Source organism: Bradyrhizobium sp. ISRA436 (assembly GCF_029910015.1).
GTDB lineage: Bacteria > Pseudomonadota > Alphaproteobacteria > Rhizobiales > Xanthobacteraceae > Bradyrhizobium.
Genome location: NZ_CP094519.1, coordinates 1865414 through 1921256, shown reverse-complemented (window position 1 = coordinate 1921256; position 55843 = coordinate 1865414). Strand labels below are relative to the sequence as shown.

54 protein-coding genes, 1 pseudogene and 1 riboswitch (2 of these 56 cut by a window edge) are annotated in these 55843 nt (G+C 64.8%); of the genes and pseudogenes, 30 read left to right on the top strand and 25 right to left on the bottom strand.

Translation table 11 applies throughout. From position 1 onward, the window contains the following. Together MTX23_RS09110 and MTX23_RS09105 are read right to left on the bottom strand one after the other, a co-directional pair. Positions 1–1542, bottom strand: the 5' portion of a protein-coding gene (locus tag MTX23_RS09110) for a DHA2 family efflux MFS transporter permease subunit (RefSeq protein ID WP_280976300.1). Its footprint begins 48 nt before the window's first position; the window shows 1542 of its 1590 coding nt (coding positions 1–1542); the start codon lies at positions 1540–1542; its stop codon lies off the left edge, out of view. A 214-nt stretch (positions 1543–1756) separates the two neighbouring features. Next, positions 1757–3055, bottom strand: a complete 1299-nt coding sequence (locus MTX23_RS09105; protein ID WP_280976299.1) for an HlyD family secretion protein — start codon at positions 3053–3055, stop codon at positions 1757–1759. 188 nt (positions 3056–3243) lie between these two features. Here MTX23_RS09105 and MTX23_RS09100 point away from each other — a divergent pair, with 188 nt between their 5' ends. After that, entirely contained in the window at positions 3244–3888 is a 645-nt protein-coding gene (locus tag MTX23_RS09100; protein WP_280976297.1) for a TetR/AcrR family transcriptional regulator, read from the top strand. Between the two features lie 119 nt (positions 3889–4007). Next, entirely contained in the window at positions 4008–4850 is an 843-nt protein-coding gene (locus MTX23_RS09095) for a GNAT family N-acetyltransferase (protein ID WP_280976296.1), read from the top strand. 246 nt (positions 4851–5096) lie between these two features. Here MTX23_RS09095 and MTX23_RS09090 read toward each other — a convergent pair whose 3' ends face one another. From MTX23_RS09090 to MTX23_RS09075, 4 genes are all read right to left on the bottom strand, one after another. Continuing rightward, entirely contained in the window at positions 5097–7769 is a 2673-nt protein-coding gene (locus tag MTX23_RS09090; protein WP_280976294.1) for an alpha/beta hydrolase fold domain-containing protein, read from the bottom strand. Between the two features lie 215 nt (positions 7770–7984). Then, positions 7985–8689, bottom strand: a complete 705-nt coding sequence (locus tag MTX23_RS09085; RefSeq protein ID WP_280976292.1) for an SDR family oxidoreductase — start codon at positions 8687–8689, stop codon at positions 7985–7987. 258 nt (positions 8690–8947) lie between these two features. Beyond that, positions 8948–9331: a response regulator gene (locus tag MTX23_RS09080; protein ID WP_280976291.1), complete on the bottom strand. Its 384-nt coding sequence runs from the start codon at positions 9329–9331 to the stop codon at positions 8948–8950. Positions 9332–9435: 104 nt separating this feature from the next. Beyond that, a complete protein-coding gene (locus MTX23_RS09075; protein WP_280976290.1) occupies positions 9436–10638 on the bottom strand; it encodes an extensin family protein in 1203 nt (400 codons plus the stop codon). Between the two features lie 660 nt (positions 10639–11298). Here MTX23_RS09075 and MTX23_RS09070 point away from each other — a divergent pair. Continuing rightward, positions 11299–11913 carry a septation protein IspZ gene (locus MTX23_RS09070; protein ID WP_280976288.1) on the top strand — a complete coding sequence of 205 codons (615 nt, stop codon included), beginning with the start codon at positions 11299–11301 and terminating at the stop codon, positions 11911–11913. A gap of 186 nt (positions 11914–12099) precedes the next feature. Beyond that, positions 12100–13542 (top strand): FecR domain-containing protein, encoded by a 1443-nt coding sequence (locus tag MTX23_RS09065; protein ID WP_280976287.1) that lies wholly within the window; start codon positions 12100–12102, stop codon positions 13540–13542. Positions 13543–13656: 114 nt separating this feature from the next. Here the strand turns inward: MTX23_RS09065 and MTX23_RS09060 are convergent, their stop codons facing one another. Both MTX23_RS09060 and asd read right to left on the bottom strand, forming a co-directional pair. Next, positions 13657–14223, bottom strand: coding sequence for an NUDIX hydrolase (locus MTX23_RS09060; RefSeq protein WP_348637549.1), 567 nt, complete (start codon positions 14221–14223; stop codon positions 13657–13659). Between the two features lie 82 nt (positions 14224–14305). Then, positions 14306–15175 (bottom strand): archaetidylserine decarboxylase, encoded by an 870-nt coding sequence (gene asd / locus MTX23_RS09055; protein ID WP_280978015.1) that lies wholly within the window; start codon positions 15173–15175, stop codon positions 14306–14308. A gap of 34 nt (positions 15176–15209) precedes the next feature. Between asd and MTX23_RS09050 the strand changes: the two genes are divergently transcribed. Beyond that, positions 15210–16874, top strand: a complete 1665-nt coding sequence (locus tag MTX23_RS09050; protein ID WP_280976285.1) for an aminotransferase class III-fold pyridoxal phosphate-dependent enzyme — start codon at positions 15210–15212, stop codon at positions 16872–16874. A gap of 282 nt (positions 16875–17156) precedes the next feature. Here the strand turns inward: MTX23_RS09050 and MTX23_RS09045 are convergent, their stop codons facing one another. The 3 genes from MTX23_RS09045 to MTX23_RS09035 form a co-directional block, all read right to left on the bottom strand. After that, entirely contained in the window at positions 17157–17777 is a 621-nt protein-coding gene (locus tag MTX23_RS09045) for a hypothetical protein (protein WP_280976284.1), read from the bottom strand. A gap of 176 nt (positions 17778–17953) precedes the next feature. Further along, positions 17954–18643: a methyltransferase domain-containing protein gene (locus MTX23_RS09040; protein ID WP_280976283.1), complete on the bottom strand. Its 690-nt coding sequence runs from the start codon at positions 18641–18643 to the stop codon at positions 17954–17956. Positions 18644–18677: 34 nt separating this feature from the next. After that, positions 18678–19733 carry a glycosyltransferase family 1 protein gene (locus tag MTX23_RS09035; RefSeq protein ID WP_280976282.1) on the bottom strand — a complete coding sequence of 352 codons (1056 nt, stop codon included), beginning with the start codon at positions 19731–19733 and terminating at the stop codon, positions 18678–18680. Between the two features lie 136 nt (positions 19734–19869). On the opposite strand from MTX23_RS09035, the gene MTX23_RS09030 reads away from it, so the two are divergent. Next, the gene (locus MTX23_RS09030; RefSeq protein WP_280976281.1) at positions 19870–21249 is read left to right on the top strand and encodes a TAXI family TRAP transporter solute-binding subunit; all 1380 of its coding nucleotides are present in this window, start codon (positions 19870–19872) and stop codon (positions 21247–21249) included. A gap of 33 nt (positions 21250–21282) precedes the next feature. Here MTX23_RS09030 and MTX23_RS09025 read toward each other — a convergent pair whose 3' ends face one another. Together MTX23_RS09025 and MTX23_RS09020 are read right to left on the bottom strand one after the other, a co-directional pair. Further along, the gene (locus MTX23_RS09025) at positions 21283–21525 is read right to left on the bottom strand and encodes a hypothetical protein (protein ID WP_280976280.1); all 243 of its coding nucleotides are present in this window, start codon (positions 21523–21525) and stop codon (positions 21283–21285) included. After that, positions 21510–22493: an acyltransferase gene (locus MTX23_RS09020; RefSeq protein WP_280976279.1), complete on the bottom strand. Its 984-nt coding sequence runs from the start codon at positions 22491–22493 to the stop codon at positions 21510–21512. Before MTX23_RS09020 ends, MTX23_RS09025 begins: the two co-directional genes overlap by 16 nt. Before the next feature lie 250 nt (positions 22494–22743). On the opposite strand from MTX23_RS09020, the gene MTX23_RS09015 reads away from it, so the two are divergent. The 3 genes from MTX23_RS09015 to MTX23_RS09005 all read left to right on the top strand — a co-directional run bounded on the left by MTX23_RS09015 (position 22744) and on the right by MTX23_RS09005 (position 26559). Beyond that, complete coding sequence (locus tag MTX23_RS09015) at positions 22744–23433, top strand: L,D-transpeptidase (protein ID WP_280976278.1); 690 nt, start codon at positions 22744–22746, stop codon at positions 23431–23433. Between the two features lie 220 nt (positions 23434–23653). Then, on the top strand, positions 23654–25222 hold the full coding sequence (locus tag MTX23_RS09010; RefSeq protein ID WP_280976277.1) for a DUF4403 family protein: 1569 nt from the start codon (positions 23654–23656) through the stop codon (positions 25220–25222). 122 nt (positions 25223–25344) lie between these two features. Then, a complete protein-coding gene (locus tag MTX23_RS09005) occupies positions 25345–26559 on the top strand; it encodes an ABC transporter substrate-binding protein (protein WP_280976276.1) in 1215 nt (404 codons plus the stop codon). A 171-nt stretch (positions 26560–26730) separates the two neighbouring features. On the opposite strand, the gene MTX23_RS09000 is transcribed toward MTX23_RS09005, so the two are convergent. The 4 genes from MTX23_RS09000 to MTX23_RS08985 all read right to left on the bottom strand — a co-directional run bounded on the left by MTX23_RS09000 (position 26731) and on the right by MTX23_RS08985 (position 32229). Beyond that, positions 26731–29793 (bottom strand): glycoside hydrolase family 38 C-terminal domain-containing protein, encoded by a 3063-nt coding sequence (locus MTX23_RS09000; RefSeq protein ID WP_280976274.1) that lies wholly within the window; start codon positions 29791–29793, stop codon positions 26731–26733. A gap of 232 nt (positions 29794–30025) precedes the next feature. Beyond that, positions 30026–30313, bottom strand: coding sequence for a DUF5658 family protein (locus MTX23_RS08995; RefSeq protein WP_280976273.1), 288 nt, complete (start codon positions 30311–30313; stop codon positions 30026–30028). Between the two features lie 934 nt (positions 30314–31247). Next, a complete protein-coding gene (locus MTX23_RS08990) occupies positions 31248–31772 on the bottom strand; it encodes a PRC-barrel domain-containing protein (protein WP_280976272.1) in 525 nt (174 codons plus the stop codon). A 79-nt stretch (positions 31773–31851) separates the two neighbouring features. Beyond that, positions 31852–32229, bottom strand: coding sequence for a PRC-barrel domain-containing protein (locus MTX23_RS08985; RefSeq protein ID WP_280976271.1), 378 nt, complete (start codon positions 32227–32229; stop codon positions 31852–31854). A gap of 364 nt (positions 32230–32593) precedes the next feature. Between MTX23_RS08985 and MTX23_RS08980 the strand changes: the two genes are divergently transcribed. Next, entirely contained in the window at positions 32594–33331 is a 738-nt protein-coding gene (locus MTX23_RS08980; protein WP_280976270.1) for a response regulator, read from the top strand. Positions 33332–33333: 2 nt separating this feature from the next. After that, positions 33334–34689, top strand: coding sequence for an ATP-binding protein (locus MTX23_RS08975; protein WP_280976269.1), 1356 nt, complete (start codon positions 33334–33336; stop codon positions 34687–34689). Between the two features lie 14 nt (positions 34690–34703). Here MTX23_RS08975 and MTX23_RS08970 read toward each other — a convergent pair whose 3' ends face one another. Then, positions 34704–34901, bottom strand: coding sequence for a hypothetical protein (locus MTX23_RS08970; RefSeq protein WP_280976268.1), 198 nt, complete (start codon positions 34899–34901; stop codon positions 34704–34706). A gap of 321 nt (positions 34902–35222) precedes the next feature. On the opposite strand from MTX23_RS08970, the gene MTX23_RS08965 reads away from it, so the two are divergent. The 6 genes from MTX23_RS08965 to thiC all read left to right on the top strand — a co-directional run bounded on the left by MTX23_RS08965 (position 35223) and on the right by thiC (position 40924). Beyond that, positions 35223–35765 (top strand): lytic transglycosylase domain-containing protein, encoded by a 543-nt coding sequence (locus tag MTX23_RS08965; RefSeq protein WP_280978014.1) that lies wholly within the window; start codon positions 35223–35225, stop codon positions 35763–35765. Positions 35766–35953: 188 nt separating this feature from the next. Then, positions 35954–36095: riboswitch (TPP riboswitch) on the top strand. Continuing rightward, a complete protein-coding gene (locus tag MTX23_RS08960; RefSeq protein WP_280976266.1) occupies positions 36083–37096 on the top strand; it encodes an FAD-dependent oxidoreductase in 1014 nt (337 codons plus the stop codon). It overlaps the preceding riboswitch by 13 nt. Next, positions 37087–37284: a sulfur carrier protein ThiS gene (thiS, locus tag MTX23_RS08955; RefSeq protein WP_280976265.1), complete on the top strand. Its 198-nt coding sequence runs from the start codon at positions 37087–37089 to the stop codon at positions 37282–37284. Before MTX23_RS08960 ends, thiS begins: the two co-directional genes overlap by 10 nt. Before the next feature lie 203 nt (positions 37285–37487). Continuing rightward, entirely contained in the window at positions 37488–38270 is a 783-nt protein-coding gene (locus MTX23_RS08950; protein WP_280976264.1) for a thiazole synthase, read from the top strand. After that, on the top strand, positions 38257–38865 hold the full coding sequence (locus tag MTX23_RS08945; RefSeq protein ID WP_280976263.1) for a thiamine phosphate synthase: 609 nt from the start codon (positions 38257–38259) through the stop codon (positions 38863–38865). Before MTX23_RS08950 ends, MTX23_RS08945 begins: the two co-directional genes overlap by 14 nt. 193 nt (positions 38866–39058) lie before the next feature. Then, positions 39059–40924, top strand: a complete 1866-nt coding sequence (gene thiC, locus MTX23_RS08940; protein ID WP_280976262.1) for a phosphomethylpyrimidine synthase ThiC — start codon at positions 39059–39061, stop codon at positions 40922–40924. Between the two features lie 96 nt (positions 40925–41020). Here the strand turns inward: thiC and MTX23_RS08935 are convergent, their stop codons facing one another. The 3 genes from MTX23_RS08935 to MTX23_RS08925 all read right to left on the bottom strand — a co-directional run bounded on the left by MTX23_RS08935 (position 41021) and on the right by MTX23_RS08925 (position 44463). Then, a complete protein-coding gene (locus tag MTX23_RS08935) occupies positions 41021–41710 on the bottom strand; it encodes a hypothetical protein (protein ID WP_280976261.1) in 690 nt (229 codons plus the stop codon). Beyond that, entirely contained in the window at positions 41673–42488 is an 816-nt protein-coding gene (locus MTX23_RS08930) for a hypothetical protein (protein ID WP_280976260.1), read from the bottom strand. Before MTX23_RS08930 ends, MTX23_RS08935 begins: the two co-directional genes overlap by 38 nt. Before the next feature lie 304 nt (positions 42489–42792). Beyond that, the gene (locus tag MTX23_RS08925; RefSeq protein ID WP_280976259.1) at positions 42793–44463 is read right to left on the bottom strand and encodes an NAD(P)/FAD-dependent oxidoreductase; all 1671 of its coding nucleotides are present in this window, start codon (positions 44461–44463) and stop codon (positions 42793–42795) included. A gap of 205 nt (positions 44464–44668) precedes the next feature. Between MTX23_RS08925 and MTX23_RS08920 the strand changes: the two genes are divergently transcribed. From MTX23_RS08920 to MTX23_RS08910, 3 genes are all read left to right on the top strand, one after another. Then, positions 44669–45067, top strand: a complete 399-nt coding sequence (locus MTX23_RS08920) for a hypothetical protein (protein WP_280976258.1) — start codon at positions 44669–44671, stop codon at positions 45065–45067. A 113-nt stretch (positions 45068–45180) separates the two neighbouring features. Next, entirely contained in the window at positions 45181–45660 is a 480-nt protein-coding gene (locus MTX23_RS08915; protein ID WP_280976257.1) for an NUDIX domain-containing protein, read from the top strand. Then, positions 45660–46181, top strand: a complete 522-nt coding sequence (locus MTX23_RS08910; protein ID WP_280976256.1) for a mismatch-specific DNA-glycosylase — start codon at positions 45660–45662, stop codon at positions 46179–46181. Before MTX23_RS08915 ends, MTX23_RS08910 begins: the two co-directional genes overlap by 1 nt. Before the next feature lie 208 nt (positions 46182–46389). On the opposite strand, the gene MTX23_RS08905 is transcribed toward MTX23_RS08910, so the two are convergent. Next, entirely contained in the window at positions 46390–46824 is a 435-nt protein-coding gene (locus MTX23_RS08905) for a hypothetical protein (RefSeq protein ID WP_280976255.1), read from the bottom strand. A 281-nt stretch (positions 46825–47105) separates the two neighbouring features. Here MTX23_RS08905 and MTX23_RS08900 point away from each other — a divergent pair, with 281 nt between their 5' ends. From MTX23_RS08900 to MTX23_RS08890, 3 genes are read left to right on the top strand one after another with little or no spacing between them, the layout of a single operon-like run. After that, a complete protein-coding gene (locus MTX23_RS08900; protein ID WP_280978012.1) occupies positions 47106–47531 on the top strand; it encodes a YeeE/YedE thiosulfate transporter family protein in 426 nt (141 codons plus the stop codon). Positions 47532–47533: 2 nt separating this feature from the next. Next, on the top strand, positions 47534–47998 hold the full coding sequence (locus MTX23_RS08895; protein WP_280976253.1) for a DUF6691 family protein: 465 nt from the start codon (positions 47534–47536) through the stop codon (positions 47996–47998). 3 nt (positions 47999–48001) lie between these two features. Further along, positions 48002–48388, top strand: coding sequence for a RidA family protein (locus MTX23_RS08890; RefSeq protein ID WP_280976252.1), 387 nt, complete (start codon positions 48002–48004; stop codon positions 48386–48388). A gap of 232 nt (positions 48389–48620) precedes the next feature. On the opposite strand, the pseudogene MTX23_RS08885 reads toward MTX23_RS08890, so the two are convergent. Both MTX23_RS08885 and MTX23_RS08880 read right to left on the bottom strand, forming a co-directional pair. After that, positions 48621–49375 (bottom strand): annotated as a pseudogene (locus tag MTX23_RS08885) (IS5 family transposase). A 534-nt stretch (positions 49376–49909) separates the two neighbouring features. Next, the gene (locus MTX23_RS08880; protein WP_280976251.1) at positions 49910–50671 is read right to left on the bottom strand and encodes an SOS response-associated peptidase; all 762 of its coding nucleotides are present in this window, start codon (positions 50669–50671) and stop codon (positions 49910–49912) included. Between the two features lie 62 nt (positions 50672–50733). Here MTX23_RS08880 and MTX23_RS08875 point away from each other — a divergent pair, with 62 nt between their 5' ends. From MTX23_RS08875 to MTX23_RS08855, 5 genes are all read left to right on the top strand, one after another. Then, positions 50734–51234 (top strand): hypothetical protein, encoded by a 501-nt coding sequence (locus MTX23_RS08875; RefSeq protein ID WP_280976250.1) that lies wholly within the window; start codon positions 50734–50736, stop codon positions 51232–51234. A gap of 123 nt (positions 51235–51357) precedes the next feature. After that, positions 51358–51777: an NUDIX hydrolase gene (locus tag MTX23_RS08870; protein WP_280976249.1), complete on the top strand. Its 420-nt coding sequence runs from the start codon at positions 51358–51360 to the stop codon at positions 51775–51777. Between the two features lie 76 nt (positions 51778–51853). Beyond that, a complete protein-coding gene (locus MTX23_RS08865; RefSeq protein ID WP_280976248.1) occupies positions 51854–52231 on the top strand; it encodes a TIGR02301 family protein in 378 nt (125 codons plus the stop codon). Next, positions 52221–52877, top strand: coding sequence for an HAD family hydrolase (locus tag MTX23_RS08860; protein WP_280976247.1), 657 nt, complete (start codon positions 52221–52223; stop codon positions 52875–52877). Before MTX23_RS08865 ends, MTX23_RS08860 begins: the two co-directional genes overlap by 11 nt. Positions 52878–53030: 153 nt before the next feature. Beyond that, the gene (locus tag MTX23_RS08855) at positions 53031–53297 is read left to right on the top strand and encodes a hypothetical protein (protein ID WP_280976246.1); all 267 of its coding nucleotides are present in this window, start codon (positions 53031–53033) and stop codon (positions 53295–53297) included. A 64-nt stretch (positions 53298–53361) separates the two neighbouring features. Here MTX23_RS08855 and MTX23_RS08850 read toward each other — a convergent pair whose 3' ends face one another. Continuing rightward, positions 53362–54696, bottom strand: a complete 1335-nt coding sequence (locus tag MTX23_RS08850) for a dihydroorotase (RefSeq protein ID WP_280976244.1) — start codon at positions 54694–54696, stop codon at positions 53362–53364. A gap of 130 nt (positions 54697–54826) precedes the next feature. Here MTX23_RS08850 and MTX23_RS08845 point away from each other — a divergent pair, with 130 nt between their 5' ends. Next, positions 54827–55708 carry a folate-binding protein gene (locus MTX23_RS08845; protein WP_280976243.1) on the top strand — a complete coding sequence of 294 codons (882 nt, stop codon included), beginning with the start codon at positions 54827–54829 and terminating at the stop codon, positions 55706–55708. Further along, a protein-coding gene (locus MTX23_RS08840) for a DNA-3-methyladenine glycosylase I (protein ID WP_280976242.1) crosses the window boundary here: on the top strand, positions 55705–55843 show its 5' portion. It continues 488 nt past the right edge of the window; only the first 139 of its 627 coding nucleotides appear in the window; its start codon is at positions 55705–55707; its stop codon lies beyond the right edge, outside the window. Before MTX23_RS08845 ends, MTX23_RS08840 begins: the two co-directional genes overlap by 4 nt.

The following is a 55843-nucleotide window of genomic DNA, read 5'->3' as shown; positions in this document are numbered from 1 at the left end:
CAGCAGCACCAGGAGACTGAGGCCGACATAGAACAGCGACAGCATGAAGAAGGCATCGCCATAGCCCATCACCGCGGCCTGGCGGTGCACGATCTGCGAGAGCTGCTTCATCGCCATCAGCGCGGCATCGCCGGCACCCTGCATCCGCTGGGTCAGCATGTTCAGCGTCTCGACCGCGGTGGCGTTCCCCCAGGTCACGCGGTCGTGCAGCCGCGAGATGTGCAGGTCGGTGCGGTCGTTGAGCACCTCGTTGATGATGGCAAGCCCGACCGCGCCGCCGAGATTGCGCATCAGGTTGAACAGGCCGGAGGCGTTCTTGACGCGGTCCGGCGGCAGCGTGGCGAGCGCGATGTTGTTGGTCGGCACCATCGCGCACATCATGCCGATGCCGCGCAGGATCTGCGGCAGCAGCAGCTCGTAGAAATCGTAGTCGCGCGTGATCGAGGTCATCTGCCAGGAGCCGAGCGCGAAGGTGACAAGGCCGAAGGCGATGATGTAGCGCAGATCGACCTTGAGCATCAGCCGGCCGACCACCGGCGCCATCAGGAACATCGTCACGCCCGAGACGAACATGGTCTCGCCGATCATCAGTGCGCTGTAGCCGCGGATCTCCGCGAGATAGCGCGGATAGACGTAGGTGAGGCCGTAGAGCCCGATGCCGATGCAGAATTGCAGCACGCAGCCGACCGCGAAGTTGCGGTTGGCGAAGGCGTAGAGGTCGACGATCGGCTCCTCGGCGGTCAATACCCGCCAGAAGAAGGCGATCGCCGAGACGAAGCCGATCGCGGCGCAGACCGCGACCGAGGTGTCCTGCAGCCACTCATATTGCGGACCTTCCTCCAGCACATATTCGAGCGAGCCGAGGAAGCCGCCCATGAAGATCAGGCCCCACCAGTCGAAGCGCTCGAGCAGCGCGAAGTTGGGCTGGTCGAAATCGATCAGCGTCAGCACGCCGATGGTGATGCCGATGCCCGGCACGACGTTGATGAAGAACAGCCAGTGCCACGACATCACGTCGGTGATGTAGCCGCCGACCGTCGGGCCGACCGTCGGTGCCAGCGTCGCGACGAGACCGATGATCGGCGCCACGATGTGGAACTTGGTGCGCGGGAAGATCGTGTAGGCCGACGCAAACACGGTCGGGATCATGCCGGCGCCGAGGAAGCCCTGCAGCGCGCGCCACAGGATCATCTGCTCGATGGAGGAGGCGAAGCCGCACAACAGGCTCGAGAAGGTGAAGCCGAATGCCGAGATCGCGAACAACAGGCGCGTGCCGAGCGCGCGCGACAGGAAGCCGGACAGCGGGATCGCGATCACCTCGGCGATCAGATAGGCAGTCTGCACCCACGACACTTCGGTCGAAGACGCCGACAGGCCGGCCTGGATTTCGGTGAGCGAGGCCGAGACGATCTGGATGTCCAGGATCGACATGAACATCCCGAACACCATGATGATGAACGCAAACAGCCGCTTCGGCTGGATGCGATCGGCCGCCGGCGCTGCGGCCGTCATCGATGGGGGAGCAGTGGTCGCGTTCGCCATGGGCTAGCGCTCGCAGCTTGTCAACGCCTCTCCCCGTCGGGGAGAGCTCGGCGCAAGGCGCCGGGTGCGGGGCTGCAGGTCTCCCGAGAGGCCGAACCACCTCACCCGGATTGCATCTCGCGATGCAACCCGACCTCTCCCACAAAGGGAGAGGTAGACCTTCGATGCGGCAACGCTTTGATCCGAGGTCATTGTGCCGCACACTTTCAAGACATCACTGCGGATGGATCATCGTCGGCGAATCGAGATCGGCATCGCTGTCGGCATCAGCCGCGCCTTCGCGCGTGTCGACGGTGGTGTAGACCGACATGCCGGCGCGCAGCAGGCCCTGCCGGGCGACGCTGCTCGGCACGCGGATGCGGACCGGCAGGCGCTGCACGATCTTGGTGAAATTGCCGGTGGCGTTGTCGGGCGGCAGCAGCGTGAACACCGAACCCGCTGCCGGCGAGATGCTGTCGACGATGCCGGTGAACTTGCGGAAGCCGTAGGCGTCCACCTTGATCGTCACTCGCTGGCCGGGACGGATGCGCTTGAGCTGGGTCTCTTTATAGTTGGCGTCGATGAAGACGCCGTCGAGCGGCACCACATTGCCGAGCCGCTGGCCGACCGTGATGTAGTCGCCGGTATTGACCAGACGATTGGAGAAGGTGCCGTCGACCGGCGCACGCACTAACGTGAAATCGAGATCACGCTCAGCCTTGGCGAGCTGGGTCTGCAATTCCGCGAGTTGGGCGCGCGCCTCGGCCTGCTGCGCCTTGGTCACCTCGACATTGTCCTTGGCCGCATCGTAGGCCGCCTGCGCCGATCGCACCGCGGCAGCGCCCTGGTCGCGGCCGGCCTCAGAGACTTCGAAGGTGGCGCGCGAAGCAAAACCCTTGTTGCTCAGCGCCTGCTGGCGGTCGAAATCGAGGTCGGCACGCTTCAACCCGGCTTGCGCGGACACGAGTTGGGCCTCGGCCTGCTCGACCGTACTCACCGCGGCCGCGACCTGGCGACCGATGCGCTCGACCGTCGCCTGCTGGGTCGCAATCTTCCTGCGCGCGGCATCAACCGCGATCCGGTAGTCGCCGTCGTCGATCCGGAAGATCACGTCTCCCGCGCGTACCAGCGCGTTGTCGCCCGGCAGGATCGCGGCGACGTGACCGGCGACGCGCGCGCCGAGCATGGTGTTGTTGGCGCGGACATAGGCATCGTCGGTCGAGACGTAGAAGCGTCCAACCATCAGGTAGTAGACCGCGTAGCTCGCAGCGGCGAGCGCGAGCGCGCCGACCACGCCGAACATCACGAATTTGCGCTTGCCGGGTTTCGCCGGCGCGCTGGCCGCGGGCGGCACGGCCGGCTGCTCGGGCTCCGGCGCAGGCGGCGCCTCGGCCGGGCGGCGCCTGGCCTCCTCGGCAACATGCGGCCGGGCTTGCTCGTCGAAATTGGCGGCAACCTCGCGCATGTGCTGATCCGCGTCCGCCTCAGGCTCAGTGCGAACGATGCGCGCGGCCTGGTCTCTCGCTGCGGCCATAATTGGCCTCCCCACAAAAAAATCCCGCGGCCCGCGGCGCCGCAATCTCGGCCCCGCAGGTCATCACGCGTCGAAATGTAGCATTGACCGAACCGTTCGGTCAATCTAACTTCCGACATAGCGAGTTATAGTGCTTTGATTCCTGCCCCCGCGGATTGGGTTGAGTTCTTTCCCAGCAAGCTGAACCAATGGCTGCATCGCCCCCAAAGCCCCTCCACGTCGTCGGCGAGGAGGACTCATCGAAGCGCCGCCAGATCCTGGACGGCGCCCGCAAGGTCTTCATGGACCTCGGCTTTGACGGCGCCAGTATGGGCGAGATCGCCCGCGCCGCCGGGGTCTCCAAGGGCACGCTCTACGTCTATTTTCCCGACAAGGCCGGGCTGTTCGCGGCGATTGTCGAGGAGGAGAAGCTCGAGCAGGGCAAGACCGTCTTCAATTTCGACCCCGAACGCGACGTCGACATCACCCTCCCCGAATTCGGCCGCGCCTATGTCGGCTTGCTGTGCCGGCCCGGCGGCGGCTCGGCGATCCGCACGGTGATGGCGATTGCCGAGCGGATGCCCGAGCTCGGCAGCCGGTTCTACACTCATGTGATCGCCCACACGGTCGATCGCTTCGCCGCCTATCTCGAGGCACGCGCCACGCTCGGCGAGCTCGTGATCGACAATTATCAGCTCGCCGCCTGGCAGTTCATGCAGATGTGCCAGGCGACGCTGTTCCAGGCGTTCATCTTCCAGGCCAAGCCGTCGCCCTCGCCCGAACAGATCGCAACCGTGGTCGACAGCGCCACGCGCGTGTTCTTTGCGGCGTATCGGCCGAAGCAGGCGAACTGATCTTACGGACGTCATTTCGGATCGGCAGTGGCTCGAATGCGCGCCCCGCTCGGAATGACGCGGCGAGCCTGGCGCGCTACGCTGGATCAACCGACGCCAGCTCGAGGTGATCATTCGCCATGAACGACTTCACCATCAGACACATGCGGCCGAACGAGATCGCGCTCGCAGTGGACTGGGCCGCGGCCGAGGGCTGGAATCCCGGTCTCGCCGATGCCGGCTGCTTTGCCGCCGAAGACCCGGAGGGATTCTTCATCGGCGAGCTCGACGGGCGGCCTGCCGCGGTGGTCTCCTGCGTCAACTACGGTGCGCGATTTGCCTTCCTGGGCTTCTACATCGTGCGTCCGGATCTGCGCGGCCGCGGCCATGGCTTAAAGATATGGAATGCGGCAATCGCGCATGCGCATCCGCGCGTGATCGGACTCGATGGCGTAGTGGCGCAGCAGGCGAACTACCGGAAGTCCGGCTTTGAGCTCGCTTACGCCAATGTGCGCTATGGTGGCGGCGTCGCCGCACCGCCTGCCCCGAACGCCGACATCATCGCGCTGACCGATGTGCCGGCAGCGCTGATCGAGGCCGATGACGCCACGGTGTTTCCGGCACCGCGCCCGGCCTTCCTGCACGCCTGGATCAACGCGCCCGCGCATGTCGGGCGCGCGCTGATGCGCGACGGCAAGCTGGCCGGCTGGGGCGTGATCCGTCCGTGCCGCATCGGCCGCAAGATTGGTCCGCTTTTCGCCGATGACCGCGCGAGCGGCGAGGCTGTCCTGTCCGCACTTCTGGCGAGCGCAGGCGGCGGCGAAATCTTCCTCGACGTTCCTGCGGTCAACCGCGACGCCGTCGCACTGGCGCAAGGCCTCGGACTTTCGCCGCTGTTCGAGACCGCACGCATGTACACTGGCGCGATCCCGCCATTGCGGATCGATCGCGTGTTCGGCGTCACGACGTTCGAACTCGGCTAGCGCATGATGAGATTAGGTTGAGCTGGAGCGGCGGCGGTGCTTCACCTCTCCCTTGGGAGAGGCCGGCGCGCAGCGCCGGGTGAGGGATTACGGTCTCTCGTTAGCGCCGCGGCCCCTCACCCGATTTGCTGCGCAAATCGACCTCTCCCCGCTGGGGAGAGGTAAACCGAACCCGTGGCTAAAGCCGGCTCGACCAAAATTCATCGCGCTTTAGCGCACAAGGCCGAACGCAGCGAAACTGCCGGCTTACTCCGCGGCGGCGTTGACCTCGGGCGGCCGGACGTTGTCCTGCCCGACCTCCACAGGCAGCCCGGCGAAGCGGCGCAGCGCCTGTGCCATCTTCGCGCGGCCGCTGACGCCGGTGATGATGACGTCGACCATCATGAAGGACGAGTGGAACTGGCCGTGCGCCTTGAGCTGCTCGACCGGCACGCCGGCCTTCGCCATCGCTTCGGCATAGGCGATGCCCTCGTCGCGCAACGGATCGAACTCGCAGGTCACGACGAAGGCCGGCGGCAGGCCTTCGAGCTTGCCACGCAACGGCGCGACGCGCGGATCGGTGCGATCGGCGGGCGAGCAGTAGAGATCCCAGAACCAGTACATCAGCCCGCGTGTCAGGAAGTAGCCGGTCGCATTCTCGACATAGGACGGGCGGTCGAAGGTGGAGTCGGTGACCGGGCAGATCAGGAGTTGGCCCGCGATCTCCGGTCCGCCCCGGTCGCGCGCGAGCTGGCAGGTGACGGCCGCGATGTTGCCGCCCGCGCTCCAGCCGGCAACCAGGACGGGGCCAGCCCTGCCGCCGAGCTCGGCGGTGTGCGCGGCAATCCAGCGCGCCGCCGCATAGCCGTCTTCGGCCGCCGCCGGGAAGCGATGCTCCGGCGCGTGGCGATAGCCGACGCTGACGACGATCATGCCGGTGCGCCGGCACAGGTCGCGGCAGAACGGATCGTCCGATTGCTCGTCGCCGAGCACCCAGCCACCGCCGTGGAAATAGACCACGATCGGATGCGGCCCCGGTGTCGCCGGGCGGTACAGCTTGTAAGGCAGCGGCCCCTCGGCGCCCTGCAGCATGCCGGTGCCGACCTCAGCGACCGGCCGTCCGGCGGGTCGGCCCTTGTTGAACTCGTTGAGGAAGTCACGCGCCCCCTGCGCGCCCATCGTCTCGATCGGCGGCAGGTTCATCTCGCCAAGCAGGTTCAGCACCAGCCGCACGTCGGGCTGCAGCCGCACCACCTCGCCGTCATTGCATTGCGCGGCAACGCCGGGGCCGGTGAGCTTGAAGCCGAGCATGCCGCGGCTGACGACCTCGTTGCAGATGCCGCGATACGGACCGACGCCGCCGGTGTAGGGCATCACGCCCAGCGGCTTGCCGGGCACGTTGGCACCCGTGTACCAGGTGTTGGCGAGCCGATGCAGCGTCAGCATCGCGCAGTCGGCCATGTGCCGCTGCCAGCCTGATTGCGCCGTCTCCGTCGCCTCCATCGTGGTGAAGCCGGCGTCGCGCAGTTGCACCAGGCGGTCGACCACCCAGTCGACATGCTGCTCGATCGACACCGCCATGTTCGACAGCACCGACGGGCTGCCGGGGCCGGTGATCATGAAGAGATTGGGGAAGCCTGCGACCGTGAGCCCGAGATAGGTCTGCGGCCCGTGCGCCCAGACCGCGGACAGCGACTTGCCGCCGCGCCCCGAGATCGGATGCACCGCCATGATCGCGCCGGTCATCGCATCGAAGCCGGTGGCGAACACGATGACGTCGACATCGAAGCTGCGCTTGTCGGTGGTGATGCCGCTGGCCGTGATCGCCTTGATCGGCTCCTGCCGCAGATTCACCAGCGTCACGTTCGGACGGTTGTAGGTCGCGTAGTAATTCGTATCGAGGCAGGGACGCTTGGCGCCGAACGGATGGTCATGCGGGGTCAGCGCCGCAGCCGTCTCGGGATCCTTTACGACGTTGCGGATCTTCTCGCGGATCAGATCGGCGACCAGCGTGTTGCCATCGACATCGACGCCCTGGTCGGCCCAGAGCTGGGTGAGGATGTGGACGAGGTCGCCGGCCGCCCACGCCTTCTCGAAGCGCTCGCGACGTTCGGCGTCGCTCAACTGCCAGCTCACCACCGTCTGCTGCGGATAGGGCACGCCGGCCATCGACAAGCGCGCCTGCTCGCGATAGGCGGCGCGATCGGTCTCGAAATAGCTCTTGCGATCCTCGGGCGATGGACCATTGCCGGCGGGCAACGCAAAGTTCGGCGTGCGCTGGAACACGGTGAGCTGTGCGGCCTGCTCGGCGATTAATGGGATCGACTGGATGCCCGACGATCCGGTGCCGATCACGGCGACGCGCTTGCCCTTGAGATCGACGCCCTGATGCGGCCAGCGGCCGGTGAAATAGATCTCGCCCTTGAAATCCGTGACGCCATCGATCTCCGGTGGCTTCGGCGACGACAGACAGCCGGTCGCCATGATGTAGTAGCGGCACGAGACGGGCGCGCCGTTATCGGTCGCGAGCTGCCAGCGCTCGCTCGCGTCATCCCATGTCGCCTGCGTGACCTTGGTGCCGAAGCGGATGTCGGGGCGGAGATCGTAGCGGTCGGCAACGAAGCCGAGATAGCGCAGGATTTCCGGCTGGGTCGCGTACTTCTCCGACCAGGTCCACGCGATGTCGAGGTCCGGATCGAAGGTGTAGCTGTAGTCGATGGTCTGGATGTCGCAACGCGCGCCGGGATAACGGTTCCAGTACCAGGTGCCACCGACGTCGTCGCCCTCTTCCAGCGCAACGACCGAGAAGCCCGCCTTGCGCAGGCGATGCAACAGATAAAGGCCGGCGAAGCCGGCGCCGACGACTGCGACGTCGACCTGTTGCGATGTTGCGCTGCTGCTTGATTGCGAAGCACGTGCCGCGACTGCTGCATCTGGCATGCCATTCCTCCCGCGCGTGATGTTTTCCGGAAGGCTAGACCTGGGCTTTCAGTTTGTCATCATGGCAAATGCAATCTCAGGTCACCACACTTGTGGCGCGTCCGGTTTGAAGCGCGCCATGCAGCGTGTAGACGCAATTGGCTTGCTACGAGCGTCACCATCGCCCCTCAGCTCCTCAGGATGAGGAGTTGGGAGTCGCGATGAGGATGAATGCGTCAGATCGAACGCATCAATCCGCCGTCGACGCGGATGTTCTGGCCGGTGATGTAGGCCGCGCCCTCGGACACGAGGAATGCGATCGTTGCCGCAATCTCTTCCGCCTTGCCGTAGCGCTTCATCGGCACGCTCTGCCGGCGCTCGTCGGTTGCCGGCAGGCTGTCGATCCAGCCGGGCAGCACGTTGTTCATGCGCACATTGTCAGCGGCATAGCTGTCCGTGAACAGCTTGGTGAAGGCCGCGAGCCCGGCACGAAACACCGCCGAGGTCGGAAACATCGCACTCGGCTCGAATGCCCAGGCAGTGGAGATGTTGACGATCGCACCCGACTTCTGCGCCTGCATGACCGGCGCGACGAGCCGCGTCGGACGGATCACATTCATCAGATAGACGTCGAGGCCGGTGTGCCACTGCTCGTCGCTTAATTCCAGCACCGGCGCACGCGGCCCGTGGCCGGCGCTGTTGACCAGCGCATCGATGCGGCCCCAGCGTGCCATCACGCCGTCGACCGCGCGCTTCAGATCGTCGTTCGAACGGTTCGAGCCGGTGAAGCCGAGCCCGCCGAGGTCGTTCGCCAGCGCCTCTCCCTTGCCCGACGACGACAGGATCGCAACGCGGAAGCCATCTGCCGCCAGCCGCCGCGCGGCCGCCGCTCCCATGCCACTGCCGCCTGCGGTGACGAGCGCGACTTTCTGTGCTGCCATGATGGATCCCCGGGATGATAGGCCTGACGCAGCTCTTATCATCCGAGATCACGCGGCGCGACACCACCGTCTTGGTGAGCTTGCGGGAATGCTCGCCCGAACGATCGACGGGAGGCCATAGGAATTCGAGAAAGAGCGCATCGGCACTTTGTAAATGCGGAATAAGCGCCGCCAAACCGATCGCTCCTGCCGGGTGGTGGACGGCGCCGTGCGACGCACTGGCGCGTCAGACTGGCGCACCGATCGGCACAACCGTGGTCAGGCCTGTGGCGCTGCCTTGAGGAGCCTGGCAAGCGCCTCGACCAGTTGATCCGGCGAGAACGGCTTTTGCAGCAGGACGCTGTCCGGCACGCCCTTGGTCGGCCACTCGTCGCCTGAGCCGCCCGTGATGTAGAGCACCGGAAAGGACGGGTCGATCTCACGGGCGCCGCGCGCCACACGCCAGCCGTCGAGCCGGCCAAGCAGCCGGATGTCGGTAACGAGCGCGCTGTATTTGGTCCGGAAGGCTTTGAGGAGCGTCAACGCCTCCTCGCCCGAGCCCGCGATCGCCGGCTCGTAGCCGCCGTCCTTGAGGGCGTCCTCCACCAGCGACTGTAGATCGCGATCGTCTTCAATGACCAGAATAATCGGCGCGTCTTGCAAAGGCGTCCCCTAGAATCAGCCGGGCGTGCCCGACTCGGCGAGCATATGCAGCAAAAGATGGCTACCGTTTGCACGGCAACCGGCAAACACGAGCGCCTGACGCACTACTCGTCGGCGAGGTCGTCTTCTTCATTGCTCCCGGGCCTGCCCCGGGAGGCGGCGGGCTTTCTGCCCACGATCGATCCTGTGACATAAGGATCGCGCGCTGCATAGGGGCTACGGCCGCCGGCGCGTGCGGCAACCTCCTCGCCCGACCGGGCAGCCGGCTCGCAGATGAAGCGGCGGCTGGCGCGGCGCATCAGGTCCACATGGATGTGGTCATAGTGGTACACATTGGAGCCCGGCGCCAGCACCGTGGTGAACTGCTGGCAGGCGGCGGCCTGCACGTCGCGCAGGAAGCCCTGCTCCTCCGGCAGCCCCTTCCAGCCATCCTTCACCGTGATGCGGCGGCCGTCGGCGAGCGTGAAGGCTGCAATATCGAGAGCGTTGCCAAAGGCATGCTCGGAAATATGCGCATGCGGATTGCCGTTCATGCCGCGGCAGGAATAGGCGGAAATCTGCTTGATCTCGACCACGCGCGCGCCGAACCAGCGCTGTGCCGCCGGCTGCACGGAATCGTTCAGCCAGCGCTCGAGCACCGACACGATCGGGCATGCAAGCGTAGCGGCAGGCTTCACTGCGACCGGTCCAACCGCCGCGACCGGATTGCCGCTCGACGGGCCAAGCCGTGGCAGCGCTCCACCGCCGGGCTGCTGACCATAGGGCGCCGGCGAATAGGGTGCGGCGGCGGCGCGCTGCGGATTCGCCGGCAGTCCCGGATAATAGGGTTTGTCGGTCCTTGCTTCGGGCGTCCCCTCGGGCGGCAGGTTAATCTCGTCCTGTTGCGGCGCGACGCCGGGTGCAGTCAGCGAGATCGGACCGTTCGGCTGAGTGCCATAGCTTGGTCGGCCGACGGCCTGGTCCGAATAACGCGCCTGCGCAGGCGGCGGCTGATTGATCGGCCAGCGCGGCTGGTTGCCGATCGGCGCCGGCGGACGCAGGTCGTCGGCAAATCCGTAGGCGGAGCTGCTCTCCCCGAGCGCTGCGACCTTGAGCGGAAACTCCGCGCCGCAGACGCCGGGACCGGAGATCGGATCGATGCGGACGAGGTCGGGACCTTCCTTGACCGCGCCGGATTTCAGGCACGCGACCTCTGCCTCCGCCCGCCACGGCTCGCGCTCGGCAGTCTGAAACAGACCGCGCCCGCAACCAGCCAGCGAAACGAGGACAAGGGAGCCGACGAGATACAAACGAACTCCGCGCGTCATGCGCGCAGGTTCGACGAATTTATTTAAAGACTCTTCAACGCGTTGATTTCAGGTCCTCTTAACCATGCAATGGAACCGGGCAGGACGTCCCTGCCAACGGCAAGGCGACGTGAGCACCCACTTTCGAGAATGAGCGCCTGCTTCCAGGATGGACAGCAGGGATGACTTTCATGGCGGGGAACGGATCGCCGGCCTTGGCGTTATTGGGGGCCGCTGTGAACCGAGGGAGCATCACAATGGAGTCGGCGAGTCCGCTGCTGAGCAAGCTGAGCATGATCGCCGCGTACGTCGCGTTGGCCTTTGTCTGCGCCATCGTCCTCGGCGTCTTCTGAACGCCGACCCGACTTGAATTCCCGACCTTGGATTTTGGCGCCCAGCGGCCCTCTCCGCCGGGCGCTTTGCGTGGGCGATCCAACCCGAACAATTCGATGCGGTCACGACTGAAGCACGTGGAGCGGCCGCATCCATGATCCCAACTCCATATCTGAATATCTGATCCTTCCTTTCATCAACCGGTTCGCCCCCGCGTTGCATCCCGGATATCTTTCTTGACGGCGGAGCGGCAGCCAGATCGTCCGGCATTCCAACCGAGCAAATGACCCACGCATCGCAAGCGCTACATGTCCGTCGCGCGACCAGAAAGGCGGAGTGCAACGTCCGATGAAGAATTTCCTCCGCGCAGCCAAGCTGCTGCTCCTCGACCTGGCGTCGACCGTGGTCTTTCTCGTCATCTTTCTGCTGACGCACAACACCGCGCTTTCGGTCGGCCTCGGGATCGCGTTCGGCGTCGTGCAGATCGGGATCCAGCTGGCTCGCCGCAAGCCAATCGACACCATGGAGTGGTTGAGTCTGTTCCTGGTGGTCGCCGCGGGCACCGCGACGCTGCTCACCCACGACCCGCGCTTCGTGCTGTTCAAGCCGAGCGTGATCTACGCGATCGTCGGCGTCGTGATGCTCAAGCCCGGCTGGCTGAACCGCTATCTGCCTGACATCGCAAAGACCGTCGTGCCCGATGTGGCCGCGATGGTTGGCCTCGCCTGGGCCGGTCTGATGTTCGTCTCCGCGGCCGTGAACGCGTTCGTTGCGCTCACCTGCAGCGTGACGACATGGGCGATGGTGATGCCGATCTACGGCATCGTCAGCAAGATCGTGATTTTCCTTGGCGGATACGCCGCCCTGCGCATCGTCGCCAGGCGTCGCATCCGCGCCCTGCCGGCCGCCGAGCGTGACGCCCTGCTCGCCCTCGACGGGACGGCTGCGACAGCGTCGCCCTGACGGCGCGCGATCCGTGCGAACGAATCGCGGATGCGGCGCCTGATCGCCGCCACGACAACAAGGCGCCGCCGTTCATTCGGCATTCAGCCGGACGCGGCTCAATTGCCGGTCCGTCCAGGTGCTTCCCGGGAATCGATGGTGATGCGGCGCAGAGTCTGTTTCGCGCTCCTACTGGGCGCTGGCCTGATGCTGGGCTGGCATGCGCGCGCCGTCGCCGCACCGGACCTGACGCAACTCGCGCAGGCGCAGCCCGCGCCGGCGCCCGCCCCTGCTGCAACTCCCGCAACGCCTGCACCTGCGACGCCAACGCCTGCGGCCACACCACAGGCCGCGGCGCCCGAGCCGATCGGCAACGTCGCAACGCTGACCGGCACCGCGACCGTCACCCGCAACACCACCACGACGCCGCTGCAGATCCGCGACGACATCTTCGCCAATGACGAGGTCGCGACATCAGCGACCTCGTCGCTCGGCATCACCTTCACCGACGGCACCACCTTCAACCTGCGCGCCAACGCCAAGATCACGATCGACAACTACGTCTATGAGGACGGCGGCCAGCAGAACAACGCGCTGTTCAACGTCGCCAAGGGAACGGCGGCCTTCGTCGCCGCGGCCGTCGCCAGGACGGGCAACATGAAGATCTCGACGCCGACGGCGACGCTCGGCATCCGCGGCACCACCGGACTCGTGGAGGTGCCCGAAGGCGCGAATGCGACCAACTACAATGTCGGCATCAAGCTTTATCCCGACGCCGACGGGCATGTCGGACGGATCGAGGTCAGCGACCGCAGCGGCGCCTCGCTCGGCGTGCTGACGCGCGCCGCGAGCGGCTTTGCCATTCGTCCCGGCACCGGCGGCGCGCGGTTCGCCGCGGTGCCGCTGACGATCTCGCCGCAACAGATGGCGCGCGACCAGGGCTTTGTGCGCCAGGTCCACACCGCGCAAACGCTCGGCCGCCAAGTCGTGACCGAACAGCGCGACTTCCGCCGCGCCAATCCGGACTTCCGCCGCACCAATCCGACCGCGCCCTATCCGAACCGCGGCCAGCCGGTGCAGCCGTCTCAGCAGCGGCAGAACGGATTGCCGGGCCAGAACCGCAACGCGCCGCAGCAGCCGGGTCAGCCGAACCGCCCCGGCCAGCCGCAGCAACCGGGAGCGCCCGGACGGCAGGGCGCGCAGCAGCCGCCGGGCACGCAGCAGCAAGGCGCCGCGCAGCACAGCCTGCCCGGCCAGCCCGGCGGCGCGGCGCTGCCGCGCGCGCCCGGCGTGCCGAGCCCGGCCAGGCAGCAACCCGCCGGACAACAGCCGAGCCGTCAGGGCGGCGTGCAACAGCCCGGCGGACAGCAGCCGCCCGGACGTCAGGACGGTCCGCAACCGGGTCGCACACAGCAGCCGCCGGGCGGCGCGCGCCAGCCGGGCCAACCGGGCGTCCCACGGCAAGGCGCGGTGCAGCCTGTCCCACCGATGCAGGGCCAGCCCCGACAACCGGGCATACAGCAGGCCGCACCGGGCGCCCGGCCGCCCGGCATGCAACGGCCGATGCAGGCTCGTCCCGGCTTCCAGCAACGGCGGCCACCGGCACCGAGGGCCGCCAAGCCGCCGCCGAGACCGAGGCGACAGAACTAAGGGTGTAGGCCACAGATGGGGCCTCATGGTCGCCCGGCGATGCGCAGCATCGTCCAGAGACGCGCGTTCCGCGCTCTTCGCCATGAGAGTTACGACGATTGCGACGCAGTAGGACTAAGCGGCGCGGTGCAGCCAGTCACGCACGCGCTGGATCAGGTTCTTGCGCAGGGCGGTCGCAGGCTCGCCAGCGGACTGCGCGATCTCGATTGCCTCGCGAACATCCGACGTCGCGTCTGGTGTCGCCACGGCCGGCGCATCGGGTTCGCTTCGCATCGCAGCCTGTAGCGCAATCGGCCCGACATTTTCCAGGAACGCGCGCTCATGGCCGCGCGACAACCGCGCGAGCGCCTGCTCGAGCGGCAGCCAGTCCACCTCCCTGACATCGCTCATCAGCGCGCGCACCGGCTTGCCGCCGGCCTCCATGCGCCAGTAATGCACGACCTTGGAGCGGCCGCCGGCGTCATAGACCAGCGTGCCGAGGAATTCGTGCACCTCGACGGCGTGGCCGGTTTCCTCCAGCACCTCGCGCTCGGCAGCAACGCGGGGCGTCTCGCCGTCATCGAGCTTGCCCTTCGGCAGCACCCATTCATTGCGCTTGCGCAGGCGCACGACGGCAAAGCGCGGCGGCGCCTCCTGCCGCAACACAATGCCCCCCGCCGCCAGAACAGGCGCCCGCGCCATCTCGTGCCTAAAGTGTTTGCGATTTACAATCGTCGTACGACGATCGCATCCATCATAGAGACGCGCGATAGAAAAAGCGAGATCACGTCACAGGCCTCCGGAGCAGCGGCTCGCCGCATTTGATCCGTGTTCCTTCCGCGACGTTGTCGCAGAACTCGAAATTGTCCGGCGCAAGCACGATGATGGTCGAGCCGTGCTCGAACCAGCCGAGCTCGTCGCCCTTCTTCACATGCGCGTCACAGGGAAAATCGACCGGGCCCCTCGTCTGCGCGTTCAGCGTGAGGTCGAGGAAATGCAAACGGAGGCTCGCCACCAGGATGGCGGCGACCGGAACCAGCGTCAGCGCCTCGCCGCTGGACAGCCGCGCGCGCAGCACCGCGCGCTCATTCTTGCAGAACAACCGCTCGATCCGCTTCAGCGCGATCGGATTGACGTTCCAAACGTCGCCATGAATGAACGTGACCTTGTCGATCGCAAGGTCGTAGGGCGCGTGGAAGCGGTGATACATGCTCGACGTCAGCCGCAGCGTGACGAAGCGGCCGTTCTTGTGCTGCTCGAGCAACGCGGGATCGCCGAGCAGATCGAGCAGCGAGTAAGGCGCGCCCTTGATCTGGAACAGCTCGGTGTCCTCGATCCGGCCATGCGCGCCGATGATCGCGTCCGAGGGGCTGGCGATGATGGCGGGATCCGCCACGACCGGGCGCAGACCCGGCTTGAGCTCGCGGGTGAAGCAGTCGTGCAGGCTCCTGAACTCGGTCTTCTTCGCCTCCGACAGGTCGAGATCGGAGAACAGCTTCCAGCAGGCGATCGAGGCGTCGCGCACCAGCGGGTTCTCGATCTTGGAGAACCAGCCCATGAAGCGGGTCAGCGCGGCCCGCGGAATCCGGTTCGTTAGCAGGAAATTGAGGTCCTCCTGCTGGGTGAATGCCGAGATCAGCCCCTTCACTGTCATGAATCTGTTAGGTGTGGAGGCTAGCGCTTCTGTCATGGATTCATCCCTTCCGATTCTCTCGCTGTCCGCCGCCGCGCTTGCCGGCGCCGCCGCAGCTTTCCCCAAAATTCAGGCCCGCATCGCGCTGTCGCGCGCCAAGCACCGCTCGCTGACCGGACATTCCAAGATGTCCAAGATGGTCGCGCGCATGGTCCCGAAATACGAATTCGACATCGACGATTTCTTCCGCTCCGACGGCGCGCCGTCCGAGGTCGCGGTACAGCGCCAGGACGGCTTCTTCCGCCTCGCCGGCCTCTACCAGGACCGCTACCCCAAGGGCCGCGCGCTCACCGCCGAGGTGTCGGGCCGCATCTCCGACCTGCAGTTCACCGAAACCTACCGCGTGCCGTTCCAATACAGCCGCCTGGTGCGCGAGCACCTCAACACCTCGGCGTTCATGCAGGCCGCGAGCGGCGTCACCGTCACCGACCTCGACGGCAATGTGTTCTACGACCTGACCGGCTCCTACGGCGTCAACATCTTCGGCAACGACTTCTACAAGGAGTGCATCGCCGAAGGCGAGAAACGCGCGCATGTGCTGGGTCCGGTGCTCGGCCCCTACCACCCGATCATTGCCGACAACGTCAAGCGCCTCTGCGAGATCTCCGGGCTCGACGAGGTTTCGTTCCACATGTCCGGCACCGAAGCCGTGATGCAGGCGGTGCGGCTTGCGCGCTACCACACCAAGCGGACGCATCTGGTTCGCTTCGCCGGCGCCTATCATGGCTGGTGGGGCGACGTGCAGCCCGGCGTCGGCAATCCGGTGTCGCCGCACGAGACCTTCACGCTCGCCGACATGTCGGAGAAGACGCTGCACGTGCTGCGAACCCGCAAGGACATCGCCTGCGTGCTGGTCAATCCCCTGCAGGCGCTGCATCCGAATTCCAACGCGCCCGGCGATTCCGCACTGGTCGACTCTTCGCGCTCCTCCAAATACGATCGCGCCGCCTACACCGAATGGCTGAAGCAGCTGCGCGAGGTCTGCACCGAGCGCGGCATCGTGCTGATCTTCGACGAGGTGTTCGTCGGCTTCCGTCTCGCCGCCGGCGGCGCCCAGGAATATTTCGGCGTCAAGGCCGACATGGTGACCTACGGCAAGAGCCTCGCCGGCGGCCTTCCGATCGGCGTGGTCTGCGGCCGCAAAGACCTGATGCGGCGCTTCCGCGACGACCGCCCGGCCGACATCTGCTTTGCCCGCGGCACCTTCAACTCGCACCCCTATGTGATGACGGCGATGGACGAATTCCTCAGCCGGCTCGCCAGCCCGAACTTCCGCTCGATCTACAACGGGCTCGAGGAGACCTGGAACGGCCGCGCCAAGGCGCTGAACGACCGCCTCGCCGCGCAGAGCCTTCCGGTCCGCGTCGGCAACATCTCGTCGATCTGGACCGTCTATTACACCGAGCCGTCCCGCTACAACTGGATGCTGCAATATTATCTGCGGGCCGAGGGACTGGCGCTGAGCTGGGTCGGCACCGGCCGGCTGATCTTCACCTTGAACTACACCGACGCCGACTTCGCCGAGGTTGCCGACCGCTTCGTCGCCGCCTGCGAGAAGATGAAGCGCGACGGCTGGTGGTGGCACAAGGCGGGCCTCACCAACAAGACCATCAAGCGGCAGATCCTGATGGAAATGGTCGCCGTGAAGTTCGGACGCTGAGGCCGTACCACCTCCGAGTCCTTCGCTTTCCTTGGCCTCTCCCGCTTGCGGGGGAGGCCGGATCGCATCGTCAGATGCGATCCGGGTGGGGGCTGTCTCCTCACAAGGAGTGTCACAAGCGGCGACACCCCCACCCCAGCCCTCCCCCGCAAGCGGGAGAGGGAGCGCAGTCCCGTTGTGGCGAGCAGTTCGGCCTAGCCTGTTCACGGAAGCCCTGAGACGTAGATGCCCGGGACAAGCCCGGGCACGACGCAGTTTCAAAGACGTTTGGGGGAGCAACGGTCAGGCAGCGTGCTTGACGTGCTTCTCGAGGCCCGGATCGATCAGTTCGCCCTTCAAGAGAAACAGCGGCGCCTTGTGATAGAGCTTCAGGTCGTTGAAGGGGTCGGTGATGATCTTGGTCATCCAGACGAGGCCGGTCTCGACATCGCGGATGAAGAACAGGTGGATGGTGCGGAACAGCAGACCACCGATGCCGACCACGAGCCAGATCTTGGCCACCTGGCGGGCGAAGTCGGTCATCGTGACCCACGGCTTGAACAGGCCGAACAGCGTCGGATCGAAGTACAGCACCATCGGCGAAGCCGCCCAGATCGCCATCAGCACGACCTTGCGCTGCAGATTGTAGCCGACCTTGATGTCCTCCTTGTGCTCGTGGGTCGCCTGGTTGACGTGGTCGTAGCCCTTCGGCTCGAAGAAGAAGTGACCGGCCTGGCGCGAGGTCATCGAGACCAGCCAGCCGACCAGCGCCGACACGACGGGATCGAAGAACAGCATGACATAGGCAAACAGAAAGCTCAGCGCGCTGACGAAGTGCAGGCTCTGGTTGATCCGGCTGTGATGATAGTAGCGGTGGTCATCCCAGCGCTGGGTACGCAGCTCTTGCAGGAAATTCTTGATCATTGGTTCCCCCAACATCTTTCGGAACTTGGTTTACAGGGATTCGATGTAGCGTGTGTGACATCATCATAATGACATATGACAATGCGGAGCGACGCCTTGACGCAACGGATGCGGCCTCGTCGCGAGGCGCCCGGACAGGCCAGACGCCTCGAAGGATTAAGGATCGGCCGAAAGCCCTAGGCGGCCTTGGCCACGTCCGCCTTGCGGAAGCGAACCAGCGAGAAGTGACCGAGCGGCGGGATCAGGCGGCGCTCGGCGAGCTCGATGCCGCGCGCCCCTGCCAGCCACTTGGTGTAGCGCGACCAGGCGAACTCGGCGGTGCGGAAGCCGAGCGGACGCACCACCGGCTGCAGCGTCTGCTCGATGAAGCGGCGCACGCCGGCATCGGCGCTGACGCGGGTCAGGATGATCAGCTCGCCGCCCGGGCGCACCACGCGCGCGAACTCGTCGAGCGCGGCTTCCGGATTCGGCACCGCCGACAGCACATACTGCGCCATCACCACATCGAACGAATTGTCGGGAAATTCGAGCTTCTCGGCATCCATCACCGCGAGCCCCTCGACATTCTTCAGGCCATACTCGGCGACGCGCTTCCTGGCCTTTTCAAGCATCGCTTCCGAGATGTCGGTGCCGAAGATGCGCACATTCTGACCATAGAGCGGCAGCGAGATGCCGGTGCCGACACCCACCTCGAGCACTCGGCCGCCGATCTTGTTGGTGGCCTGGATCGCGGCCTGCCGGCCCTTGCTGAACACGCCGCCGAACACGAGATCGTAGATCGGCGCCCAGCGGTCATAGGCCTGCTCGACCGTCTCGCGGTCGAAGTCCAGGGTGCGGTTGGCGTCCAGCTTGATGATATCAGCCATAAGATAGTCTCTCGTCTCTCGTTCGATTGAGCTGTTAATTCGGAACCGCGGTCCGGCCGGCGACGCGGCGGGCGGGTCGCGGCGCGCGGCTCGGCTGCAACGTGGCCAGATTGCCGATGAACTGACGCGCACTGTTTTCCCAGGAGCGCTCCAGCGCGAAGTTGCGACAGGTCTCGCGCGACATGGTCAGCGCCCGCAGGCAGGCGCTGCGCAGGTCGTTGTCGATCGCCCCGATCGGATGATCGGCGATGACATCCTTCGGGCCGGTGACCGGGAACGCCGCCACCGGCGTGCCGCAGGCCAGCGCCTCGAGCTGCACAACGCCGAATGTATCGGTGAGGCTTGGAAACACGAAGACATCGGCGGCGGCAAGATGCGAGGTCAGGTCCTGGCCCTTCTTCTCGCCGAGGAAAACCGCGTCGGGATATTTCAGTTCCAGCGCCGCCTTCTGCGGGCCGTCGCCGACCACGACCTTGGTACCGGGCAGGTCGAGCGACAGGAAGGCCTCGAGATTCTTCTCCACGGCGACGCGGCCCATGGTCATGAAGATCGGCCGCGGCAGTTCGAGCCTGGCCGGCTGGTCCGGATTGAACAGCTTGGTGTCGACGCCGCGGGTCCAGAAGCCGAGCTTGCGGAAGCCGCGTTCGGTGAGTTCCTGCCGCAACGAGTCGGTCGCGACCATCGTCATCGATGCCGCGGCGTGGAAGTGGCGCAGCACGGCGTAGCCGACGCTGTCGGGAATCCCGGTGCGCACCGACACATATTCCGGGAAGCGCGTCGTGTACGATGTCGTGAAGGCGAGCTTGTTGCGCCGGCAATAGCCGCGCACCGCCCAGCCGATCGGCCCTTCGGTCGCGATGTGAATCGCCTCGGGCGCGGCCTCCTCGATCCGGCGCGCGATCTCGCGCCGGTTCGGCAGCGCCACGCGCAGGCCGGGATAGGTCGGCACGCCGATCGACCGAAAGCCGTCGGGGGTCAGGAAGGTGATCTCGGCGCCGAGCCCGGCCGCGCTGCGCGCCAGCGAGGTCAGCGTCCGGACAACGCCGTTGACTTGCGGATGCCAGGCGTCGGTCGCCACGAGTATGCGCATAGCACGAGATCCAGATCGTTAACTTGATTCTGCTCGCACGACGTTCTGACATTGATGTTTCAAACGTATGACGTCATCGAAATGTAAGGTTCTTTTTCAACCGCAGGGCGCCGGTTTCGTGTAACGTGACAGTAAGATGTCAGAGCAGAGTGGAAGTCTCGGTGCGGCGCGCCGCAGGGTCAGGCGAAGAAACTCGTCGCTGCTGATCCTCGCGGCCGGCATCTTCGTGTTCGGCCTCGCCGCCGGCGCGCTCTATTACGCCTTGCGTCCGGTGACGTTGCGGATCGCGGTCGGGCCGCCCGGCAGCGACGACGTGAAGCTGATCCAGGCATTCGCGCAGACCTTTGCGCTGGACGGCAGCGCGGTGCGGCTGAAGCCGGTCACGACGCAGGGCGCTTCCGACAGCATCGCTCAGTTCGCCGCGAACAAGGTCGACCTCGCGGTGGCGCGCGGCGACCTCAATCTGCCGACGGCCGCCGAGTCGGTTGCGATCCTGCGCAAGAATCTCGTTGTGCTGTGGGCGCCGTCAGGCACGAAGGGCGGGAAGCGGTCGGCGAAGATCAAGAGCATCGACGACCTTGCCGGCCACAAGATCGGCGTGGTCGGTAGCACCCAGGCCAATGTCACACTGCTCCGCGTGATCCTGATCGAATCCGGCGTCAACCCCGACAAGGTCACGGTCAGCCAGTTCCCTATCACCCGGATTTCCGAGCTTGCGCACGACGCCTCACTCGATGCCTACATGACCGTCGGCCCGCTCGCCAGCAAGGTGACGGCAGACGCGATCGCGGCAACGGCGGCCGCGCGCGGCGAACCGAAATTCCTGCCGATCGAGGTCTCGGAGGCGATCGCGCAGAAACATCCGCTCTACGAGTCCGAGGAGATCGCCGGCAGCATCTTCTCGTCGTCGCCGGCGCGGCCCGCGGACAAGGTCGAGACAGTTGCGGTCAACCATCTGATCGTCGCGCAGCACAAGTTGCATGAAGCCACCGTCGGCGCGCTGGTCCGCCAGCTCTTCACCCTGCGCTTCCAGGTCGCCCGCGACGTGCCGGCCGCCGCCAAGATCGAGAAGCCCGACACCGACAAGGATGCGGCGCTGCCGGCGCATCTGGGCGCCGCCGCCTATATCGACGGCACCGAGCGCACCTTCCTCGAGAAGTATTCGGACTACATCTGGGGCGCGATCCTCCTGCTCTCCGGCCTCGGATCGGCCGGCGCCTGGCTGCGCCATTACGTCAAGCGCAACGAACGCGAGCAGTACATCACCCATCGCGACAACCTGCTTGAGCTGATCGCGAAGGTCCGTGGCGCCGAAACGGCGGAAGACCTCGCGACGATGCAGGCCACGGCCGATGCCCTGCTGCGTGAAGCGCTCGACTGCTACGACGACGGCGCGATCGAGGAAGGCGATCTTTCGGTGATCGGCCTGACGCTCGAGCAATTTCATCACGCCGTCGCCGACCGCCGCGCGGCGATCGGCGGCGACAAGCCGGGCCTGCCACGGATGCGCGCGTAAGCAGACCACATCCAGAGCGCGCCTGCGACGTCGTCAGGATGCCGCGGATCGCTTGGCCGCAAGGCCGAGCGGGGTCATACCCTGGAGCGTCTCGACCGCATCCTCCGGCTCGAGCCGCTTGCGCGCCACGAAGGAGAAGCGGCTGCGGAGCTTCAGGATCGGCTTCCCGATCCAGTGCCAGGAGAACGCCGCGAACATCGTGATCAGCAGCAGCGCGACGGCGAACTGAACGATCAATGGCGCGTGCGGCAGCCACACCTTCACCACCTGCTGCATGGGAAATCCATACAGGTAGATCCCGTAGGAATAGTCGCCCTTGGAGAACAGCGGCAGGCGCGCAGCTTCGATACTCCGAGGAATGCGGTGATGTAGACCAGCGCCGGACCAACCAGGGCATTGAGCACAGGCTGGGTCATCCAGTCTGCCGGTCCGAGGAGCGCGACCACCGCGCAGAGCGCGCAACAGGCGGCCAGAATGCGCCCGTCATAGGGAATGCGGTTGCGATAAAGATAGATCGCGATGCCGAGCATGAAGGCGACCGGCAGCTTGGCGCCGCGGCCGAGGAAGGGCGTCGTGCTGAAGATCTTGTCGTGGAGCGAGCCGGCGACTCCGGCGGGCAGCTGCGAGGGTTGCGCCGTATGCCCGGTGACCTGGAGCGCAACGCCGATCCCCACCAGCACGACAGCACCGAGAACGATGGCCGACGGCTTGCGCAGCAGCCCGAACACGATGAACACCGTCATCAGCGCGTAGCAGCCATATTCGAACGGGACAGTCCAGAGCGAGCTGTTGACCTCCGGCGCTGGATTGCCGGCGAACACGCCCGGCAGGACGTAATTCACTAGGCCAACGATGTTGGTGAAGTATTTGTAGGTGCCGGCGCTGCTGAAATAGTCCGACAGCGGCAGCGCGGTGAAGATCGGTCCGAGGATCAACGCCGAAAGCACGATCTCGACCGCGAGCGCGGGAATGATCCGCATTCCGCGATTGACCAGAAATTCCTTCAGGCTGAGCCGCAGGCCGCTCGCGGCGATGAGAAATCCGCTCAGCGCGAAGAACATCACGAGAATAGCGTATTGCGGAAACCAGACGATCCACATCTGCTCGGGCGCGCCGCCGCCCGTCGCGACATAGGGCGTATGGGCGCCAACCACCGAGATCGCCAGCGAGATACGCAGGAAATCGAACCCCGGACCGAAGCCTTTTTGCTGATCCAGCATGCTGCCGATCGAGGGGCCCTGCATTATTTCGTCTCCGTCCTCAAACCACGCGTTGAGACAGCAAGGGCCGTGCCAAGGAAATTTGTCCTGAGCTGGTACACCTCCCGGTAACTTTGGCTTAACCGCGGGACGGAACACGCGCGAAACAATTCCCTAACGCCACGAAACCATTTTGGCGATTTCGTGCAAACGTCCTGAAACGCCTCGCCTGTATTGACTTGCAGCAACGACGCGCCGGAACCGGCGCGCACGGCGCAAACAACAGGGGTCGACAATGTTCAATTCCATGAAGCTGAACTCGCGTCTCGCTGCCGCCGCTCTTGGTGCGCTGGCGATTGGCACCGTTGGCTGGTCCGCTTCCGCGACAGCCGCTCCGCTGCCGATCTTCCCGTTCATCCTGATGCCACCGACCGAGGCCGCGCCGCCGCCGGTGCAATCGGAGCCGCAGGTTCGGGATGAAGACCGCACCGCCGAACTGCCGGCCCGGCTGCGCCGCCAGATCGTCGACTATCCGACCCGCGAGGCGGCCGGCACCATCATCATCGATACCCCGCACACCTACCTTTACTATGTGCTCGGTGGCGGCCGCGCGATCCGTTACGGCATCGGCGTCGGCCGCGACGGCTTCACCTGGTCCGGCACCCAGACCATCACCAAGAAGGCGGAGTGGCCGGACTGGACCCCGCCGCCCGAAATGATCGCCCGCCAACCCTACCTGCCACGCCACATGGCGGGCGGCCCGGGCAACCCGCTCGGCGCCCGCGCCATGTATCTCGGCGGCACCGTCTACCGGATCCACGGCACCAACGCGCCGGAGACGATCGGCACCCACGTCTCCTCGGGCTGCCTGCGCCTCACCAATGCTGATGTCATCGACCTCTATTCGCGGGTCAGCGTCGGCACCAAGGTGATCGTGCTGCCGATGACCGACCGCCGCGCCGATCTCGGTGTGGCCGTCCGCTGAACCGGGCAGCTTCAGACATCAATGACGGCCCCGACGTCGCGCCGGGGCCGTTGTCGCATTGGTGATCGTTAACCGCTTCGCCCCCGCCATGTTAACCTCTTTGCCGCATTGAAGGCAGGCGACGCGTTCCGCCCCCGAGAGAGCTTGATCCGGCCACACTGGCGCCCTGCTCGGCAGGCCTGTACAAGCGGCGTCAGAATTCATTTCATCCGGGGGGATGATGCGTCTGCCGATGCATCCAAGGACGATATTGCTCGGGATCGTGGTGCTGGCGGTCTCGTTCGCGGTCAGCCTGAAGGCCATGGACTGGCTCGCGCCCCGTACCACGGTGCCGCAGCCGCAGCTCGCGCAACTGCCTCCGCTGCCGCCGGCGTCACGCTCGTCGACGATCGTGGCCAAGGTCGCCGTCGCGCTGTCGGCGATCCGCGACGCCGCCGAGCGCGGTGCCCCGAAGACGTTTGCCGGCAAGGCCAACAATCCGGTCTCGCAGATCCTGGAGAACGCCGACATCGGCTGGACCGCGTCGCGCGGGCCGATCGCGGTCACCGGCGCGCAGGACGTGTTGACGCTGGCGACCCCGATCAACGGAGCGCTCAAGGTCACCGGCTCGCTGTCGGCCAAGGCGAGCGGCGCGGTCGGCAACGCGCTCGGCAGCCTGCTCGGCGCCAATGTCGCCAAGCAGATCGGCGCGGTGAACATCAAGCAGATTAACGCCAACGCCGACATCAAGGGCAACGTCACCCTCACCTCGCGGCCGAAGCTCGGCGCATCGTGGCGGATCGAGCCGAACCTGCAAGCGCAGGTCAATCTCGACGACTCCAGCCTGTCGGCCGCAGGCGTCCGCGTCAGCGTGCCGGCCCAGGTGAAGCCGGTGATCGACAAGACAGTTGCCGATCAGATCGCCGCGGTGGAGGCGAAACTGCACAACGATCCCACCTTCGAGACCAACGCACGCGCCCAGTGGACAAAGGCCTGCCGCTCGATCCCGCTGCAGGGCACTGGCGGAACCTCGTCGATGCCGCCCATGTGGCTCGAGCTGCGGCCGACCCGCGTGATCGCGGCCCAGCCGAAGATCGATGCATCGTCGATGACCATCACCATGGGGGTCGAGGCCGAGACCCGGATCACGGAAACGCAGACCACCCCGAACTGTCCGTTCCCCGAAAAGCTCTCGATCGTGCCGCCGATGTCGAGCCAGGTCTCGATCGATCTGCCGGTCGACATGTCCTTCACCACGCTGACCCAGCTCGTCGAGGAGCAGCTCAAGAACAAGACCTTTCCGGAGGATGGTTCCGGCCCGGTCGATGTCACCGTCAAGCACGCGAGCGTCGCCGCCTCCGGCGACCGCCTGCTGATCTCGCTCCTGGTGCACGCCAAGGAGAAGAAGAGCTACTTCGGCTTCGGCGCCGAGGCCACCGTGTATATCTGGGGCCGGCCCCGCCTCGACCAGCAGGCGCAGACGCTGCGGCTGACCGATGTCGAGCTGGCGGTCGAATCCGAGGCGGCCTTCGGCCTGCTCGGCGCGGCAGCGCGCGCGGTGATCCCGCACCTGCAACAGACGCTCGCCGACCGGCTGATCGTCGACCTCAAGCCGTTCGCAAGCAACGCGCAGCGAAAGATCGCCGCCGCCGTCGCCGACCTGCAGAAGAACGAGGAAGGTATCCGCGTGGACGCCGACATCACCAGCATCCGCCTGGCCGGCATCGATTTCGATTCGAAGACGCTACGCGTGCTCGTGGAAACCGAAGGCACCATCAACGCCGCGGTGAGCGCCTTGCCGGCACGGTAGGGCGTGGGGCGCCCTCCGATACCGGCATGCTCAAAAAGTCGCCTTTGCGACAGGTTGCCACACCGGATAGAACGGGGCCCCGCGAAACCAGTCCTCACCAAGAAGTCAGGGAGAAAAACACGATGAAATCGCTCTTGGCCGCAGCGGCGGCCGGCCTTGCACTTGCTGCTTCCACCACCGCAGCCAACGCCCAGATCTCCGACAACGTGGTCAAGATCGGCGTGCTGACCGACATGTCGAGCCTCTACGCAGACGCCACCGGCAAGGGCTCGGTCGCCGCGGTCGAGATGGCGGTTGCCGATTACGGCGGCAAGGTGAAGGGCAAGCCGGTCGAGGTGATCGCGGCCGACCACCAGAACAAGCCCGACGTCGGCGTCAGCATCGCGCGCAATTGGTACGATAACGAGAAGGTCGATGCGATCCTCGACGTGCCGACCTCGTCGGTCGCGCTGCCGATCTCGGCGCTGACGCGCGAGAAGAACAAGATCAACATCAATTCCGGCGGCGGCTCCTCCGACATCACGGGTCCCGCCTGCTCGCCCAACACCGTCCACTGGACCTACGACACCTACGCGCTGTCGAACGTCGCCGGCAAGGCGATGGTCAAGCGCGGCGAGGATACCTGGTTCTTCGTCACCGCCGACTACGCCTTCGGCCAGGCGCTGGAGCGCGACGCGGCCAACGTCGTGAAGGAGAGCGGCGGCAAGGTCCTTGGCGACGTGCGGCACCCGCTGAACTCGTCGGACTTCTCGTCCTTCCTGCTGCAGGCGCAGGCCTCCAAGGCCAAGGTCGTGGCGCTGGCGAATGCCGGCGGCGACACCACCAACGCGCTGAAGCAGGCCGCCGAGTTCGGCCTGACCCAGGGTGGCCAGAAGATGATCGCGTTGCTGATGGAGATTACCGACACGCATTCGCTCGGCATCAAGGCAACCCAGGGCCTGATCGTCACCGACGCCTTCTACTGGGACATGAACGACGAGACCCGCGCCTTCTCGAAGCGCTTCTACGACAAGGTCGGCCACATGCCGACCATGATCCAGGCCGGGCTCTATTCGGCAACCATGCATTACCTGAAGGCGATCGAGGCCATCGGCACCGACGAGGCGCCGAAGGTAATGGCGCAGATGCGCGCAACCCCGATCAACGACTTCTTCGCCAAGAATGGCCACATCCGGATCGACGGCCGCATGGTGCACGACATGTACCTGTTCGAGGTCAAGAAGCCCGAGGAATCCAAGGGCGAATGGGACCTCTACAAGCTGATCGCCACCGTGCCGGGCGACGAAGCCTTCCGCCCGCTCGACAAGGGCGGCTGCCCGCTGGTGAAGAAGAACTGAGACAGGCCGCTTCTTTCTTCCCGAGCTTGAGTCCGGAGGGCGTGGATCTCTGATCGATCCACGCCCTCTTTCCGTTTCGACGACGGACTGAAAATCCCGGAGGACGATGAGATCAGGCTGGCCGCGGAGCCGGTTCACCTCTCCCCGGTCGGAGACCGCTTCAATCAGAATTCATCGTGACTGGAAGACCCGCAGCGTCGCGACCTGGAACGGACGCAGCAACAGGCGGCAAGTGCGGCCATCCATCGGCAGGGCCTCAATACGATCTTCCAGAACGTTGCTCATCCACACCGACGATATGTCGACACCGAATTCGAGGACGGCGTGGGCCTGAACGCCTGCGCTCTCATAGAGCCGCACCACCCAGCCATCGCCGTCCTCAGCCGGCTTGATCGTATCGACGACCACGTTGGACGGAGATCCGCTCAACAACGACTGCCGCAGCGGCTCGTGTGGCCGCCCCTTGATCCAGAGCACCGGACGCGCAAAGCGCAGGGCTCTGCCGACCGTGTCGGCAGCGCGCCAATCGCCCTCATGGGGATAGATCGCATAGCGCATGCGGTGATGGCCGATATCGGCCTTCGGATCGGGAGACACGGCGCCGCGCAGCAGCGTGAGCGCGAGCTGGTTGCCGAATGTGGAGTAGCCGTGCTTGGACACGCTGAACAGCGACACGCCAAAATCCGGCTCCGAAAGATCCGACCAGCGCTGGCCGGGGACCTCATACTTGGCGGCATCCGCATCCGTATTGGCGTGCGTCGGCCGTTCGGTCGCTCCGAACATGGTTTCATACGTCGCGCGCGATGCACGACAGGCGACGGGAAACATCACCTTCAGAAGCGTTCTCCGCTCTTGCCAGTCGACCGTCGTTTCGAACTCGAGGTGCCGTGCGCCGGCATCCAGACGGATCACCTGGGATAGCCGGCTCGCGCTCCCGAGCGCGCGCTCGAAACGAATCTCGCCGCGCAGCCCGCCGTCCGCCAGCACCTCGCAACTCACCTCGCCCGTCAGGTCGCGCGCGGTCTCCAGCGCAAACGGATCGATGTCCCAGGCCTCGAACTCGAGAGGTCTGTCGTCCAGCACGAGAAAGCGGGCTCCCGCTGAAGCGAAGGTTTCGCGGCCGGTCGGCAAATGGAGCAGCGATTGAACCAGGCCGGTGCGGTCCATGCGGGCCTTGAGCTGCGAATTCGACAGCACGAATCCATCGGGATCGGACGATATCGTCACTCGCTCGTCCGTCGTGATGGTCTCGCCTGCCGTGAACGGCGCGGCAACGACATAGCGGAGCGCACCGTCGGGATCGGACGCGACCTCGGCGCGCGAGCTGCCGAGCGTGTTGACCGGCGTCCAGCCACCGGGCTCGGGGTCGCTGAGCGCCGCCAGCAGCGCATGTGTACGGCGTTTGGCCTCTTCGTCGACGACGGCAAGATCGACCTCGGCCCGCTCGTAAACCTCGCGGATGCTGCTCCCGGGGATGATGTCGTGAAACTGGTTGACCAGCACCGTGCGCCACAGGCTTTCGATGTCCTCCGCCGAGGGCGCCGGTTGCTGCCATGCCCCCGCCAGCGTGGCGACGAATTCGAGCGCCTGAAGGCTCGCCTCGCAGGCGCGATTGAGGCGCTTGGTCTCCGCCTGCGTGGTGTAGGTGCCGCGATGATATTCGAGATAGAGCTCGCCCTCGATCGTGGCTAGATCCTCGGCGGACGTCGCCAGGCGATCAAAGAACTCGTCCACCGTGCGAATCCGGATCCTCGGCAGCCCCTGCAAATCCTTCGCGCGCTGTAGCGTCTCGAGCATCGTTTCATCGGCACCGCCGCCGCCGTCGCCATATCCGAACAGATAGAGCGCGTCGGCCGAACGGTCCGCGTCCTTGTAGTTGGCGGCGTGATAGCGAAGCTCCGCGACCTGCGCCGATCCATTGTAGGTGTCGGCGGGCGGGAAATGGGTCAGCACCATGCTGCCGTCGATGCCGCGCCAGTGGAAACTGTGATGCGGCGGCGAGGTGAACTTGTTCCAGGACAGCTTCTGGGTCAGGAAGCGCGACATTCCCGCCAGCCGCATGAGCTGGGGCAACTGGCCATCATAGCCGAACACATCCGGATTCCAGAACACGGTCGAGCGTCGTCCGAATGTTCGCTCGAAGTAGCGCTGACCATAAAGGAACTGGCGGCAGATCGACTCGCCCCACGGCAGGTTGCAGTCCGGCTCGATCCAACTGCCGCCCACTGGAATCCATTGTCCGGCGGCTGCCTTGGCGCGGATGCGCGCGAACAGGTCGGGATCGTTCTGTTCGATGACGGCGTATTGATAGGCCTGCGAGCAGGCGAATTTGAAATCGGGATAACGCTCCATCAGCGCAACAGCGGTCGAGAAGCTGCGTTGCGCCTTGCGCCGGGTTTCGTCCAGCGGCCATAGCCAGGCGGTGTCGAGGTGGGCGTGGCCGATCGCCGACAGTTCGTGGACAACGGTGCCGTTGCGTGCCGCGAGCAGGTCGCGCAGAATCTCTCGCGCCGCGCGCCATGTCGCGCGATCATCGGGATCGGCAAGATTGCAGACGCGGTTGAGGTCGTGCAGCAACCGGCCGGCCCATGTTCGGTCCAATGCCGGTTGCGCGACCTCGCCGACGCCGCCGTACGACCTGGGCTTGCTCGAAGGATCGCGGTCGGCTTCGAGCTGGCGAAGGACGTCGTAATCGACATAGAACGCCCAGGCCTCGGGATCAAAGCGACGCAGCTCGCAAGCCGCCAGCGCGTAGCCCTGCGGGTCGCCGCCGAAGGCGCCGAACAGGCCATTGCAGGCAACTTCGACGTAGAAGGTGAGACGCTCGCCGCCCTGCGCCGACTGTAACAGCGGCGCGGTGTGGCGGCCGGGATTGAGGCCCTGCGACGAGCGTCCGTCCAGCCAAAGCAGGGCTTCCGAGCGACTATCCCAATAGAGATCGACTCTTGCGCCGGTCCATGTCTCCGGCACCTCGGCCGCGACCCGCACCCAATACGTCGCCCAAAGCGGCCCGAGCGGCTGGCCCAATGAGCTCGGCCGGTAGTCCAGCTCGAGCGCTTCCGCGAGACTGATCCGTTCGGTTGGACCGGCAAGCTCGAGTGACGTGACCGGCACGCGATCGGCGTGAGTCTTGTCCAGCAGCCGCTGGGCGAAGCGCTCCAGTCGGCCGCGTGTGTACCTGGGGTAGCGCCCGCGAATCCGGGCGACCGCGGCGCTGCTACTATTGCGATCCATTTCGTCCATCGTGCTTCACCCGCATCAGGGACAAGATGCACGATCAACAACGGGCGGCGCAATCATCCCATGACCGTAGGCTCGGTTTCTGCAGACATTCGCCTCGGCCGACGGCCTGGTTGAGGACCTCGATCGCGCAAGCCAAGCCCCATCCGGCATGGCCGAAACCCGATTTAGCTGAAGCTGCAACGTCGCGGGCCTGGCCCACGACCGGATGGCCGATGTGATTGGTTCAGTTCGTGCCCGCGATGACGATGAGGTTGTTGAGTACGGGCGTGGAGCAGAAAGCTACTACAAGAGCGATGTTGTAAAGGTTGTTGCTGCGCCAAAGCAGCCACGCCACGACAAACGTTAAACCTAGCTTGGGGATAAGCCACCATACACCCAACCATGCCTGAGCCAGCCGCATGAACGGGTTCAACTCGCCCAATCCGAGATGCAGGATCACATTCGTGGTCAAAAGGTCGGCGCATCCCAATAACAGGCAGGAGAGCACCAAGAGTGCCTTAACCCAATTCATTCCTAGTTTCTCCGTGCCGAGGGTGCCGGACTGGCCAGATCACGCTATTTGAGAACGGACAAAAAGAAGAAAGCGATCAGTTGTCCCCCTATAAGCCAGAAACCCTTATTTTTTCTTAACCTTCGCGCGAACGCATTTGCCTGCGTGGCGCCTCCGGCGGGACCTCGATGGGCTTCCGTTACCCGAAAGATGGGTATCCGGGGCCGGATTTACGAATCTGGAGCCGAAAGGAGGGACCCGTCGGGAGGGGCACGTCGCTAAGGAGGAACGGCTCCGATCACAGGGTGGGCTCGGCGCGAACCGAGGTTGGTTGGTCAGGACTCTTTATCGCGGCGAGTTAGGTTGAGGCGGTCGACGCGCTCATCAATCCGCCGGTTCAGTTCCTGATCCGCTCTCGCATTTCTCTTCTGGAGATGCGCGCGAACGCCAAATGCGCATGCGATTAGCACAATCGCGAAGAGCGCGTAGTACCGCCATTCCATACACTGATCTCACTTGGCATGACTAATCAGACGACAGATCCTTTCCGGCCTGCCGGCAGCCCGAACATGTACTCCGGAGATTTCGGGACCATGCTGCATATAAAGCGGGAGTCCCTGGGAAGGGCAATTCTCAATATGTGGGGGGGCGGAACGGAGGCGGGCCACTGCCGGTCGCAGTTCGCGACCTCGCGGACCACCGACGTCTGACGTCATCGGACTGACATCAACGCGACTGGATGATGCCGTAGACGACGCATGGCAAAATCAGACTGAGATCCACAAGATGGCACAGGCGATAACTCGCCTGTGGCTATTTCGGTGCTTCGCAGTATCTCCCATCGGAGCTCTGCCTCGACTCTTACCCTTCCAACTCAGGCCCTATACACCTGAACAACAAAAACGCGCCCGGCAACGCCGGGCGCGCTTCACATTTCACGTGACGCGGTCGCGCGTTACTCGGTCGCGTACTTGAACTCGGGCATCGCCTTCAACTCGTCCTTGGACGCACTGAAGACCGCGTGATCCGGATACCATGGGTTCGGCTTCGCCGTCTTCGCAGGCGCAGCGCCTGTCGTGGTGTTCGTCGACATCTTGTTGGGGCTACCGGTGTTCGATGCGCTGCCGCCGGAATTGGCGACCGGCTCGGTGGCGAACTTCACCTTGTCGAGCGGCACCGCGACCAGATGCTCGCCTACGCCAAGGAAGCCGCCGACGCCGATCACCACTCCCTTGATGGCACCCCCCTTGTCCATCAACAGGTCGTTGATCGAACCGACATTCTCGTTGCTGTCGTTATAGACACGGAGGCCGACAACCTTGGACGCGCGCCAGTCGCCCTGATACGAGGTCGACGACGTGCTCGTCGTCGCAGGAGCCATGCCTGCCTTGTCGCCCTTCTCCGTCGGAGTCTGCGCGAAAGCAACGCTCGCAAGCAGCACCGATCCGGCCACGCCGGCGACGATGGATCTGACTAGCATTGATGGGGTTCTCCTCAATTCGCAGAATCGATACGAGAAAAACCCGTCACATCAGCGACCGTTCCTAATCAACCTGCGGTCAAAAGCCGCCCCAGTACGGAGGAACGCCGTAGAAGCGGTGCAACTCGACTTCCTGCGAACGGTCGCCCCAGTCGAAATCCTTGTCGGCGCGGAACGACGGCGCGCGCTTCAACTCCTCATCGTCGATGTCGAGCTCGTAGGCCTCGAAGTTCGGATTGTAGTGCAGCCGGCCCCACGGCAACGGGATGAGGTTGGTCCCGATGCCCAGAAAGCCACCGAAGCTCAATACCGCGTACGACACCTTGCCCGAAATCTTGTCGATCATCAGCCGCTCGATGTGACCGATCATGTCGCCATTGGGCCGCCGCACCGCGGTCCCCTCGACGCGATCGCTTGCAATCAGTTGATGCGGCCTTGCCTTGGCCTCGACCGTCATCTCACCCTCCCATGCCTGAAAGGGAGTCAACGCATCGTCCGGGGCCGGGGTTCCGGCCGGATATGGCAGCCTTCCATCCCTTTTGTGCGTCGCGTCGGCTGCGCCGGGCACCTGCACCACAAAGGGTTGACGGCCTTCCTCCCACAACCGCGCTCGTTTTGCGCACGTGCTCAGGCTGCCGGGGACCCAAAGCGCGCACCGTAAAACTACTGCCGGAATCTCAATGCATTACGCTTTGATGAAATAACGATAACTTTTCACCCCACCACCGACCTGTTAACTGTGATCGCCGGGCAAGATTTCAGAAACACACAGAAACAAAATTCCTGCGCCGCCTTCCCCGAATCACGGACAAGAGAACGGTATGACTCAGGCTACGCCCAACATCCTTGTCGTCGAGGACGACCGCGAGACGCGGGCCCTCATCGCGAAATATCTCCGCACCAATTCCTGCAACGTGACGACTGCCTCCGACGGCCGCGAGATGGCGCGGGCGATGGCCGACCATCGGGTCGATCTGTTGATCCTCGACGTCATGCTGCCGGGCGAGGACGGCCTCAGCCTGTGCCGCAAGGTGCGTGCGGAATCGCAGACGCCGATCATCATGCTGACCGCGCGCGGCGAGGACGTCGACCGCATCCTCGGCCTCGAGATGGGCGCCGACGATTACCTGCCGAAGCCGTTCAATCCGCGTGAGCTGCTGGCGCGGATCAACGCCGTGCTGCGCCGGCAGGCGGCCGCGCGCAACGCCAGCGCGATCGAGGGCGCGACCACGCTGTCGTTCCTCGGCTGGCGCATCGACATCCGCCTGCGCGAGCTGCGCAATCCCGAAGGCGCCCGCGTCGCCATGACCAGCGCCGAGTTCGACCTGTTGCGGACCTTCTGCGAGCGGCCCGGCCGCGTGCTGTCACGTGACAGCCTGCTCGACCTGACGCAGGGCCGCAGCGCCGGCTCGTTCGAGCGCTCGATCGACGTACTGGTGAGCCGCATCCGCCGCAAGATCGAGCCCGACCCGCAGGAAGCCACCATGATCAAGACGGTGCGCTCCGGCGGCTACATGTTCACCCCGAGGGTGGAGGCGGTCGCCGCCGCCAACAACTGACCATGAAACTGCTGCGCGTGCTGAGTCTGCGGGGAATCGGCGCGCAGATCGCGGCGCTGGTGGTCGCGTCGATCGCCGCGCTGCATCTCATCATCACCGCGATCTTCCTGATCCATCGCCCGGACCAGCCTGAGCCGGCCGATCGCTGGCACACCCAGCTTGCGGCCTCCGCGCAATTGCTGGGGCATGCTCCGCCTTCGGAGCGGCCGCGGCTGAAGGAGGACATCGCACGCGCCTTCCCGCAGCTCGCAATCGGCGACCTGCCGGCAGACACGGTCCCGTTGAGCGAGCCCGCGCCGGGCCTACACGCGCTGCGCCGGCTCGGACCCAGCTATCGCGTCTTCATGCTGCCGCGCGAGGCCGGCGCGCCGGGTGACCGTCAGATCCGCCGCATCGGCATCCGACTGCCCGACGGCACCATGATCGCCGCGAACCTGGTGCCGGATCAGCACATGCGGCCGTTCTGGGGCGGCCCGTGGATGATGACGGTGCTGTTCGCAGTCATCAGCGTCACCCTGCTCGGCCTGTGGGCGGCCTGGGCGCTGACGGCGCCGCTGTCGTCCTTCGTCAAGGCCGCGGAGACGTTCAGCCTTAGCGGCGCCGCCGAGCCGCTGCCGGAGCGCGGTCCCGAGGAAATCCGCTCGCTCGCCAAGGCGCTCAACCGGATGCGCGAGCGCATCACCACCCTGATCGACGACCGCACCAGGATGCTGGCCGCGATCAGCCACGATCTCAGGACGCCGATCACGCGGATGCGGCTGCGCGCGGAATTCATCGAGGACGAGACCCATCGCCACCGCATGCTGCGCGACCTCGACCAGATGCGCTCGATGCTGGAATCGGTGCTGTCGTTCCTGCGCAACGACCGCAAGCTCGAGGAGATGACACTGGTCGACATCGCCAGCACCCTGCACCTCGTCACCGATCAGTTCGCCGACATGGGCCACAAGGTCGTTTACGAGGGCCCGCAGCACGCGATGGCAATCGCGCGGCCCGCCGACCTGCATCGCAGCATCACCAATTTGGTGGAGAACGCCGTGCGCTTCGGCGGCGAGGTCGCCGTCCGCCTTGCCGCCAACTCCGACGGGCTCACCATCGACGTCGAGGACGACGGCCCCGGCATTTCGGATGCGCACAAGGCGAGCGTGCTGGAGCCGTTCGTGCGCGGCGACCACGCGCGCAACATGGACGAGGCCGAAGGCTTTGGCCTTGGCCTGTCGATCGCCAACGCCAGCGTGCTCGCCCATGGCGGCACGCTCTCGCTGCACGACCGGAAGCCGCACGGGCTGGTGGTCCGCATCCAGTTGCCGGCGCGCCAGCAGCCGCCGTGGCCAAGGCCGCAGAAATCCGCCGCCTGATCAGACCACTCGTTTCAAGCTGCGAGCGGCCTGGTCAGTTGCTCATGCTCGTAGATTGCGATCGCCTCGAAGCGGTAATTGCAGGCGCGGCAATTCCACAGATAGGACGTGCGGCCTTCGCCGTGCTCCACCCAGTCCGGACGCGGGATCGGCTTGCCGCATTGTGCACAGGGATTTTCGCGAGGCAAAGAGCCGGAGTCCTGACGGGCCATGGCGCATCTCCCTTGTGATTGTTCTCATTTTTTTGAATGGACAAACGTGCTGCCTTGCTTGGACGGGTGCACGCTGGCGAATGTCATTGTAGACCCTTGTTGCGTCATTTGCACGACAATCTGCCGTGGACGGCGTGCGGCAAAACCGGCTCCAGACAATTTGAAGCGTTTGTCTTCCGACCTCCGCATCCGGTTCACCGCGGACAGGGAGGGCCACACGACCTTCGCTGTTGCGAAGGTTTTGCCACATTCCTGCCCGCTCACCGTACCAATCAGGACGCAGGCAACCGACGCGAATTGAAGGACCCCGGGCGATCCGACATGACAAAGCTGCAAACTCTTGCCTCGTTGGCCGCGATTGCGGTGCTGGCGTCGTGCGCGAACGCGAGTGCGCAGTCGCGCGCGCAATACGAGGCGATGGTCGCCGCCGAGGCCCAGGCGAATCTGGTGCCGGAAGAGCTGGTGCATCGCGTCATCGTCCGCGAGAGCAAGTACCATCCGCAGCTGATCGGACGCGGCGGCACGATCGGGCTGATGCAGATCAAGCTCGGGACCGCCCGCGGCCTCGGCTACACCGGTACCGCCGCGGGGCTGCGCGACCCCGCGACCAATCTCAAATACGGCGTGAAATACCTTGCCGGCGCCTATCGTGCCGCCAACGGCGATCACGATCGAGCCGTGCGTTATTTCGCGGGCGGGTATTACTATGCCGCAAAGCGTCAGCGCATCGAACATCTGAAAGAGGCGAAGCTTGCTGGCGAGAGTGCACCGCCAAAGGCGTTCGCCCGGCAGGAGCAGCCGCCAACCGAGGCTGCCGAGGCGAGCGAGGAACAGGCTTCAAGCGAGGAACAGGCTTCAAAATAAGGGCGATCGGGTCCGCGCGCGCCCTGGGTGCCATCCCGCCCGGCCGATCCTCGACGTGCCGTTCCCCGCATCAACGACGTCATCGTTCGGCAGGCACCCCGTCCCGCGCTGGAGCGCGCCGCGGCACCTCGGCGCGGCGCGGTTCGTGGCATAATGCGTTGACACACCCACCCATCCGCCTACATTAGAGCCGTTCCGAGGGGTGCTCCGAAGGAGGAGCTGAGATACCGCAAGCTTGGACCCGCCCGATGGCGGCCAGTCCGGGACCGCGGTGACCCTTTGAACCTGATCCGGGTCATGCCGGCGAAGGGACAGGGATGTACCAGACGTCAAGACCGCGGGGGGATTCCCCCGTCTCCATCATCGGCGCAGGCATAGCAGGTGCTTGGCATGCGCTGTTGTTCGCAGAGGCCGGACACGCCGTCACCCTGCACGAGCGCAGTGACGCTGCGATGACGGAATCCACAAGCCACTGGGCCGGCGGCATGCTGGCACCGTGGTGCGAGGCCGAAGCCGCCGAACCCGTGATCTTCCGGCTCGGTGTCCGCTCGCTCAGCCTGTGGCACGACCATTTTCCGCAAACCCCGTTCAACGGCTCGCTGGTGGTGGCGCATCCCCGCGACCGCACCGATTTCGAGCGCTTCGCCCGGCTCACCACCGGCCACCGCCGACTGGATGCGCAAGAGGTCAGCGGGCTCGAGCCGTCGCTCGAGGGCCGTTTCCGCGACGCCCTGTTCTATCCCGACGAGGGCCATGTCGAGCCGCGCCGCGTGCTGCCGCGGCTGCATGCCGCGATCGCCAGGGCCGGCGGCACCATCAGGTTTGGCAGCGCCCCGGAGGCCACTGACCTCGACGGCCTCGTGATCGATTGCCGCGGGCTTGCCGCGCGCGACCGCGAGCCGACCTTGCGCGGCGTCAAGGGCGAGATGATCGTGATCGAGACCGCGGAGGTCGAGCTGGCGCGACCGGTGCGGCTGATCCATCCGCGCTGGCCGCTCTACGTGATCCCGCGCGGCGACGGCCGCTTCATGCTGGGCGCGACCTCGATCGAGGCCGAGGACACCGGCGTCAGCGTGCGCTCGGCGCTCGAGCTGTTGGGCGCGGCCTATGCGGTGCATCCGGCCTTCGCCGAGGCGCGCATCGTCGAATTCGGGTCCGGCCTGCGGCCGGCTTTTCCGGACAATTTGCCGAAGATCAGGATCGAGCAGGAACGCATCTCAGTGAACGGACTCTACCGTCATGGCTTCCTGCTGGCGCCTGCGCTGGCCGAGCTGACGCTCGCCTATGTCGCACGCGGCGAAATCGACAACGAGGTGATGCAATGCGCGTAATCGTCAACGGCGAGCAGCGGGAGATCAATGCAGCCAGTGTCGGCGCGCTGCTGACCGAGCTCGACTACGAGGGCACCCATTTCGCGATCGCGCTGAACTACGACGTGGTGCCAAAGAGCCGCTGGGCCGAGACCGCGCTGAAAGCCGGCGACGAGATCGAGATCATCACGCCGCGGCAGGGAGGGTGATGGTGCAGGCAAGAATGGTCGAAGCTCTGCTCGTGAGACGCGATCCCGCGTCCCGCCCACTGCAGTCATCGCCCAGCTTGACCGGGCGATCCAGTACGCCGCGGCCTATCTGCTCAACGGCACGGCCTCTGGAATACTGGATCCCCGCCTTCGCGGGGATGACGAGTAGTGCTTGGGGCTGACGGCTAGAGGACGTTGATGCAATGGTCACCTTCTACGGCAAATCCTTCGCCTCCCGCCTCTTGATCGGCACGGCGCTCTACCCCTCGCCCGCGATCATGCAAGAAGCGATCCGGGCCTCGGGCGCCAACATCGTCACGGTGTCGCTGCGGCGCGAGGCCGCGGGCGGCAAGACCGGCGACGCGTTCTGGTCGCTGATCCGCGAGCTCGGCGTCACCGTGCTGCCGAACACCGCCGGCTGCCGGAGCGTGCGAGAGGCTGTCACCACGGCCAAGCTCGCGCGCGAATTGTTCGACACCTCCTGGATCAAGCTGGAAGTGATCGCCGACAACGACACGCTGCAGCCCGACGTGGTCGGCCTGGTCGAGGCCGCCGGCATCCTCATCAAGGACGGTTTTGAAGTCTTCCCCTATTGCACCGAGGATCTGTCGGTCGCCTCGCGCCTGGTCGATGCCGGCTGCAAGGTGGTGATGCCGTGGGCTGCGCCGATCGGCAGCGCCAAGGGCATCATCAACCGCGACGCGCTGAAGCTGCTGCGCGACCGGCTATCCGACATCACGCTGGTGGTCGACGCCGGTCTCGGCGCGCCGTCGCACGCGGCAGAAGCGCTCGAGCTCGGCTTTGATGCCGTGCTGCTCAACACCGCGGTCGCCAAGGCCGCCGATCCGGTCGGCATGGCCAATGCCTTCCGCCTCGGCGTCGAGGCCGGCCGCACTGCCTACGAGGCCGGGCTGATGGAAGCCCGCGACTTCGCCTCCCCCTCCACCCCTGTCGTTGGGACTCCGTTCTGGCATGCCGTATCCTGATAAATTCTATCCCGTCGTCGACAGCATCAAGTGGGTCGAGCGCCTGACCAGGCTTGGCGTCGGCACCATCCAGCTCCGCGCCAAGGAGCTCGACGACGGCCAGGCGCTGCAGATCGTCAGCGACGCGCTCGCGATCACCAAGGGCACGCCGACCAAGCTCGTCGTCAACGACTATTGGCGCGCGGCGATCGTCGCCGGCGCCGAGCATCTGCATCTCGGCCAGGAGGATCTCGCGGGAGCCGACCTCGCCGAGATCCGCAAGGCAAAACTGACGCTCGGCATCTCCACCCATGACGACGCAGAGCTCGCCACCGCGCTTGCCGCCAAGCCCGACTATATCGCGCTCGGCCCGATCTTCTTCACCACGCTGAAGTCGATGCGGTTCGCGCCGCAGGGCATTCCGAAGATCACCGAATGGAAGCAGCGGATCGGCTCCATCCCCCTTGTCGCGATCGGCGGCATCAAGTTCGAGCACGCGGCCGAGATCTTCGCCGCCGGCGCCGACTCGATCGCCGTCGTCTCCGACGTCACCCAGAACGCCGACCCCGACGCGCGGGTGCGGCAGTGGCTCGGCCTAGCCGCGGAGGCCGCGTGATGGCCCTGTCGAAAAGTCTCGTGCCACTCCCTCCGCTGTCATCGCCCGGCTTGACCGGGCGACCCAGTACGCCGCGGCTTCTCCGTATCCCGCCGCAGCCTCTGGAATACTGGATCCCCGCTTTCGCGGGGATGACGGCGATATTTGTCTCTCGCGCAGCGATGCCAACGAATTGAACTAAGGAGGATCTCTCATGAACATCCGCTCCAATCCCGACACCACCCGGCCCGCCGTCACGACCGGCCCGCTGCCCGCCTCGCGCAAGATCTTCGCGACGCCGCAGGACGCGCCCGATCTGCGCGTGCCGCTGCGCGAGATCATCCTCTCCGAAGCTGCCGGCGAACCCAACCTGCCGGTCTACGACACCTCGGGCCCCTACACCGATCCGCAGCTGACCATCGACGTCAACGCCGGCCTGCCGCGCAATCGTCTCGCCTGGGTCAAGGAGCGCGGCGGCGTCGAGGAATATCAGGGGCGCGAAATCAGGCCGGAGGACAACGGCAATGTCGGCGCCTCGCATGCCGCGAAAGCCTTCACCGCGCACCACAAGCCGCTGCGCGGGCTCGACGGCCACAAGATCACCCAGCTCGAATTCGCCCGCGCCGGCATCATCACCAAGGAGATGATCTACGTCGCCGAGCGCGAGAACCTCGGCCGCAAGCAACAGCTCGAACGCGCCGAAGCGGCCCTTGCCGACGGCGAAAGCTTCGGCGCCGCAGTGCCGGCCTTCATCACGCCGGAATTCGTGCGCAGCGAGATCGCGCGGGGACGGGCCATCATTCCGTCGAACATCAACCATGCCGAGCTCGAGCCGATGATCATCGGCCGCAACTTCCTGACCAAGATCAACGCCAATATCGGCAACTCGGCGGTGACCTCGTCGGTCGAGGAAGAGGTCGACAAGATGGTGTGGGCGATCCGCTGGGGCGCCGACACCGTGATGGACCTCTCGACCGGGCGCAACATCCACACCACCCGCGAATGGATCCTGCGCAACTCGCCGGTGCCGATCGGCACCGTGCCGATCTACCAGGCGCTGGAGAAGTGCAACGGCGATCCTGTCCAGCTCACCTGGGAGCTCTACAAGGACACCTTGATCGAGCAGTGCGAGCAGGGCGTCGACTACTTCACGATCCACGCCGGCGTCCGCCTGCCCTACATCCACCTCACCGCCAACCGCGTCACCGGCATCGTGTCGCGCGGCGGCTCGATCATGGCGAAGTGGTGCCTGGCGCATCACAAGGAGAGCTTCCTCTACACCCATTTCGAGGACATCTGCGACATCATGCGCAAGTATGACGTCTCGTTCTCGCTCGGCGACGGCCTGCGCCCCGGCTCGATCGCCGACGCCAACGATCGCGCGCAGTTCGCCGAGCTGGAGACCTTGGGCGAACTGACCAAGATCGCCTGGGACAAGGGCTGCCAGGTCATGATCGAAGGCCCCGGCCATATTCCGATGCACAAGATCAAGATCAACATGGACAAGCAGCTCCAGGAGTGCGGCGAGGCACCGTTCTACACCCTCGGGCCCCTGACCACCGACATCGCGCCGGGCTATGACCACATCACCTCAGGGATCGGCGCCGCGATGATCGGCTGGTTCGGCTGCGCCATGCTCTGCTACGTCACGCCGAAGGAGCATCTCGGCCTGCCCGACCGCAACGACGTCAAGACCGGCGTCATCACCTACAAGATCGCAGCCCACGCCGCCGATCTCGCCAAGGGCCACCCCGCGGCGCAGCTCCGCGACGACGCACTGTCGCGCGCCCGCTTCGACTTCCGCTGGGAAGACCAGTTCAATCTCGGCCTCGATCCGGAAACCGCGCGCAACTTCCACGACGAGACCCTGCCGAAGGAAGCCCACAAGGTCGCGCATTTCTGCTCGATGTGCGGCCCGAAATTCTGCTCGATGAAGATCACCCAGGACGTCCGCGACTACGCCGCGACACTCAACGACAAGGAACAGGGCATGGCGCAGATGAGCGCCAAGTTCAAGGAGATGGGGTCAGACGTTTATCTGGATGCGGAGAAGGTGAAGGAGAGCAATCGGGTGTTGTGAGCTCTCTCCACTCGTCATGCCCGGGCTTGACCCGGGCATCTATCAGACAACGAGAAGCCGGGCGAGAGCCCGGCTTTATTACGCTTTCGCCGACCGTTACTCTAAGTCTTCCTTAAGCTTTCGCCATTCGCGAAGCAGGCTGTCATATTTTTGGATGAATATCGTTCGCTCATCGCCTCGAGCTGGGTCTTCTGATGGTCGAAAGTAAGCGCTTCGCAGGATGTCAATTACGCGCACATCCTCGATCGCAAAATCCGCCAACGCTTCCTTGATCGCCCAAAACCCAAGTCTCGCGCCTTCGGTCGGCAGCGCCGGCCGCTCGCTAAAGTAGGGATACACAATTCGATATGAACCATCCTGCAGGCGCACCGCCGCAACGTTCTCCACTTTTACCACTGCACCTAACTCGGCGATGGAAAATCGAGCACTCACATTGGTCGGTACGAAGTCGAACGCTTCATTTCGCCATCGAGCCTTTTCGTTCCATAGTTTAAGGAACCCATTCGCCAAGAGTGGGTATAAACGAGCGCGAGCCTTGTTGCTCTCGACGCGAGCCTTGGACCTATCCCGCAGATCAGCTATCCCCCCCACATGATCCTTCGCGTCAGCCCAAAAAGGAGCGTAGAAATCGCCCCCTTTCTCGCCAACCTGTCTGCGAAGATCGCTCCTTATATCGGCAAGAAGAAGCGACCTGCGCTGGCGTACGTCGGCATAAAATAGTTGGAGCAGCTTTCGAAGATTAATCTTTTCAATCGAGCGCGCCGTAAAACGCTTGCATGAACTCATTTCGAGGGAATGCAACGATCAAAGGTGAGACGATGATTTCTGTCGCGTCATCGCTAATTGCCTTCACGATTCCGATTCCAGCAAATCGTCGATGTCCACCCCGGAAATCGCTGTAAGCAGTTGAAGTCGTAACCCACGCAGGATCATACGGGAAGACGACCCTTGTCGTTTCCGTCTTGATGTAGAAATGAGGCGAACGCTTTGGATCGAACTTTGATAGTAACTGCGGTGATACTGCCGTTCCTCCGTCGACGCCATTCCGCGTATAACAACGGTGCTCGAAAGAAATGAGCTGACCGATCATCTCCTCGCTCGCCGGCAGGATGTCATCTAGTGGAATTGCCTCAACTGAACTTTGAACGAGTGCAGAGACAACCCAGTGCATCTTGGATGCTAATTCCAGACCCTGACCTCTGAATCCTCGAAGCGGGTCGAGACCAAGCAACGACTGCAAATTTGGATTGCCCAACATCGCCCCAAGCCTTGGAATATTGATGAACTGGGCATAGTGGATCCGATCAAGCCAATCAGGGCGACGAAAGGAGCCGCCAAATAGCAACGCCTTCGCTGAACTAGCTTCGGCACGGCTCTTCCATTCTTCAAGTTCGTGAATGGAAAAGTCCAACCCTGCATTCTTATCAATCAAGATCGAACAGCTTCCGCACAACCAAAGCGCATTTCTAATGCTGCTGCGCTCCGCCGGAGTTTGCGAAGCATCAAAGCGGGGTCCTCCGGGAGCCGCAGCCCTTATGTGAGCTGCGACACCGATGATCTTCACTCCCGCCTCTGAGGACCGATCTGCACCAACAGTTGGCTTTCGGCAATTCGGTTGCGAGCATAGATTTCCGGCTCTGTCACGAACGTCGCGAACGACTGCCGCGGAGAAATTGTCCCTTCTATCCGCAACTTGCTTTCTAGTGGCCCCCATTCCCATGACTCAGCGCGCAGAATGCCTCAAATTGATAACACAATCACTAGGTGAACTGATTGCAGTCATAGCGAAGTGCATGGTCGGATGCTAGTCCAACGTACTCGCTAGCGCGGTAACCTTTGGTATAAGGCCTGAGTGCCAATCGGCAAAACTACGCCGACGCGCCAGCGGCCGCCGCTCGCACGTTGCCACCCGCACGCGCCCCAAACTCAATCTCCTGATACCCCTTCTCTGCCACCCCGTTGATGATCCCCAAAAACTTCGGCGTCCCTCCATTATAAACGAAATACCGCACCGTCCCCTCTTCGTGGCCGGGCACGTTGGAATTGTAGCCGGTGAACCAGCCCTTGGCTTTGCGCATCAGCATGATCTCGTACATCTTGACGACATGCGCGGTCCAGCGCTCCTGCGCCTCGAGCGTCGCGTCGGCGCGGGTGTAGCCGCGGCCCCACATGTATTGCAGCAAATTGGTGCACCAGTTGACGCCGTTCTCGATGCCGCGCGGAAAATTCGTGGACGCGGAGGCGCTTTGCGGCCCCGTCGGCATCAGCAGGTTCGGGAAGCCGTGCACGAGCATGCCGAGGAAGGTGGACGGCGCGTGCTTCCATTTGTCCGCGAGCTTCGCGCCGCCAATGCCCCTGATGTCGATCAGGTCGTAGGCGCCGGTGATGGCATCGAAGCCGGTGGCGTAGACGATGATGTCGAACTCATAGTCGCGCGCGGTGGTGCGCAGGCCGGTCTCGGTGACCCGCACCAGCGGCGTCTCGCTGAGATCGACGAGATGCACATTGTCGCGGTTGTAGACCTCGAAATAGTTCGTCTCCAGCGGCAGGCGCTGCACGCCGAAGCCGTGATCTTTCGGGATCAGCTTTTCGGCGATCTTGGGATCCCTGACACGCTGACGGATGCGGCCTGCGATATATTCCGACAGTTCGGCATTAGCGGCCTCGTCCATGAAGATCTCGCGAAAATTCGCCAGCCAGATGCCGAAGCCGGGCTCGTCGTAGAGCTTGTCCCACAGCGCAAGGCGCTCCTCGCGGCTCACCTCGTAGAAGCCGCGCTTGTCAGGCCCGTGCAGGAAGCTGCCCGGCGTCAGCGCGCAGGCGGCGAAGATCTCGTCGTAGCGCGCGCGGATGTCGGCCATTTCTGCTTCCGAGATCGCGCTGTTGTTGAGCGGCGCGCTCCAGTTCGGCCGGCGCTGGAACACGGTGAGCTCGGCGACCTTGTCGGCGATCTCGCCGATCAACTGAATGCCGGTGGCGCCGGTGCCGATCACGGCGACTCTCTTGCCGGCGAGATCGACCGGCTCGTGCGGCCAGTAATAGGTATGGAACGAGCGGCCCTTGAAGTCGTCGATGCCGTCCACCCGCGGCATGGTCGGCGCCGAGAGCAACCCGATCGCGAGCACAACGAAGCGGCAGGTCAGCACGCGTCCGTCGCCGAGCGTGAGCCGCCAGAGATCGCGCGTCTCGTCGAAAACCATTGTCTCGACCTTGCAGCCAAACTGCATGTGCCGACGCAGATCGAACTTGTCGGCGACGTAGTTGAGGTAGCGCAGATTTTCGGGCTGACCGGAAAAGCGCTCCCTCCAGTGCCACTCATCGAGCAGCTCGCGCGAGAACGAGAAGCCGTAGGTGTAGCTCTCGGAATCGAAGCGGCAGCCGGGATAACGGTTCCAGTACCAGGTGCCGCCGAGATCGGGCGCCGCCTCGAGCACGGTGGCGTCGATGCCGAGATCGGCGAGCCGCTTGATCTGGTAGATGCCCGCGACGCCGGCGCCGACGACGATCACCTCGTAATGAGTCTTTGCCGCTCCCGTCATGTCCCGCTCCCGGAATTGTTCTTGATCTGTTTGGATGGATTACAGACCCTTTTGCCTGATCAGGCAATCGCCCGCGGTCGTGCGCATCTTGCGTTGAGGCGCTGCCCGGGCCTGATCGATCCTTGCAACGTCGGGGATTTATATCCGTCCCGCATATCGCTACGCTCATGCGGACTACCTATCGTCCACATTCACTTGAACCATCATGACCGACAATCTCACCGGCATCTGGGACGGCAGCTATGTTCAGCCGGGTGCCGGCGTGGTCACGTTTCTGGCAACGCTGATTGAGACCGGCAGCGCGCTCGGCGGCAGCGTGACCGAACCCTGCATGATGCCCGGGTGCCCGTTGAGCACCCACAACGCGTCGATTGCGGGTCATCGCTCCGGCAACGCAGTCTCGTTCGTCAAGCGTTACGAGCCGCCCGGCTACGGCTACGGCACGGTGCATTACGAGGGCTCGGTCAATGCCGAGGCGACGGAGATCGACGGACGCTGGAAGATAGCGGGCACGTCATTCTCGGGAACGTTTCTGATGGTCCGCTCGACGAGGCCTGCAGAGTCGGTCACGACCGACGAACAGATCAAGGAGCCGGCGCGTTAGGGCATGATCACTTCTCCCCGTCGGGGAGGGGTGAACCGAAGTCGCCGCGAGCCTGGAAGCGGGTGATGAGCCCGTGCCCGACAATGTGATGAAGCAACTCTTTGGAATCAACCATGGCCAAACGAAGTGCCGGGCTGCTGATGTTTCGCTACCGGGGAAGCAGCCCGGAAGTTCTGCTTGTGCACCCCGGCGGTCCGTTCTGGGCGAAGAAAGACGATGGTGCATGGTCGATCCCGAAAGGCCTCTACGAAGACGGCGAGGATCCTTTTGTTGCCGCGAAGCGGGAGTTCGAGGAGGAAACGGGACAATCGCCGGTCGGCTCCTTCATCGAGCTCGGGGTCTTCAAGCAACCAGGCGGCAAGCAGGTCAGCGCGTGGGCGTTCGAGGGCGAGTTCGACCTGGCATCGTTCAAGAGCAACAATTTCGAGATGGAGTGGCCACCAAGGTCGGGACGCCTTGCGGAATTTCCCGAAGCGGATCGCGCGAACTGGTTTCCCGTGAAGGACGCATTGCGGAAGGTGACCAAGGGCCAGTTCGCCATTCTGAGGGGCCTGCTCGACAGACTGGGACTATCCGAAGACGATTTAGCGTGATGTCCGACCACATCTCCCACCGCCTCCCCGACCAGCTCCGCGCCGATCTCCGCCTGGTCTTCGTCGGCACCGCGGCGAGCACGCGGTCCGCCGCGGTCGGGCATTACTACGCCCATCCCGGCAACCGCTTCTGGCGCGCGCTGCATGAGGCCGCCATCACGCCGCGGCGCTATCGGCCGGACGAGTTCGCGGCATTGCTCGCGCTCGGCATCGGCTTCACCGATCTCTGCAAGACCAGCGCCGGGATGGATCACGAGATTGCGAGGCAGTCGTTCGACGTCATCGGCTTCAGGACGAAGATCGAGACGTTCCGTCCGAAAACCATCGCCTTCACCAGCAAGAAGGCGGCGAGCCTGTTCTATCAGCGGCCAACCAGCGCAATCGCGCTGGGTCGGCAGCCAACGATGAGCGGATTTCCCGACGTGTTCGTGCTGCCCTCGCCATCAGGCGCGGCGTCCGGGCATTGGACGTTGCGGCCGTGGCGTGAGCTGGCCGAGTGGATCAAGGCGCCACTGGCCTAGTCCGGATGGGTTCTATTGCGTAGCAAACCTTGTACCCCTCATGGTGAGGAGCGCGGAACGCGCGTCTCGAACCATGAGGCCCATCCGTGGCCTACATCCTTCGAGACGCCCGCTTCGCGGTCTCCTCAGGATGAGGACACACAACATCTATGACGCAGTGAGACTAATCTATGACGCAGTGAGACTAACCCACCCGACGTGCGAGTTGCTATTCCTTCAACGTGATCGCGAGCCCGCTGAGGTCGACATTGGCCATCAGTCCGACCTGCTTGCCGCCCAATTCCAGGACCGCGCCGTTCTGGTTGGTCAGCAGGATGCCGCGCACGCCGGCGCCGAGCGCAACGCCCATGCCCGCCGCGGCATAGACGCCGGCGATATCCTGAGCCCGGCGGATATTGCGGACCCGCCCCTGCAACGTGGTCTGGGAGCCGCCGAAGACGAGGCCATAGTCCAGCCCGCCGGCCGTCAGCCCGTAGGTCTTGCCGTGGAAGGTCATGACGCCCTTGCCGACGGAGCCGCCGAAGATCCAGCCGCCCTTGAAGATGACCAGCGTCACGGCCGCCTCGTCGGCCCGGGCGGCGGACGATCCGGTGAGCAGCGCCAGCGCGAACAGCACGGCGCGGGCGGCGGATGACAATCTCATGGGGAGTTCTCCGAACGATGTGAGAGGCAGATCGATTTCACGCCAATCTAACCGACTGATGGCGCCGTTGAAATGCCCGCAAGGCATGCCGGATTGCGCTTGTCCCAGCTATCGCGGGGGTTATCATTGGGTAGATCGCAAATCGTAGGATGGGTGGAGCGCAGCGAAACCCATCGTCGGAGCAGCTGAGAGAGGTGGTGGGTTTCGCGGAGTTTATCATCGGGCCGCGCGCTGCGCGGACCCGTTGGCTCTACCCACCCTACGCACCTCGGGTCATGGCCATGCACAACTTCACTCCCCTTTCCGGCTTCGTCGGCGGCGCGCTGATCGGGCTCGCCGCGGCGCTGCTGATGCTGTTGACCGGGCGGATCGCCGGCGTCACCGGCATCGTCGGCGGCGCGCTGCTGGGCGGTTCCGCCGACCGCGGCTGGCGCCTCGCATTCGTCGCGGGGCTGATTGCTGCGCCATTGATCGCAGCGCTGTTCGGCGCGCCGCTGCCGCGCCCTCAGATGAATTCGAGCCTCGTTGTGATCGCGATCGCGGGGCTGCTGGTCGGGTTCGGCACCCGGATGGGCAATGGCTGCACCTCCGGCCACGGCGTCTGCGGCTTCGCGCGCCTGTCGGCCCGCTCGATCGCGGCGACTTGCATCTTCATGCTGACGGCGATCGCCACGGTCGCGATGGTCAGGCACGGGCTGGGAGGCTAGCGATGCAGATTCTCGCCAGCTTCATATGCGGGCTGATCTTCGGTGCAGGGCTCCTGATCTCGGGCATGACCGATCCGCAGAAGGTGCTCGGCTTCCTCGACATCTTCGGCGCCTGGGATGCGACGCTCGCCTTCGTGATGGCGGGCGCCGTGGCTGTCACAGCGGCCGGCTTTGCGCTCGCGCGGCATCGCACCGCGCCTACCTTCTCGGCGCGCTTTCTCTGGCCCGACCGCAGCGATATCGATGCGCCGCTGGTGACAGGCGCCGTGCTGTTCGGCATTGGCTGGGGCCTCGTTGGCATCTGCCCAGGGCCGGCGCTGGTCAATCTCGCCGGCCTCACGCTGCCGATCGTGGTGTTCGTCGTGGCGATGGTCGTTGGCATGATCGGCCACGAAATCTGGCGCCGGCGCACCACCGCGCCGCGCGCCGTGCAAAGCCCAGCCCTTCCCTCTCGCGCTGACGGGTGACCCATGACAGCGATCAAGCACGTCCCTCCGCCATCAGGCATCAAGGCGCCGCCGCTCTCGTTCGGCGCGCGCGTCGGCGATCTCCTGTTCATCTCAGGCATTCCCGGCTTCGATGCCAACGGCGAGCTGCCCGACAGCTTCGAGGCGCAGTTCACCAATGTCGTCACCAATTTCAAGCGCGTGCTGGATGAGGCCGGCGCCACGATGCGCGATCTCGTCAAGGTCAATGTGCTGCTGACGCGCGCCTCCGACGTCGCCACGATGAACGCGCTCTATGCCGGCGCGTTCGGTCCGCCGCCCTACCCCGCGCGCACCACCTGCGTGGTGGTGGCGCTGCCCAATCCGAAGATGCTGATCGAGATCGAGGGCGTGGCGTCGGTAAAGGGGTGACAGTGCAATCACTGAGTTGCCCGACGGCGCAAGTCCCTTCTGCAAAAATATTTCTGTTTTCCAGAATCTCATCTCAGTGTATGAATAGCCCGTCTCACCCGCCTGAGGGGCGCTTCGCGATCGTCACGAGTGTTGGGTTGGGATGCGGTGGACGCCTCACGTGCAACTGACGAGTGCGCATGAGGCGGACGGTGAAGTCGTGCAGGCCTGACGCCCTAAGGTCCGGACTCAATCAGGTCCACCAAATGATAGCGGCAGCAAGATTGACGGCCGAGAGGAAGTTTCTGGCGAGCTTGTCATAGCGGGTTGCAATGCGCCGCCAGTCCTTGAGCCTGCAAAACATGCGCTCGACGAGGTTGCGCCGCTTGTATGCGGCGCGGTCGAACGGATGGAAGCGTTTTCGGGTGGGATTGTTTGGGATGACCGGGGTTGTTCCCCGTTCGATGAGGAATTGCCGCAGTTCGTTCGCGTCATAGGCCGTGTCGGCCGCACAGCAACGCGGTGGTGGCAGAGAGCTGAGCAGGGGCAGCGCCGCGCGGATGTCACCACGCTGACCTGGCGTTACTTCGAGCGCGATGGCGCGTCCGAGACTGTCGCAGACGGCGTGGATCTTGGTGGTCCTGCCACCGCGGGAACGACCGATGGCCTGAGCCTCCGCCCCCCTTTTCCACCGGCCGCCGCACGGTGCGCCTTGGCGGTCGTGGAATCGATGGCCTGGAAGTCGTCATCGGGCGACAGGCCCCGAAGTGCTTCGAACAGATTGCGCCAGACCTCGCGCCGCGACCAGCGGTTCCAGCGATTGTAGACGGTCGTGTAAGGGCCGAACACTGCCGGGCAATCGCGCCAGCGGCAGCCGGACTTCAACACATGGATGATGCCACTGATCACGCGGCGATCATCGACTCGACGAGCGCCGGGCTGATTTTGCGGCAGCAAGGGCTCGATTGCTGCCCACTGCCGATCATTCAACCAAAACTCGCCCGCCATGATCCAAGCCCCGCAAATGCAGAGCTTGAATCATATCTCCACGTAAAATTATACATCTGATTGAGTACAAACCTTAGTGGCAGGTGTCTCATCAGCAAGAGGCAAACTCTCTCGCTGATGACGGTGACAACAAAGCCCAGTCTCGCCGGGGCGAGCACGTATAAGCCGTAGCCCATCGCGCAGGGAAAGCCGGGATTGCTCCGGTTTCACCTGTGGTCCTACCTCCCGCGTTTTTTACTACGCGGGACCCATGGGTGCGATCGGCACCCGGCTTTCCCTGCGCCCTCTGTTCTCAGAGTGGCGAAACGAAATGCAAAGCTCGGACAGTCCGTGTCGCGAGAATACGAAGCCATGTCTCAACGACTGTCATCGCCCGCGAAGGCGGGCGATCCAGTATTCCAGAGGCAGCAGTGATTGATCCGAGGGGCCGCAGCGTACTGGATACCCCGCATGCGCGGGGTATGACGCGGAGTAATGGATTGCTTTCACCTTCGTCGTTTCAGCGCCCACGCAGCACGCGCCTTCAATCGATCCCTAAAACAACGAGCCCTGCCCATCGTCCTCGCGGACCGGCGTCTTGCGCAGCGCGGGCTTCTTCGGCGGCGGGGCTTCCTCGGCGGCGATCTCTTCCGCGGTCATCGGCAGCATGAGTTGTGCGTCGTCGTTGGCAAAGCCGTTCACGCGCGTCGTCACCTGGTGCCAAGCGAACTCGCCGATCTCAGGGCCCCTCAGCATGTGCATCACGTCGTCGACGTCGTTGGCGCGGCAGTCGAGCCAGCGCTCGAAGGCGTCGGGCGCGATGGTGACGGGAACACGGTGATGCAGGCTCGCGAGGTCGCGGCTTGCGGGCGCGGTGACGATCGCGACCGTGTCCTGCTCCTCGCCGTTCGGGCCCATCCAGGTCTCGGCGAGCGCGGCGAACGCGATCGGACGGCCGTCGCGGCGATGGATGAAGAAAGGACGCCTGCGGCCGCCGGCGTCCTGCCATTCGTAATAACCGTCGGCCGGCACCAGCGCGCGGCGGCGCCGAAGCGCGTTCTTGAACGCCGGCTTCTCGCGCACCGTCTCGGAGCGGGCGTTGATCAACAGCGAGAAGCTGCGCGGGTCCTTGACCCAGGACGGGATCAGGCCCCAGCGCATCAATTGAAAATGCCGGCCGCCATTGTCCAGGATCACGACCGGGATCGGCTGGGTCGGCGCAACATTATACCGCGGCGGAAAATTCGGCTGCTCGATATAGCCGAAGATCTGCCGCAAGGCCGCCGGCGGCGAGGTGATGACAAAGCGTCCGCACATGTCCCGTCCAAATAGGTATCCGTTTAATCCGCTTTAACCCCGACCGTTAAAGACTGCATCAGATGACCTCAACGGCCGCCATAGCGGACCTCTCCCCGCGACCGACGTATCCCGATGAGGCACGGGCCGCGCAGTTGCGCGCCGCCAACATCAATCCCCGCACCGGGCTCGCGACCGACTACCTCAATCACTTCAACGAAGCCATCATGCTGCTGGAGATGATTCCGGACATGCCGGAATGCGCCAGCGATTTCCTGGAATGGCGGCCGCTGTCCTATGCCGAGCATTTCACGGCTTCCGGCTTCAAGGCGCGCGATCTCGCGATCGAGGCCTATCAGATGGCGGATGGCGAAATCCGCGCCGAATTCGACCAGCTCACCGCCAGCATGACGCGCATCCTGCTCGAGGTCGGCGCGGCGATGCGCCAGTTGCAGCAGGACACGAGCCGGGTCGCGCTGGCCGAGCAGGCGATCGTCTGGGTCAAGCCGCTGGTGATGCTGACCGCCGGCGTCATCAACGGCGCCGCGGAGGCCGATGTCGACAGCATCATGGCGAGCGCCTGATTTATCGGGCATGATGACATTTCTATTTGAGCATGATCTCCGCGCAAACGCTCCGCGTTTGTCGCGGGGAAAACCGGCTGCCACTTTTCCGGATCATGCTCCAGAAACCGGTTGTCGATTGCCTTGACCTCTTCAGAACCCCCGATCCGTCCACAGCTCGCCGTGTCCGGCGCGATCTTCCGCGAGGGCAAGGTGCTGCTGGTGCGCCGCGCCCGCTCGCCCGGCAAGGGCTCCTATTCGCTGCCCGGCGGCCGGGTCGAATTCGGCGAATCCCTGCACACCGCCCTGCAGCGCGAGGTCGACGAGGAAACCGGCCTGCGCATCGAGATTTTGGGCCTGGCCGGCTGGCGCGAGGTGCTGCCGGCGGGTCCCGGCGCCGGGCACTACCTGATCATGACCTTCGCGGCGCGCTGGATCTCCCGGGAACCGATGCTGAACGACGAGCACGACGATTTCAAATGGTTGCGGCCGGAGGAGATCGGCGACCTCAAGGTCACCGGCGGGCTCCACGAGGTAATCGCGGCCGCCAGAGGGCTGGTTTGAGGCCCGATTCGGGGCTTTCGCTGCCTTGCCTCGGGCGCATTGCGGGGGCATACCACGGGCGGTCCCGGAACCCCTGATGCGCAAAGCTTATTTCGCTGTTTTGATCGTACTGTCGGCATGCCTCGTGACGCCCGCCCGGGCGCAGGACGCGGCTGCGCCGTTCGACGGCGACCTGCAGCGACTGGCCGAGATCCTCGGCACCCTGCACTACTTGCGGGGCATCTGCGGGGCCAATGAAGGGGCCAAATGGCGAAACGAGATGCAGGCCCTGATCGACGCCGAGACCCCCTCCGGGGACCGCCGCGCCCGCATGATCGCGGGCTTTAACCGCGGCTATAACGGCTTCCAGCAGACCTACCGCACCTGTACGCCGGCCGCCGTGGTGGCGATCCGCCGCTATATCGAGGAGGGCTCGAAGATCTCGCGCGACCTGACGGCCCGCTATGCCAACTGACGGCGCGATCTTCTTCGATCTCGACGGCACGCTGACCGACCCGAAGCCGGGCATCACCGGCTCGATCCAGTATGCGCTGCGCAAGCTCGGCCATCCGGTTCCCTCGCAGGACGAACTGACCTGGTGCATCGGGCCGCCCCTCCGGGCCAGCTTTGTGACGCTGCTCGGCGGCGAGGAACTCGCCGACGACGCGGTTACCTTGTACCGCGAGCGGTTCGGCGATGTCGGGCTGTTCGAGAACGCCGTCTATCCCGATATCGCGCAGGTGCTGGCCGCGCTGCGGCAGAGGCCGCGGCGGATATTCGTTGCGACCTCCAAGCCGCACATGTTCGCGACGCGGATCATCGCGCACTTCGGGCTGTCAGGTCATTTCGACCAGGTGTTCGGCTCCGAGCTCGACGGCACCCGCGTCAACAAGGTCGAGCTGCTTGCCTATGCGCTGGAGCAGACCGGGGTGGATCCGGCGCGGGCCGTGATGATTGGCGACCGCAGCCACGACGTGATCGGGGCGAACAGGAACGGCATCCGCGCGGTCGGCGTCACCTACGGCTATGGCACGCCTGAGGAGCTGATCGAGGCCGGCGCCAGCCACCTCTGCGCCTCGCCGCGCGCGGTGCTGGACCATATCCACAGCTCATTTGGCTAAAGGGCGGCCGAGGTCGGGAATTCCCCTTTAAATGCCGAGAGGCGCGTTAACCTTTCTTAAAGATATGGGCTAGGCGGTACCCGCATGCGTGCTACACCTCGCCGGTGTCGCCGTGGTTCGCTTCCGGACCGCGCACCTATTTCGATGAGTTTCATGCGCCATCCAGCGTCCTTTCCCCCTCACAACGACCCGCGGCCCGATCACGAGCAGAAGCAAGCCGCGCTGGGCTACCTGAACGAGGCCTGGGCGGAGGCGCGTCATGACGGCGTCGACGGCGACTGCTTGGCGCAGGCGAGCCTGTTTGCGGCACTGGCCGAGCTCGTCTCCACCTATGGCGAGGATGCGGTCGCCAAGTTCGCCGAAGGGCTAGCCGCGCGCGTGCGCAACGGCGAGTTCTCGCTGGCGCTCGCCAGGCAATAACCAAAGCGTTTTCGAGCGAAGTGGGGCGACGGTTCGCGTGAAGAAAACGCGTCAGGATTAGAATCTACGGGCTCAGCGTATCGAGGAACCGGACCGGCTCGCCCGTCGACGGCGTCGTCAGCTCACCCTGCCACATCACGCGGTTGCCGCGCACGAAAGTGCCGACCGGCCAGCCCTGCACCCGCACCCCGTCATAGGGCGTCCAGCCCGCGCGCGAGGCGATCCATTTGTCGGTGATGGTCTCGCTGCGCTTGAGGTCGACGATGGTGAAGTCGGCGTCATAGCCCGCCGCGATGCGGCCCTTGCAGGCGATGTTGAACAGGCGCGCAGGACCAGCGCTGGTGAGATCGACGAACCGCGCCAGCGACAGCCGGCCGGCGTTGACGTGGTCGAGCATCACGGGCACCAGCGTCTGCACGCCGGTCATGCCCGAGGGCGAGGCCGGATAGGTCTTCGCCTTCTCCTCCAGCGTATGCGGCGCGTGGTCCGAGCCGAGCACATCGATGATGCCCTGCTCGATGCCGTACCAGATGCCGGCGCGGTGATCGGCCGAGCGCACCGGCGGGTTCATCTGCGCGCGGGTGCCGAGCCGCTCGTAGCATTCCGGCGCGGCCATCGTGAGGTGGTGCGGCGTCGCCTCGCAGGACGCCACGTCCTTGTGGTCGCGCAGGTACTCGATCTCCTGCTTGGTGGAGATGTGCAACACGTGGATGCGCTTGCCGGTCTCGCTCGCGAGCTTGACCAGTCGCTCGGTCGCCATCAACGCCGCAGTCTCGTCGCGCCACACCGGATGCGAGCGCGGGTCGCCCTCGACGCGCAGCGGCTTGCGCTCGTTGAGGCGGTACTCGTCCTCGGCATGAAACGCCGCGCGGCGCCGGATCACCTGGAATATCCGCCGCAGGCTCTCGTCGTCCTCGACCAACAGTGCGCCGGTGGAGGAGCCGATGAATACCTTGACGCCGGCGCAGCCCGGTGCGCGCTCGAGCTCCGGCAAGTCCTGCACGTTCTCGCGGGTGCCGCCGATGAAGAACGCGAAATCGCAGTGCATGCGGTGGCGGCCGCGCTTCACCTTGTCGGTGAAGTTGGCCTTGGTCACCGTCAGCGGGTCGGTGTTCGGCATCTCGAACACGGCGGTGACACCGCCCATCACGGCACTGCGCGATCCTGTCTCCAGATCCTCCTTGTGGGTCTGGCCGGGCTCGCGGAAATGCACCTGGGTGTCGATCACGCCGGGCAGGATGTGCAGGCCCTTGCAGTCGATAACCTCGCCAGCCGAGGCCTGGCCGAGCGAGCCGATCGCGGCGATGCGGCCATCGGCGATGCCGATATCGCGCACGCCCTCGCCGTCCTGATTGACCACGGTGCCGGATTTTAGAATGGTGTCAAAACGCTGATTCATCGGTCCTCGACGCCCGCTTTTCCACTGTCGTACGGGCCTTGTTCGGTGCACTCTAGCGCCTTAGCTTGGCAGGGGATATCCGCGAGCCGCGCGTTTCCCAAGGAACTTGGAAAAAGAGCCAATTTTGCGAATGAAAGCAGCGTTTCTTCCAGATCGGGGCGTGGTCAAGGTCTCCGGCGAGGACGCCCGCAACTTCCTCAACGGCCTCATCACGGCGGATGTCGCAGAGCTGCGCCCGGGGCAGGCCCGGTTCGGTGCACTGTTGACGCCGCAGGGCAAGATCATCGTCGATTTCCTGATCACCGAGGCGCCGGCCGGCCACGGCGGCGGCTTCCTGATCGACGCGCCGCGCGCGCTCGCCAAGGCGCTCGCCGACAAACTCGGCTTCTACAAGCTGCGCGCCAAGGTCGCGGTCGAGAACCTCTCCGACAGCCTCGGCGTGCTGGCAGCGTGGGACGGTACGCCGACGGCAACACCCGACCTGGCCTTTGCCGATCCGCGCAATGCTGCGCTCGGCTGGCGCATCCTGATCCCGGAAGAGTTGAAGCAGAAGCTCGCCGATCTGGTCGGCGCCGATCTCGTCGACAGCAGTGCCTATGAGGCGCATCGCATCGCGAGCGGCGTGCCGCGCGGCGGGCTCGACTTCATGTATGGCGATGCCTTCCCGCACGAGACCAACATGGATCGCCTGCACGGCGTCGATTTCGACAAGGGCTGCTATGTCGGCCAGGAAGTGGTGTCGCGCATGCAGCACCGCGGCACGGCGCGCACCCGCACCGTGAAGATCATCCTCGACGGCCCATCGCCCGAGGCCGGCGCAACGATACTGGCCGGCGACAAGCAGGTCGGCACGATAGGTTCGACCGCGGGCGAGAGAGGCCTCGCGCTGGTCCGCATCGACCGGGTCGCTGACGCACTCGATGCCGGCCAGCCGCTGACTGCGGGCGGGCTGTCGCTCCGCCTCGCCGAGCCTGACGTCGTCCGCACCACACCCAAGCAGACCGTCGCATGAGCCGTACCGCACAACTGCATCCGGACGGCAAGACGCGATGCCCCTGGCCGGGCGAGGATGCCTTCTATGTCGCCTATCACGACAATGAATGGGGTGTGCCGGAGTACGACGACCGTGCTCTCTACGAGAAGCTGA

Excerpts from the sequence above, each read along its gene's own strand:
- MTX23_RS09105 (WP_280976299.1), bottom strand. The coding sequence starts at position 3,055 with ATGGCCGCAGCGAGAGACCAGGCCGCGCGCATCGTTCGCACTGAGCCT.
- MTX23_RS09100 (WP_280976297.1), top strand. The coding sequence starts at position 3,244 with ATGGCTGCATCGCCCCCAAAGCCCCTCCACGTCGTCGGCGAGGAGGAC.
- MTX23_RS09095 (WP_280976296.1), top strand. The coding sequence starts at position 4,008 with ATGAACGACTTCACCATCAGACACATGCGGCCGAACGAGATCGCGCTC.
- MTX23_RS09090 (WP_280976294.1), bottom strand. The coding sequence starts at position 7,769 with ATGCCAGATGCAGCAGTCGCGGCACGTGCTTCGCAATCAAGCAGCAGC.
- MTX23_RS09085 (WP_280976292.1), bottom strand. The coding sequence starts at position 8,689 with ATGGCAGCACAGAAAGTCGCGCTCGTCACCGCAGGCGGCAGTGGCATG.
- MTX23_RS09075 (WP_280976290.1), bottom strand. The coding sequence starts at position 10,638 with ATGACGCGCGGAGTTCGTTTGTATCTCGTCGGCTCCCTTGTCCTCGTT.
- MTX23_RS09070 (WP_280976288.1), top strand. The coding sequence starts at position 11,299 with ATGAAGAATTTCCTCCGCGCAGCCAAGCTGCTGCTCCTCGACCTGGCG.
- MTX23_RS09065 (WP_280976287.1), top strand. The coding sequence starts at position 12,100 with ATGCTGGGCTGGCATGCGCGCGCCGTCGCCGCACCGGACCTGACGCAA.
- MTX23_RS09060 (WP_348637549.1), bottom strand. The coding sequence starts at position 14,223 with ATGGCGCGGGCGCCTGTTCTGGCGGCGGGGGGCATTGTGTTGCGGCAG.
- asd (WP_280978015.1), bottom strand. The coding sequence starts at position 15,175 with ATGACAGTGAAGGGGCTGATCTCGGCATTCACCCAGCAGGAGGACCTC.
- MTX23_RS09050 (WP_280976285.1), top strand. The coding sequence starts at position 15,210 with ATGGATTCATCCCTTCCGATTCTCTCGCTGTCCGCCGCCGCGCTTGCC.
- MTX23_RS09045 (WP_280976284.1), bottom strand. The coding sequence starts at position 17,777 with ATGATCAAGAATTTCCTGCAAGAGCTGCGTACCCAGCGCTGGGATGAC.
- MTX23_RS09040 (WP_280976283.1), bottom strand. The coding sequence starts at position 18,643 with ATGGCTGATATCATCAAGCTGGACGCCAACCGCACCCTGGACTTCGAC.
- MTX23_RS09035 (WP_280976282.1), bottom strand. The coding sequence starts at position 19,733 with ATGCGCATACTCGTGGCGACCGACGCCTGGCATCCGCAAGTCAACGGC.
- MTX23_RS09030 (WP_280976281.1), top strand. The coding sequence starts at position 19,870 with ATGTCAGAGCAGAGTGGAAGTCTCGGTGCGGCGCGCCGCAGGGTCAGG.
- MTX23_RS09025 (WP_280976280.1), bottom strand. The coding sequence starts at position 21,525 with ATGCAGCAGGTGGTGAAGGTGTGGCTGCCGCACGCGCCATTGATCGTT.
- MTX23_RS09020 (WP_280976279.1), bottom strand. The coding sequence starts at position 22,493 with ATGCAGGGCCCCTCGATCGGCAGCATGCTGGATCAGCAAAAAGGCTTC.
- MTX23_RS09015 (WP_280976278.1), top strand. The coding sequence starts at position 22,744 with ATGTTCAATTCCATGAAGCTGAACTCGCGTCTCGCTGCCGCCGCTCTT.
- MTX23_RS09010 (WP_280976277.1), top strand. The coding sequence starts at position 23,654 with ATGCGTCTGCCGATGCATCCAAGGACGATATTGCTCGGGATCGTGGTG.
- MTX23_RS09005 (WP_280976276.1), top strand. The coding sequence starts at position 25,345 with ATGAAATCGCTCTTGGCCGCAGCGGCGGCCGGCCTTGCACTTGCTGCT.
- MTX23_RS09000 (WP_280976274.1), bottom strand. The coding sequence starts at position 29,793 with ATGGATCGCAATAGTAGCAGCGCCGCGGTCGCCCGGATTCGCGGGCGC.
- MTX23_RS08995 (WP_280976273.1), bottom strand. The coding sequence starts at position 30,313 with ATGAATTGGGTTAAGGCACTCTTGGTGCTCTCCTGCCTGTTATTGGGA.
- MTX23_RS08990 (WP_280976272.1), bottom strand. The coding sequence starts at position 31,772 with ATGCTAGTCAGATCCATCGTCGCCGGCGTGGCCGGATCGGTGCTGCTT.
- MTX23_RS08985 (WP_280976271.1), bottom strand. The coding sequence starts at position 32,229 with ATGACGGTCGAGGCCAAGGCAAGGCCGCATCAACTGATTGCAAGCGAT.
- MTX23_RS08980 (WP_280976270.1), top strand. The coding sequence starts at position 32,594 with ATGACTCAGGCTACGCCCAACATCCTTGTCGTCGAGGACGACCGCGAG.
- MTX23_RS08975 (WP_280976269.1), top strand. The coding sequence starts at position 33,334 with ATGAAACTGCTGCGCGTGCTGAGTCTGCGGGGAATCGGCGCGCAGATC.
- MTX23_RS08970 (WP_280976268.1), bottom strand. The coding sequence starts at position 34,901 with ATGGCCCGTCAGGACTCCGGCTCTTTGCCTCGCGAAAATCCCTGTGCA.
- MTX23_RS08965 (WP_280978014.1), top strand. The coding sequence starts at position 35,223 with ATGACAAAGCTGCAAACTCTTGCCTCGTTGGCCGCGATTGCGGTGCTG.
- MTX23_RS08960 (WP_280976266.1), top strand. The coding sequence starts at position 36,083 with ATGTACCAGACGTCAAGACCGCGGGGGGATTCCCCCGTCTCCATCATC.
- thiS (WP_280976265.1), top strand. The coding sequence starts at position 37,087 with ATGCGCGTAATCGTCAACGGCGAGCAGCGGGAGATCAATGCAGCCAGT.
- MTX23_RS08950 (WP_280976264.1), top strand. The coding sequence starts at position 37,488 with ATGGTCACCTTCTACGGCAAATCCTTCGCCTCCCGCCTCTTGATCGGC.
- MTX23_RS08945 (WP_280976263.1), top strand. The coding sequence starts at position 38,257 with ATGCCGTATCCTGATAAATTCTATCCCGTCGTCGACAGCATCAAGTGG.
- thiC (WP_280976262.1), top strand. The coding sequence starts at position 39,059 with ATGAACATCCGCTCCAATCCCGACACCACCCGGCCCGCCGTCACGACC.
- MTX23_RS08935 (WP_280976261.1), bottom strand. The coding sequence starts at position 41,710 with ATGAGTTCATGCAAGCGTTTTACGGCGCGCTCGATTGAAAAGATTAAT.
- MTX23_RS08925 (WP_280976259.1), bottom strand. The coding sequence starts at position 44,463 with ATGACGGGAGCGGCAAAGACTCATTACGAGGTGATCGTCGTCGGCGCC.
- MTX23_RS08920 (WP_280976258.1), top strand. The coding sequence starts at position 44,669 with ATGACCGACAATCTCACCGGCATCTGGGACGGCAGCTATGTTCAGCCG.
- MTX23_RS08915 (WP_280976257.1), top strand. The coding sequence starts at position 45,181 with ATGGCCAAACGAAGTGCCGGGCTGCTGATGTTTCGCTACCGGGGAAGC.
- MTX23_RS08910 (WP_280976256.1), top strand. The coding sequence starts at position 45,660 with ATGTCCGACCACATCTCCCACCGCCTCCCCGACCAGCTCCGCGCCGAT.
- MTX23_RS08905 (WP_280976255.1), bottom strand. The coding sequence starts at position 46,824 with ATGAGATTGTCATCCGCCGCCCGCGCCGTGCTGTTCGCGCTGGCGCTG.
- MTX23_RS08900 (WP_280978012.1), top strand. The coding sequence starts at position 47,106 with ATGCACAACTTCACTCCCCTTTCCGGCTTCGTCGGCGGCGCGCTGATC.
- MTX23_RS08895 (WP_280976253.1), top strand. The coding sequence starts at position 47,534 with ATGCAGATTCTCGCCAGCTTCATATGCGGGCTGATCTTCGGTGCAGGG.
- MTX23_RS08890 (WP_280976252.1), top strand. The coding sequence starts at position 48,002 with ATGACAGCGATCAAGCACGTCCCTCCGCCATCAGGCATCAAGGCGCCG.
- MTX23_RS08880 (WP_280976251.1), bottom strand. The coding sequence starts at position 50,671 with ATGTGCGGACGCTTTGTCATCACCTCGCCGCCGGCGGCCTTGCGGCAG.
- MTX23_RS08875 (WP_280976250.1), top strand. The coding sequence starts at position 50,734 with ATGACCTCAACGGCCGCCATAGCGGACCTCTCCCCGCGACCGACGTAT.
- MTX23_RS08865 (WP_280976248.1), top strand. The coding sequence starts at position 51,854 with ATGCGCAAAGCTTATTTCGCTGTTTTGATCGTACTGTCGGCATGCCTC.
- MTX23_RS08860 (WP_280976247.1), top strand. The coding sequence starts at position 52,221 with ATGCCAACTGACGGCGCGATCTTCTTCGATCTCGACGGCACGCTGACC.
- MTX23_RS08855 (WP_280976246.1), top strand. The coding sequence starts at position 53,031 with ATGCGCCATCCAGCGTCCTTTCCCCCTCACAACGACCCGCGGCCCGAT.
- MTX23_RS08850 (WP_280976244.1), bottom strand. The coding sequence starts at position 54,696 with ATGAATCAGCGTTTTGACACCATTCTAAAATCCGGCACCGTGGTCAAT.
- MTX23_RS08845 (WP_280976243.1), top strand. The coding sequence starts at position 54,827 with ATGAAAGCAGCGTTTCTTCCAGATCGGGGCGTGGTCAAGGTCTCCGGC.